The sequence below is a fragment of the Streptomyces sp. CB02058 genome (genome assembly GCF_001905505.1).
Taxonomy (GTDB): domain Bacteria; phylum Actinomycetota; class Actinomycetes; order Streptomycetales; family Streptomycetaceae; genus Streptomyces.
Genome location: NZ_LIPG01000005.1, coordinates 341477 through 398344, shown reverse-complemented (window position 1 = coordinate 398344; position 56868 = coordinate 341477). Strand labels below are relative to the sequence as shown.

At 72.1% G+C, this 56868-nt stretch carries 47 protein-coding genes (2 of these 47 only partly in view); 23 read left to right on the top strand and 24 right to left on the bottom strand.

Going from position 1 to position 56868, the window contains the following annotated elements:
• Nucleotides 1–733 carry the 5' portion of an acyl-CoA dehydrogenase gene (locus AMK10_RS26655; protein ID WP_073750541.1) on the bottom strand. The gene continues 1094 nt to the left of window position 1, outside the view, so the window shows 733 of its 1827 coding nt (coding positions 1–733); the start codon lies at nucleotides 731–733; its stop codon lies off the left edge, out of view.
• 171 nt (nucleotides 734–904) lie between these two features.
• On the opposite strand from AMK10_RS26655, the gene AMK10_RS26650 reads away from it, so the two are divergent.
• The gene (locus AMK10_RS26650) at nucleotides 905–1345 is read left to right on the top strand and encodes an SseB family protein (protein ID WP_073750539.1); all 441 of its coding nucleotides are present in this window, start codon (nucleotides 905–907) and stop codon (nucleotides 1343–1345) included.
• A 181-nt stretch (nucleotides 1346–1526) separates the two neighbouring features.
• Nucleotides 1527–2483, top strand: a complete 957-nt coding sequence (locus AMK10_RS26645; RefSeq protein WP_073750537.1) for a pirin family protein — start codon at nucleotides 1527–1529, stop codon at nucleotides 2481–2483.
• A gap of 299 nt (nucleotides 2484–2782) precedes the next feature.
• On the opposite strand, the gene AMK10_RS26640 is transcribed toward AMK10_RS26645, so the two are convergent.
• Nucleotides 2783–4891, bottom strand: a complete 2109-nt coding sequence (locus AMK10_RS26640; RefSeq protein ID WP_073750535.1) for an ATP-binding protein — start codon at nucleotides 4889–4891, stop codon at nucleotides 2783–2785.
• 186 nt (nucleotides 4892–5077) lie between these two features.
• The gene (locus tag AMK10_RS26635) at nucleotides 5078–6205 is read right to left on the bottom strand and encodes a glycosyltransferase (protein ID WP_073750533.1); all 1128 of its coding nucleotides are present in this window, start codon (nucleotides 6203–6205) and stop codon (nucleotides 5078–5080) included.
• 531 nt (nucleotides 6206–6736) lie between these two features.
• On the opposite strand from AMK10_RS26635, the gene AMK10_RS26630 reads away from it, so the two are divergent.
• Nucleotides 6737–7618: an alpha/beta hydrolase gene (locus AMK10_RS26630; protein WP_073750531.1), complete on the top strand. Its 882-nt coding sequence runs from the start codon at nucleotides 6737–6739 to the stop codon at nucleotides 7616–7618.
• A gap of 83 nt (nucleotides 7619–7701) precedes the next feature.
• Here the strand turns inward: AMK10_RS26630 and AMK10_RS26625 are convergent, their stop codons facing one another.
• Nucleotides 7702–8325, bottom strand: coding sequence for a TetR/AcrR family transcriptional regulator (locus AMK10_RS26625; RefSeq protein WP_073750529.1), 624 nt, complete (start codon nucleotides 8323–8325; stop codon nucleotides 7702–7704).
• Between the two features lie 103 nt (nucleotides 8326–8428).
• Between AMK10_RS26625 and AMK10_RS26620 the strand changes: the two genes are divergently transcribed.
• The 3 genes from AMK10_RS26620 (at nucleotide 8429) to AMK10_RS26610 (ending at nucleotide 11136) form a co-directional block, all read left to right on the top strand.
• Nucleotides 8429–9208 (top strand): SDR family NAD(P)-dependent oxidoreductase, encoded by a 780-nt coding sequence (locus tag AMK10_RS26620; protein ID WP_073750527.1) that lies wholly within the window; start codon nucleotides 8429–8431, stop codon nucleotides 9206–9208.
• A 38-nt stretch (nucleotides 9209–9246) separates the two neighbouring features.
• Complete coding sequence (locus AMK10_RS26615; protein ID WP_073750525.1) at nucleotides 9247–9657, top strand: nitroreductase family deazaflavin-dependent oxidoreductase; 411 nt, start codon at nucleotides 9247–9249, stop codon at nucleotides 9655–9657.
• Nucleotides 9658–10062: 405 nt separating this feature from the next.
• Nucleotides 10063–11136 (top strand): AI-2E family transporter, encoded by a 1074-nt coding sequence (locus AMK10_RS26610; RefSeq protein WP_073750523.1) that lies wholly within the window; start codon nucleotides 10063–10065, stop codon nucleotides 11134–11136.
• Here AMK10_RS26610 and AMK10_RS26605 read toward each other — a convergent pair.
• A complete protein-coding gene (locus AMK10_RS26605; RefSeq protein ID WP_073750521.1) occupies nucleotides 11131–13254 on the bottom strand; it encodes a SpoIIE family protein phosphatase in 2124 nt (707 codons plus the stop codon). The genes AMK10_RS26610 and AMK10_RS26605 overlap by 6 nt on opposite strands.
• Nucleotides 13255–13438: 184 nt before the next feature.
• Here AMK10_RS26605 and aspS point away from each other — a divergent pair, with 184 nt between their 5' ends.
• From aspS to AMK10_RS26590, 3 genes are all read left to right on the top strand, one after another.
• Complete coding sequence (aspS, locus tag AMK10_RS26600) at nucleotides 13439–15256, top strand: aspartate--tRNA ligase (RefSeq protein ID WP_073750519.1); 1818 nt, start codon at nucleotides 13439–13441, stop codon at nucleotides 15254–15256.
• A gap of 151 nt (nucleotides 15257–15407) precedes the next feature.
• Nucleotides 15408–16349 carry an intradiol ring-cleavage dioxygenase gene (locus tag AMK10_RS26595; RefSeq protein WP_073750517.1) on the top strand — a complete coding sequence of 314 codons (942 nt, stop codon included), beginning with the start codon at nucleotides 15408–15410 and terminating at the stop codon, nucleotides 16347–16349.
• A 229-nt stretch (nucleotides 16350–16578) separates the two neighbouring features.
• Nucleotides 16579–17328, top strand: coding sequence for a hypothetical protein (locus tag AMK10_RS26590; protein WP_073750515.1), 750 nt, complete (start codon nucleotides 16579–16581; stop codon nucleotides 17326–17328).
• A 79-nt stretch (nucleotides 17329–17407) separates the two neighbouring features.
• Here AMK10_RS26590 and metG read toward each other — a convergent pair whose 3' ends face one another.
• Entirely contained in the window at nucleotides 17408–19021 is a 1614-nt protein-coding gene (gene metG / locus AMK10_RS26585) for a methionine--tRNA ligase (protein WP_073750513.1), read from the bottom strand.
• Between the two features lie 147 nt (nucleotides 19022–19168).
• Here metG and AMK10_RS26580 point away from each other — a divergent pair, with 147 nt between their 5' ends.
• The gene (locus tag AMK10_RS26580) at nucleotides 19169–19822 is read left to right on the top strand and encodes a response regulator transcription factor (RefSeq protein WP_073750511.1); all 654 of its coding nucleotides are present in this window, start codon (nucleotides 19169–19171) and stop codon (nucleotides 19820–19822) included.
• Nucleotides 19823–19884: 62 nt separating this feature from the next.
• A complete protein-coding gene (locus AMK10_RS26575; RefSeq protein WP_241839700.1) occupies nucleotides 19885–21078 on the top strand; it encodes a sensor histidine kinase in 1194 nt (397 codons plus the stop codon).
• Here AMK10_RS26575 and AMK10_RS26570 read toward each other — a convergent pair.
• Nucleotides 21012–22802 (bottom strand): VWA domain-containing protein, encoded by a 1791-nt coding sequence (locus AMK10_RS26570; protein ID WP_107428506.1) that lies wholly within the window; start codon nucleotides 22800–22802, stop codon nucleotides 21012–21014. The genes AMK10_RS26575 and AMK10_RS26570 overlap by 67 nt on opposite strands.
• A 292-nt stretch (nucleotides 22803–23094) precedes the next feature.
• Between AMK10_RS26570 and AMK10_RS26565 the strand changes: the two genes are divergently transcribed.
• The 3 genes from AMK10_RS26565 to AMK10_RS26555 all read left to right on the top strand — a co-directional run bounded on the left by AMK10_RS26565 (nucleotide 23095) and on the right by AMK10_RS26555 (nucleotide 27465).
• Nucleotides 23095–25155 (top strand): PhoX family protein, encoded by a 2061-nt coding sequence (locus AMK10_RS26565; RefSeq protein ID WP_073750505.1) that lies wholly within the window; start codon nucleotides 23095–23097, stop codon nucleotides 25153–25155.
• A 171-nt stretch (nucleotides 25156–25326) separates the two neighbouring features.
• Nucleotides 25327–27000: a hypothetical protein gene (locus AMK10_RS26560; protein ID WP_143194990.1), complete on the top strand. Its 1674-nt coding sequence runs from the start codon at nucleotides 25327–25329 to the stop codon at nucleotides 26998–27000.
• Between the two features lie 60 nt (nucleotides 27001–27060).
• A complete protein-coding gene (locus tag AMK10_RS26555) occupies nucleotides 27061–27465 on the top strand; it encodes an RNA-binding S4 domain-containing protein (RefSeq protein ID WP_073750501.1) in 405 nt (134 codons plus the stop codon).
• Here the strand turns inward: AMK10_RS26555 and AMK10_RS26550 are convergent.
• From AMK10_RS26550 to AMK10_RS37115, 4 genes are all read right to left on the bottom strand, one after another.
• Nucleotides 27462–27707, bottom strand: a complete 246-nt coding sequence (locus AMK10_RS26550) for a DUF2630 family protein (RefSeq protein WP_073750499.1) — start codon at nucleotides 27705–27707, stop codon at nucleotides 27462–27464. The two genes, AMK10_RS26555 and AMK10_RS26550, sit on opposite strands and share 4 nt — an antisense overlap.
• A gap of 35 nt (nucleotides 27708–27742) precedes the next feature.
• Entirely contained in the window at nucleotides 27743–28681 is a 939-nt protein-coding gene (locus tag AMK10_RS26545; protein WP_073750497.1) for an NADP-dependent oxidoreductase, read from the bottom strand.
• Between the two features lie 91 nt (nucleotides 28682–28772).
• A complete protein-coding gene (locus AMK10_RS37120; protein ID WP_073750495.1) occupies nucleotides 28773–29768 on the bottom strand; it encodes an endonuclease/exonuclease/phosphatase family protein in 996 nt (331 codons plus the stop codon).
• A 9-nt stretch (nucleotides 29769–29777) separates the two neighbouring features.
• The gene (locus AMK10_RS37115; protein WP_073750493.1) at nucleotides 29778–30635 is read right to left on the bottom strand and encodes a hypothetical protein; all 858 of its coding nucleotides are present in this window, start codon (nucleotides 30633–30635) and stop codon (nucleotides 29778–29780) included.
• A 128-nt stretch (nucleotides 30636–30763) separates the two neighbouring features.
• Between AMK10_RS37115 and AMK10_RS26530 the strand changes: the two genes are divergently transcribed.
• From AMK10_RS26530 to AMK10_RS26515, 4 genes are all read left to right on the top strand, one after another.
• Nucleotides 30764–31174 carry a hypothetical protein gene (locus AMK10_RS26530; RefSeq protein ID WP_073750491.1) on the top strand — a complete coding sequence of 137 codons (411 nt, stop codon included), beginning with the start codon at nucleotides 30764–30766 and terminating at the stop codon, nucleotides 31172–31174.
• Between the two features lie 153 nt (nucleotides 31175–31327).
• Nucleotides 31328–32299, top strand: coding sequence for an ATP-binding cassette domain-containing protein (locus tag AMK10_RS26525; protein ID WP_073750489.1), 972 nt, complete (start codon nucleotides 31328–31330; stop codon nucleotides 32297–32299).
• Nucleotides 32296–33153 carry an ABC transporter permease gene (locus tag AMK10_RS26520; protein ID WP_073750487.1) on the top strand — a complete coding sequence of 286 codons (858 nt, stop codon included), beginning with the start codon at nucleotides 32296–32298 and terminating at the stop codon, nucleotides 33151–33153. The genes AMK10_RS26525 and AMK10_RS26520 overlap by 4 nt, the downstream gene beginning before the upstream one ends.
• Nucleotides 33154–33245: 92 nt before the next feature.
• Nucleotides 33246–33620, top strand: coding sequence for a hypothetical protein (locus AMK10_RS26515; protein WP_073750485.1), 375 nt, complete (start codon nucleotides 33246–33248; stop codon nucleotides 33618–33620).
• Nucleotides 33621–33734: 114 nt separating this feature from the next.
• On the opposite strand, the gene AMK10_RS26510 is transcribed toward AMK10_RS26515, so the two are convergent.
• From AMK10_RS26510 to AMK10_RS26500, 3 genes are all read right to left on the bottom strand, one after another.
• Nucleotides 33735–34157 carry a universal stress protein gene (locus AMK10_RS26510; RefSeq protein WP_073750483.1) on the bottom strand — a complete coding sequence of 141 codons (423 nt, stop codon included), beginning with the start codon at nucleotides 34155–34157 and terminating at the stop codon, nucleotides 33735–33737.
• A 134-nt stretch (nucleotides 34158–34291) separates the two neighbouring features.
• A complete protein-coding gene (locus AMK10_RS26505) occupies nucleotides 34292–34951 on the bottom strand; it encodes an FMN reductase (protein ID WP_073750482.1) in 660 nt (219 codons plus the stop codon).
• Nucleotides 34952–34956: 5 nt separating this feature from the next.
• A complete protein-coding gene (locus AMK10_RS26500; protein ID WP_073750481.1) occupies nucleotides 34957–36057 on the bottom strand; it encodes an LLM class flavin-dependent oxidoreductase in 1101 nt (366 codons plus the stop codon).
• Nucleotides 36058–36483: 426 nt separating this feature from the next.
• On the opposite strand from AMK10_RS26500, the gene trpS reads away from it, so the two are divergent.
• A complete protein-coding gene (gene trpS / locus AMK10_RS26495; protein ID WP_241839698.1) occupies nucleotides 36484–37536 on the top strand; it encodes a tryptophan--tRNA ligase in 1053 nt (350 codons plus the stop codon).
• A 59-nt stretch (nucleotides 37537–37595) separates the two neighbouring features.
• Here trpS and AMK10_RS26490 read toward each other — a convergent pair whose 3' ends face one another.
• The 4 genes from AMK10_RS26490 to AMK10_RS26475 all read right to left on the bottom strand — a co-directional run bounded on the left by AMK10_RS26490 (nucleotide 37596) and on the right by AMK10_RS26475 (nucleotide 47456).
• Nucleotides 37596–39608, bottom strand: a complete 2013-nt coding sequence (locus AMK10_RS26490; protein ID WP_073750479.1) for an NAD(P)-binding protein — start codon at nucleotides 39606–39608, stop codon at nucleotides 37596–37598.
• 36 nt (nucleotides 39609–39644) lie between these two features.
• Nucleotides 39645–44510, bottom strand: a complete 4866-nt coding sequence (locus AMK10_RS26485) for a DNA repair ATPase (protein ID WP_073750478.1) — start codon at nucleotides 44508–44510, stop codon at nucleotides 39645–39647.
• A gap of 81 nt (nucleotides 44511–44591) precedes the next feature.
• The gene (locus AMK10_RS26480) at nucleotides 44592–46715 is read right to left on the bottom strand and encodes a hypothetical protein (protein WP_073750477.1); all 2124 of its coding nucleotides are present in this window, start codon (nucleotides 46713–46715) and stop codon (nucleotides 44592–44594) included.
• 102 nt (nucleotides 46716–46817) lie between these two features.
• The gene (locus AMK10_RS26475; protein WP_073750476.1) at nucleotides 46818–47456 is read right to left on the bottom strand and encodes a hypothetical protein; all 639 of its coding nucleotides are present in this window, start codon (nucleotides 47454–47456) and stop codon (nucleotides 46818–46820) included.
• Between the two features lie 293 nt (nucleotides 47457–47749).
• Here AMK10_RS26475 and AMK10_RS26470 point away from each other — a divergent pair, with 293 nt between their 5' ends.
• On the top strand, nucleotides 47750–48823 hold the full coding sequence (locus AMK10_RS26470) for a PucR family transcriptional regulator (protein ID WP_073750475.1): 1074 nt from the start codon (nucleotides 47750–47752) through the stop codon (nucleotides 48821–48823).
• A gap of 54 nt (nucleotides 48824–48877) precedes the next feature.
• On the opposite strand, the gene AMK10_RS26465 is transcribed toward AMK10_RS26470, so the two are convergent.
• Nucleotides 48878–49333, bottom strand: coding sequence for a tellurite resistance TerB family protein (locus AMK10_RS26465; RefSeq protein WP_073750474.1), 456 nt, complete (start codon nucleotides 49331–49333; stop codon nucleotides 48878–48880).
• 139 nt (nucleotides 49334–49472) lie between these two features.
• Here AMK10_RS26465 and AMK10_RS26460 point away from each other — a divergent pair, with 139 nt between their 5' ends.
• Both AMK10_RS26460 and AMK10_RS26455 read left to right on the top strand, forming a co-directional pair.
• Nucleotides 49473–50024: a BlaI/MecI/CopY family transcriptional regulator gene (locus AMK10_RS26460; RefSeq protein WP_073750473.1), complete on the top strand. Its 552-nt coding sequence runs from the start codon at nucleotides 49473–49475 to the stop codon at nucleotides 50022–50024.
• A gap of 11 nt (nucleotides 50025–50035) precedes the next feature.
• Entirely contained in the window at nucleotides 50036–50983 is a 948-nt protein-coding gene (locus AMK10_RS26455) for a M56 family metallopeptidase (RefSeq protein WP_073750472.1), read from the top strand.
• Nucleotides 50984–51055: 72 nt separating this feature from the next.
• On the opposite strand, the gene AMK10_RS26450 is transcribed toward AMK10_RS26455, so the two are convergent.
• The 3 genes from AMK10_RS26450 to AMK10_RS26440 form a co-directional block, all read right to left on the bottom strand.
• Nucleotides 51056–52303, bottom strand: coding sequence for a cation:proton antiporter (locus AMK10_RS26450; protein ID WP_073750470.1), 1248 nt, complete (start codon nucleotides 52301–52303; stop codon nucleotides 51056–51058).
• A 2-nt stretch (nucleotides 52304–52305) separates the two neighbouring features.
• Nucleotides 52306–52776: a cation:proton antiporter regulatory subunit gene (locus AMK10_RS26445; RefSeq protein ID WP_073750468.1), complete on the bottom strand. Its 471-nt coding sequence runs from the start codon at nucleotides 52774–52776 to the stop codon at nucleotides 52306–52308.
• A gap of 291 nt (nucleotides 52777–53067) precedes the next feature.
• Nucleotides 53068–53811, bottom strand: a complete 744-nt coding sequence (locus tag AMK10_RS26440; protein WP_073750466.1) for a type 1 glutamine amidotransferase — start codon at nucleotides 53809–53811, stop codon at nucleotides 53068–53070.
• A 213-nt stretch (nucleotides 53812–54024) separates the two neighbouring features.
• Between AMK10_RS26440 and AMK10_RS26435 the strand changes: the two genes are divergently transcribed.
• Nucleotides 54025–55149 carry a hypothetical protein gene (locus tag AMK10_RS26435; protein ID WP_073750464.1) on the top strand — a complete coding sequence of 375 codons (1125 nt, stop codon included), beginning with the start codon at nucleotides 54025–54027 and terminating at the stop codon, nucleotides 55147–55149.
• 47 nt (nucleotides 55150–55196) lie between these two features.
• Here AMK10_RS26435 and AMK10_RS26430 read toward each other — a convergent pair whose 3' ends face one another.
• Both AMK10_RS26430 and AMK10_RS26425 read right to left on the bottom strand, forming a co-directional pair.
• A complete protein-coding gene (locus tag AMK10_RS26430; protein ID WP_073750462.1) occupies nucleotides 55197–56630 on the bottom strand; it encodes a flotillin family protein in 1434 nt (477 codons plus the stop codon).
• A gap of 84 nt (nucleotides 56631–56714) precedes the next feature.
• Nucleotides 56715–56868 carry the final stretch of a hypothetical protein gene (locus AMK10_RS26425; RefSeq protein ID WP_073750460.1) on the bottom strand. It continues 368 nt past the right edge of the window, so only the last 154 of its 522 coding nucleotides appear in the window; the start codon falls outside the window, past its right edge; it ends in the stop codon at nucleotides 56715–56717.

Below are 56868 nucleotides of genomic sequence, written 5' to 3'. Positions count from 1 at the left end.
CACCGAGCTCGCCGGTGGTCCAGTCGAAGTGGAACTTCGGGACCAGGAAGAGGGAGAGGCCCTTGGTGCCGGGGCCCGCGCCCTCGGGGCGCGCCAGCACGTAGTGGAGGATGTTCTCGGACATGTCGTGCTCGCCCGAGGTGATGAAGCGCTTCACACCCTCGATGTGCCAGGAGCCGTCCTCCTGCTCGACGGCCTTCGTGCGGCCGGCGCCCACGTCCGAGCCCGCGTCGGGCTCGGTCAGCACCATCGTCGAGCCCCACTGCTTCTCGACGGCGATCTCGGCGACCTTCTTCTGCGCCTCGTTGCCCTCGTCGAAGAGGATGCCGGCGAACGCGGGGCCGGAGGAGTACATCCAGACGGCCGGGTTGGCGCCGAGCAGAAGCTCCGCGTAACCCCAGATCAGGGAGCGCGGGGAGGTCGTGCCGCCGATCTCCTCGGGCAGGCCCAGGCGCCAGTACTCGGAGTCCATGAACGCCTGGTAGGACTTCTTGAAGGAGTCCGGGACCGGCGCGGTGTTCGTCTCGGGGTCGAAGACCGGCGGGTTGCGGTCGGCGTCGGCGTACGAGTCGGCGAGCTCGTTCTCCGCGAGGCGGGTGACCTCGTCGAGGATGCTCTTCGCGGTGTCGACGTCCATCTCCGCGAACGGACCCGTGCCGTACAGCTTGTCGCGCCCGAGGACCTCGAAGAGGTTGAACTCGATGTCGCGGAGATTCGACTTGTAGTGCCCCATGGGAAGGCTCCGTAATCAATAGCAGTGGCGCGCAGCGCCCCGGGGAGGAGTGAGGATCGGGCGACGGACGGCCTGGCGTGGGTATATCACCTGACCCCTACGATGATGCTACCCGTCAGTAATAAGACGCAACCCCTCAAGGCGCAGATGTGGCCGATTACTCTTTGCGGCATGTATGGCTACGACCAGAACCCAGGCGCACAGCAGCAGATGGGCGGCGGCTACGGCGAGCAGCCGTTGTACCCCGAGCCCTCGCCGCCGTCCCTGGCCGACGCGGTCCGTGCCTTCACGACCGGGTCGCTGTCCGCGGAGGACTTCCAGCAGATCTTCGCCACGGCGAAGGTCTACTGCCCGCGCGGCGACAACCCCGGATTCCTGGCCCTCCACAACACCCAGCAGCCGGTGATCCCCATGTTCACCACGCTCAAGGAGCTGCGGAGCTATGCGGGCAAGGAGTCCAAGTACTTCGTGATCACCGGGGCCGAGGTGATCGACCTGCTGCCGACCGGCTACGGCTTCGTCCTGGACATGGAGGGCGATCACCGGATGGTCTTCGACGCCAAGGCCGTGGAGCAGATGGTCGACTTCGCGATGCGCCGCATGTACGGCTAGGCGCCATTGCCGCGCAGGCGGCTGAGCGGCGCCCGCCGCTCACCGGGGACTCTTCGAGGGCCCGCACCGACCCGGTGCGGGCCCTCGGTGCTGTCCGGAGGCGGGCGGGAATGAACGCCGCCTTGCAAGATGTTCACCGTTCAACTAAATTGGACGCAGAAGACTCCCGGAGGTGGCTCCCATGCCCGCAGTGACCGTCGAAAACCCGCTGACCCTGCCCAAGGTCGTGGCACCGGCCGAGGCCCAGGCGCGTCCCGTGCTGACCGTCACCACCGCGCCCAGCGGTTTCGAGGGCGAGGGGTTCCCGGTGCGGCGCGCCTTCGCCGGGATCAACTACCGGCACCTCGACCCGTTCATCATGATGGACCAGATGGGTGAGGTGGAGTACGCGGCCGGCGAGCCGAAGGGGACCCCCTGGCACCCGCACCGCGGCTTCGAGACCGTCACCTACATCATCGACGGCAGCTTCATCCACCAGGACAGCCACGGCGGTGGCGGCGCCATCGAGAACGGCGACACCCAGTGGATGACGGCGGGCTCCGGCCTCCTCCACATCGAGACGCCGCCCGAGGCCCTCGTCATGTCCGGCGGCCTCTTCCACGGCCTCCAGCTCTGGGTGAACCTCCCGGCGGCCGACAAGATGATGGCCCCGCGCTACCAGGACATCCGCGGCGGCCAGGTCCAGCTCCTCGCCTCCCCGGACGGCGGCGCGCTGCTCCGTGTCATCGCCGGTGACCTCGACGGCCACGAGGGCCCGGGCATCACGCACACCCCGATCACCATGGTCCACGCGACCGTCCGGCCGGGTGCCGAGGTGACGCTGCCCTGGCGCGAGGACTTCAACGGCCTCGCGTACGTCCTCGCCGGGCGCGGCAGCGTCGGCCAGGAGCGCCGCCCCGTCCACACCGGCCAGACCGCGGTCTTCGGCAAGGGGTCCTCGCTGACCGTCCGCGCCGACGAGACGCAGGACGGGAACACCCCGGACCTGGAGGTCGTGCTGCTCGGCGGACGTCCGATCCGTGAGCCGATGGCGCACTACGGGCCGTTCGTCATGAACACCCAGGACGAGCTCAAGCAGGCCTTCGAGGACTTCCAGAAGGGTCTGCTGGGCACCGTCCCGGCCGTCCACGGGATGTAGCGGGTCCGTGCCGGTCCCCGGCCCACGGGGGAGACCGCTGAAGGGCCGCGAGGCTGACCGGACGGGTGCAGCGCCGGCCGGACGGCGGACAGCTGGACGAGCGGGACACCTGGCCGGGTCGGTCAGTGGCGGGACACTCCTCCGTCGCTGACCGGCCCGGCCTCTTCGCGTCCGGAGCCGGGTCGGTCAGTGGCGGGACACTCCTCCGGCGCTGACCGGCCCGGCCTCTTCGCGTCCGGAGCCGAGCAGTACCGGAGCACCGATCCGACAGCGCGTGACCTGGCCGGCGGCAGCGGCTCTCACGACGGGTTCGCCGCGCCCTGGCCTCCGGCCCGCGGACCGGCGCCGGGTGAGGGACGTGCCGGGCTCGGTGGTGTCCCGTCGACCTCCTGCCGCCACATGATCTCGACGATCCGCTCCACCGCGGTCGCGAGGTGTCGCCGGTAGGTGCTGAAAGGGAGCCCGAGCCGCCGCGCCGCGGACTCCTGGGTCGACGCGCCCTCCACGAAGGCCGCCACGGCGGCCCGGTACCCCTTCTCTCCGCCCCGTTCCGACGGCAGGGTGTGGATCGCGGCGAGGACGAGGTCGTACAGCGTGCCGTCGTGGCCGAGCGCCGTCCGGCTGCGCTGCAGCGGGTTGAGCGCCAGTTCGTCGGGCCAGCGGAGGGACCGCAGTGCGGCGCGGACCGCGTGGTCGAAGGCGGTGCGGTCCAGGACGAGCGCGTCGGTGTCTCCGGGCGGGGCCACTCGGCCCGGGGTGCCGCCGAGCATGGCGTCGGTCTTCTCGGCCAGCCAGCGGGCTGCCGGCTGGGGGCGCCAGTCGTGGGCGAACAGCCGGTAGCGTGTGCCGCCGATGTCCACGGCGGGCTCCACCGGGCGCATGTCGCAGTGGAGCAGGTGCCGGTCCCAGAAGCCGTCGTCACGCATGACGATGAAGGACCAGGCCAGCCGGTCGTCGCGGACGATCTCGCCCAGCATGCGCCACAGCACCAGGTCCATGACCGGCGAGGGCCGCTGGTAGCCGTCCCGGCCGACCTGGAAGCGCCCGACCGCGATGTGCTCCCCGGCCCGCAGCGGTCCGTGCTCGCCCACGTGAGCCCAGGCGGCGGCCACCACCGGGTCCTCGTGCTGTCCGTCGTACGGCGGAATCCGCAGCCACGCCGAACAGGACGCTGGTTCTCCGGCGGGCGGCATCGTCTGGAGGTGGAAGCCCTCCGGCTGCCGCGCCAGCCAGTGGGCGGCGATCCGGGCGGATTCGGGGCCCTCCCGCAGGGTGACGAGGTCCAGGACGGCCGCCTCCCGCGTGGCGTCGTACGGCAGATCCCGCACCAGGCCGTACGGGTGCCAGCCGTGCGTGTCCGCCATGAACCCGTCCGAGCGGTACAGGTACTGGAGTTCACCGACCGCCTGGAGGAAGCGGTGCGGCGCGGCGGTACGCACCCGTTCCAGCAGGTGGCTCCGAAGGGCGTTGTGCAGTTCCTCGAAGCCGTCGGGGTCCCTCCACCGCAGATCCGCCTCCAGCGTCCGCCGCACCACGTCGTGCGGAAAGACCCCGGAGTCGGTGGTCTCGACGTAGGGCCGGCCCCGCAGCCAGGCGAAGAGGTCCCTGCCCTGGTCCCCGAGGATCGCCCGCAGCAGTGACTCGGTGGTGACATGGGCGTGGGCGCACACCTCCAGTGCCGCGCGGTGCGCGTCGCTGGGCGGCTCGCCGACGAGGTGGCGCAGCAGGGTGGAGACGACATCCTGCCCGGGTGACCAGTCGACGGCGTCGGACGTGGCGGGCCGGGTGGTGTCGCCGGACCGGGCCACGGCCGCGGCCAGCGCCAGGGCCAGGGGGTGGCCGCCGGTGAAGTCGAGGATCTCGCGGTGGAGGCGGGCGGGCACGCCCCGGGCGGTGAGCAGGCGTTCGCCGTCCTCCGCCGCGAGTGGTCCGAGGGGGATCACGTCGACCAGTCCGTCCCAGGCAGGGTCGGCGAGCCGGACCGGATCGGGGGCGTGCCGTCCGGCGACCACGGTGACGGTGTCGGCGGGCAGCCGGGGCAGGCACTCCTCGAACAGCCAGTCCTCCAGATGCCCGCAGTGCTCGAAGGTGTCGATGAGGAGCACCGCCGCCTCCCCGTCGGTGGCGGGCCGTACCGCCCGCCCGAAACTGTCGGGGTCGGCGGGGGTGGTGCGGCCGTCGACGTGGACGACGCCCCCGCCTGCCCGGCCCGCCGCGGCGGCGTATCCGCGCAGCAGCGCCGACTTGCCCACTCCGCCGGGGCCGTGCACGAAGAGCACGCGGACGTCGGCCTGGTCATCGTGCAGCGCCCGGGTGAAGCGTCGCAGCTCGGCTTGCCTGCCGACGAAGAGCCGGTCGCGCGCCTGCCTCAGCCGGTCGCCGAGCCGGGGGGTGCCGTTTGCGCTCATCGGTTCTCCGCGCCTCGCTTCTCTCCACCCTCACGTCGCTCACCAGCATAAAAGCCGCCGTGAGCGTCACTCGTCCCGTCCTGCCCCACCCTGCCGGGGGCGGGCTCCACGGGTGTGCAGCGCCCGCTGCCCGGTCGGCTGGGCCTGTTGCGGGGCTGTGGCGTCCGAGGGTGGGCGATGGTCGGGTCAGATGGCGCAGTGGCGCCGTGCGACCGTCGTCAGCAGCCGGTCCAGGACCTGACCGGCGGTCGGCAGCGCCTCCAGAGTGGCGGCGGCGGCACGGGCCGCCGTGGAGAAACGGTCCTCGTCCAGCACCCGGCGCACCGCCGTGGCGGCCTCGGCGGCCGTGGAGACGGTGAGTCCGGCGCCGTACGCCTGGACACGTTCCGCGTTGAGCGGCTTGTCCAGCCCCATCGGGAGGACGACCAGGGGCACCCCTGCGCGGAGCGCCGCGGAGACGGTGCCGGCGCCGCCGGAGCACACGACCGCGTCGGCACCCTCCAGCAGCCGGCTCATGGGGACGAATCCGGTCAGTTGCGCACGCTGGTCGTCGACCAGGGGACGGCGGGACGACAGGGGGTTGAGCGCGGCCACGACGTCGACGTCGTCGGGGACGGCTGTGACGAGTTCCTCGACGAGGCCCGGTTCGTCCACCACCGTGCCCAGCGAGATCAGGATCCGGCGCCGTCCGGGGGCCGAGGGCCGTAGCGGCGGGACGGCGGAAGCGTCCTCGGCGGTGTGGATCTCGGGGCGTACGGCGACCCGCGTGTCCGGGGCGCTCCAGCCGGAGAGCTGCAGGAAGTCCGGCCAGGGGTCGATCCGGGCCACCGGTTCCGACCAGGTCGCGCCGATCGCGGCCGCCCGGGTGCGGGCCGCTTCGCGCATGGCGCCGGCGAGTTCGGGAGCGATCTGGATCCCGACCTCGTGGGATGCCCAGGGCACGCCCAGGGCGCCGGCGAGGACGGGTCCGACCTGGTCCGCGGCTTCGGCGACGATCAGGTCGGGGGCGAAGTCGGTGGCCAGGGGCAGGGCTTCGGGCAGGGCGAGATCGACACGCACGCCGCCGAAGAACTCCCCGACGGTCTCGGGGGTCATGACGGCGGTCGCGTCGAGCCCGGTACGGGCGGCCGTCTCCGCCAGCGCCTTCTCCAGGGTGGGGCCGGCCGGCAGGAACGGCGCGGCGTCGGCCGCCCCGCTGAGTGAGCCGTGCGTCAGCACGGCGGTCGTGTGGCCGGCCCGGCGGGCGGCCCGCTCCATCGGGAGCAGGGGCAGCAGGTGGCCCATCGCCGGGGTACAGGAGAACAGGATGCGCATGGTTCCTCGGAGGATGGTGGGGGCTCCGCCGATCTCCGGCGGGCTCATCCATCATCTGCGGGGAGCGTGATCACCCAGCCGCCGAGCAATGCCCGGAGCGTGCTCGAAGGTGCTCGGTCCTGTCCGGTGGAGGCCGTCGCCCGCGACAGCCGGCACCGCGCTCACTCCTCACCGCCGGGCCGGGTGGCATGGCCTGGAGGGGGCCGGTCCGGTGCCTTCTCCGACGCAGCCGGCTTCGGCGGCGGCGGGTCTCCTCCCCTGGACACGACGCAGAACCGGCTGGCGCCCCACGGACGCGGCGACCCGGGCGAGTACGCGCCGGAGAACCTCCTGGCGAGGGGCGAAGGCCGCGCAGGGGCCCCACGGCCACGGGAGGTCCTTTTCGCGGGCGGCGCTGTCCTCCGAGGCGTGGCGCGTGTCCACTCATCGATCGCTGATCCGGGGCCCACAACCTGGGTGATGTCCCCGGACGACCCGGACCGCCGAGGCGGAGACCGGAACATCCCATTGCCATGAACCCCAGGAGTCACCATGACAACCCCGAGCATCCCCGGATTCACCGAGCACCGCGTGACCGTCGACGACGGCGTCACCCTGCACGCCGCCGTCGGCGGCGCGGGTGACCCGGTCGTCCTGCTGCACGGCTTCCCGCAGACCAGCCTGATGTGGCGGCACGTCGCCGCAGAACTCTCCGCCGACCACACGGTGATCTGCCCCGACCTGCGCGGTTACGGTGCCAGCGACAAGCCCGCCGAGACCGGCCCCGATGTGTACTCCAAGCGGACCATGGCCCGGGACGTCGTACGCCTTGCCGCCGCACTCGGCCACGACCGCTTCACCCTGGCCGGCCACGACCGCGGCGCGCTCGTCGCCTTCCGTGCCGCGATGGACCACCCGGACGCCGTTGCCCGGGCCCTCTTCCTGGACGTCCTGCCGACCCTCGACATGTGGGACGCGCTGAGCGGCGTGAACGGCGCGGTCGGCTTCCACCTCTATCTGATGGCGCAGGCCCCGGGTCTGCCCGAGGAGATGATCCAGGGGGCCGCCGACACGTTCTTCGGCTACTTCCTCGACGCCTGGACCAAGGACCCGGACGCCCTCCCCGCCGAGGTCCGCGCCCACTACCTCGCCGCATCCGCCGCGGCCGTGCCCTCGATCGTCGCCGACTACCGCGCTTCGGCCGGCGTGGACGTCGATCACGACGCCGCCGACAAGGACGCGGGCCTCAAGCTGGCCATGCCGGTGACCGTCCTCCAGCAGGACTGGGGCGCTGCCCTCGGCTACCACGCCCAGGGTCTGTGGAGTGCCTGGACCGACGACCTCCGCCACCGCACCGTCTCCTGCGGCCACTTCATGGCCGAGGAGGACCCCGGTCTGATCGCATCCGAGATCCGGGCCCTCGCCGACCGCTGAGCCCCGCGCGGGGACGGCGCGCCTCTCCCCCCGCGTCGTCCCCGTCCTCGCCCGGGGCCGGGACGGACGGAGAGGTGCGCACCTCAGGCAGCGGCGTACCTGGCCGCCATCGTCAGGGCGGCCTCGTCGACGACCCGCTCGACGTCAGCGCTGTCCGGGGACCAGTGCGGCAGGAGCATCCGGGGCCAGAACACGTAGTTGGAGACCATGCCGAGGAACTGGGTCGCGGCCAGCTCCGGATCGTCCAGTACGACGGTGCCGGCATCCCGCTCCGACTCCAGGTAGCGGCGCACCGATTCGAAGTAGGGCATCTTGCCGCGGTGGAACTGCGACTCGGCCAGCTCCGGGAAGCGCGGCAGCTCGGCGATGACGATCCGGAAGAGGTCGGCCATGTCGGGCCGGGTGAGCAGGGCGACGTAGCGCCGGCCGATCAGGGCGAGGCCGGCACGGAGGTCGCCGGGCGGCGGGGCGTCCTCGCCCTCGTCGCCCGCCTGCCACGACGCGGTGACGATCGCGTCGAACAGTGCCGCCTTGGTCGGGAACTGCTTGAACAGAGTCGCCTTCGACACGCCGGCCGCCTCGGCGATCTTCGCCAGCGACGTCCGGTCGTACCCGGAGTCCAGGAAGAGGCGGGTGGCGGCGCGCAGGATCGCCGCCCGCTTCTGCTCGGCGACGCGCTGGTGGTAGGCCGATGGCTCGATGGTCATGGACACCATCCTAGGCGAGGTGAGTCACTTGACTCACCTCTCTGGGTTCTCGTAGGGTCAATGGCGAGGCGAGTCACTCGACTCACCAGTTTGGAAGGAAACCATGGGACGCTTCGACCACCACACCGTGCTCGTCACCGGCGGCACCGGCGGCCAGGGAGCCAGTCATGTCCGCGCCTACCACGCCGAAGGCGCCGACGTCGTGATCGCCGACATCGACGAGGACCGGGGCCGGGCGCTCGCCGTCGAGCTCGGCGCCCGCGCCCTGTACGTCCGCCTCGACGTCACCGACGAGAGCTCCTGGGGCGCCGCCGTCCAGGCTGCCGAGGAGCACTTCGGCCCGCTCGCCGTCCTCGTGAACAACGCCGGCGTGCAGAACCCCGCCGCCCCGATCGAGACCACCGACCGCCGGGTCTGGGACCGCATCCTGGACATCAACCTCACCGGCGCCTTCCTCGGCATCAAGGCGGCGGCTCCCTCGCTGCGCCGGAACGGCGGCGGCGTCATCGTCAACATCGCCTCCACCTCCGGCGTCGGAGGCACCGCGATGTACGCCCCCTACGTGGCGAGCAAGTGGGCCGTCCGCGGCCTCACCAAGACGGCCGCCCTGGAATTGGGCCGCGACCACATCCGCGTCAACGCCATCCACCCCGGTGTCGTCGCCACCCCGTTCATCACCGAGCCCGCGGCCGGCAGCGACGCCCCGATCTCCGACTTCTACTCCGCCGAGCCGTTCGCGATCCCCCGCCTGGGCGAACCCGCCGACATCACCCGGGCCCTGCTCTTCCTCACCTCCGACGAGGCGTCCTTCGCCACCGGCTCGGAGTTCGTCATCGACGGCGGCCTGCTGCTCGGCCCCGCCCTCAAGCACGAGGCCGCCTGACCGCGCCCGCCGTCCGACCACCTGGGAAAGGAGCCCTCATGGACGCGGCGGTACGCGCGGCCATCGAGATCACCCCTGCCGCGGGCACCCGCGCGCGGATCATCGACATCACCACGACCGGCCGCCGGACGGGACGCCCCCGGCGGATCGAGATCTTCTTCTACCGGGCCGCCGGCCGGACCTACCTCTGCAGCGGCACCTCGGGCCGCCCGACGAGCTGGTACGCCAATCTCCTGGCCCACCCGGACTTCACCTTCCACCTGAAGCACGGTGTCCGGGCCGACCTCCCGGCCCGCGCGACCCCCGTCACCGACGAGGTGGAACGGCACCGCGTCCTGACCGAGATCGTCGCCGACCTCAACCAGCCCCACAATCCCGGCACCATCACCCAGCCCACCCACCTGCGGGACTGGCTGGACAGCAGGCTGGCACGCGTCACCTTCCCCTGACGGCCTTCCTGCCGACATCGGCGGCACCGGCTGCGTACCGGGGCCGCCCAGGGCGGCATCCCCTCCTGGACACCAAAAGGCCACTCGGGACAGTCCCGAGTGGCTTTTTTGCTCCTGCCCCGGCCGAAGTCCGAGATCGCTGTCGGACTCGGACCGGCGGTCTTCGCTTCACAGGTTCCGACGGGACCGGCTGGAGCCCTTCGACGCCCTCGCCGGTATGCGGATCCGAGCTGGATGAAGGTGCGGACGATGGCCGCCCGGGGGCGGGTCTCGTCAACCGGATTTTCCGTGCGCCGTTTTGAGCGACCGTCCGATGTGACGGGCCGTCCGGTGCGGCGCCGCCGTCCTTCACCCGTACGCCCGTGCGGGAGGGACACCGCTCCCGCCCCGTGATCGGGTGGGAGGGTGCCTACCCGGAAGCCCCTCCTGCCCGACGTCGCGCGGCGGACGGCCGCCTGGTGCGGCGTCATGCTTCTCGTCGCCGGTGTCGCGGCGGTCGCCGTCTGGCTGGTCGTCACGCTGAAGACGGCGGTCACCCCGGTCCTGCTGGCACTGCTGGGGACGGCCCTGCTCGGCCCCGTCCACCGCTGGCTGACCGCGCACAAGGTGAACAGGTCGCTGTCCGCCGGGCTCACCTGCGTCGCTCTCGTCGCGGTGGGCGGGGGCGCCGGCTACATCGTCGTCACCGCGCTCATCGACACCGGCGACCAGATCGTGCAGTCGCTCAAGGACGCCGCGCAGTGGGTCATCGACCACTTCGACATCGAAGGGGTCGCCGATGTGGACGATCTGGCGGACAACGCCAAGGGCCTCGTCGAGAGGTTCGGGGCGAGCGCGGCGGGCGGACTGCTCACCGGGATCAGCCTCATCGGTTCGCTGCTGACCACCGCCGTCCTCGCGCTGCTGCTGACCTTCTTCTTCCTGCGCGACTCCGACCGCGCCGTCGCCCTGGCCCACCGGCTCGCCCCGCGTGGCACGGGCGACCTCGTGGAGGCCATGGGGCGCAGGGCCTTCGAGGCCGTCGAGGGCTTCATGCGCGGCACCACCTTCATCGCCCTGATCGACGCGATCTGCATCACCGTGGGGCTGCTGATCCTGCGGGTGCCGGGAGCGGTGGGGCTGGGGGCGCTGGTCTTCGTCGGTGCCTACATCCCCTATCTCGGCGCCTTCATCTCCGGCGCGGTCGCCGTGCTGGTCGCCCTCGCCGACCGGGGCATCGTGATCGCGCTCTGGGCCCTGGGCGTGGTCCTCGCCGTCCAGGTGCTGGAGGGGCATGTGCTGCAGCCGGCGATCCAGAGCCGTACGGTCCAGATGCACCCCGCCATGATCATGATCGCGCTGACCGCGGGAGCGAGTGTCGCGGGGCTGCTGGGGATGCTGCTCGCGGTGCCGCTGTGCGCCGCCGCGTTCGGGGTGATCGGCGAGCTGCGCAAGGGGTACGAGGCGAACGGCGACGGGAGCGTTCCCGAGGGATCATGACCCCTCGGCGGCTCCGGTGGCCTCGGGCTTCTCCGCCTCGTAGAGCTCGAACCAGATCGACTTGCCCTCTCCCCGCGGGTCCACCCCCCACGCGTCGGCGAGCATCTCCATCAGCACCAGCCCACGGCCGCTGGACGCCATCTCCCCCGGCCGCCGCTTGTGCGGCAGCTCGTCACTGGCGTCGGCGACCTCGACGCGCAGCCGCCGCTCGTCGCGTTCCCCGGTCACCTCCGCCACGAGAAGCGCGTCCCCGTCCGTGTGGACCAGCACGTTCGTGGCCATCTCGGAGACCATCAGCTCGGCCGAGTCGATCTGCTCGGGGTCCGCCCAGTCGTGGAGCAGCTCCCGCAGCTGCTGCCGGGCCGTCGCGACGCGTTCGGGTTCCGCCTGGGCGATGGTCATGGCCGACCGGCGGCTGGGGGTCCTGCGGGTCCGCACGCCCTCGCGCCGCAGCACGAGGACGGCGATGTCGTCCTCCCGGCGGTCCACGAGCGGACCGGTCGTGTGGTGCGAGCCGGGGCCGTGCACGGCCTGCACCAGGTCGTCCGCGAGCTTCTCCAGATCCTCGGACGGCTGCTCCAGGACGGGCCGCAGCCGTGTCCAGCCGGTGGCCATGTCGTGCCCGCCGGTCTCGATGAGCCCGTCGGTGCACAGCATGATCGTTTCTCCCGCCCCCAGGACGACACGGGTCGTCGGGTAGTCGGCGTCCTTCTCGACGCCCAGGGGGAGCCCGCCCGCGGTCTGCCGGATCACCGCGGTGCCGTCGACGCTGATCACCACCGGGTCGGGGTGGCCGGCCCGGGCCACGTCGAGGGTGCCGGTCTCGGGGTCCGCCTCCGCGTACAGGCAGGTGGCGAAGCGCATCGCGTCGGACGCGTCCTCGCCCTCGACGCGGTCGTAGGTGTCGGTCAGCCCGGACAGGAACCGTGAGGCGCGGGAGAGCACGGCGTCCGGGCGGTGCCCCTCGGCGGCGTACGCGCGCAGGGCGATCCGCAGCTGGCCCATCAGCCCCGCCGCGCGCACGTCGTGGCCCTGTACGTCGCCGATGACCAGGGCGATCCTGCCGTTGGGCAGCGGGATCACGTCGTACCAGTCGCCGCCGACCTGGAGCCCGCCGCCTGTCGGGATGTAGCGCGCCGCCACCGTGAGGCCGGGTACACCCGGGCCGAGCGACGGCATCATGGCCTTCTGGAGGCCCAGCGACAGCTCGCGCTCGGTCTCGGCGGCCCCCGCGCGGGCCAGTGCCTGCGCCAGCATCCGGGCCACCGTCGTCAGGACCGAGCGCTCGTCCGGCGAGAAGGCCACACTGTGCCGGAACCCGGCCATCCAGGCGCCCATGGTGTGCCCTGCGGCGATCAGCGGCAGAAAGGCCCAGGACCGGCGTCCGAAGTCCCTGGCGAGCGGCCAGGTGGTCGGGAAGCGCTTCCGGTACTGCGCCGGGGACGAGAGGTAGATGGCCTCGCCGGTCCGCACGACCTCGGCGGCCGGATAGTCGGTCTCCAGCGGCATGAAGGTGAACGGCTTCTCGTCGCCGACGTTGTGCCCGTGGTGCCCGATGACCGTCAGCCGGTCGCCCGAGACTCCGAAGAGGGCGAGCCCGTCGGGGGAGAAGCCGGGCATGGAGAGCGACCCCGCGACCCGCAGCACCTCCTCGGTGGACCCGGCCTCGGCCAGTGCCCGGCCCGCGTCCAGCAGGAACGCCTCGCGCGAGCGGCGCCAGTCGCCGGTCAGCGGGGTGTGGGCCGCGGTGGCCTCCGGGGGCTCCGCGACCTCCTGGAGCGTGCCCATCAGTACGTACACATGGCGGCCCGGCGAGTCGACAGCGACCGGCTTGGAGCGGCTGCGGACGGTCCGTACGACGTTCCCGTCCTCGTCCAGGATGCGCATCCTCGCCTCGGCCACCGTGCCCTCGGCGATCGCGAAGTTCACCACGCCGTCGACCTCGTTCCAGTCGGCCGGGTGGAAGCGGGGGCGCACCTCCGCACCGGGACGGGTCGCGGGCTCGGCGGGCAGTCCGAGCAGCCGGGCCGCCTCGGCGTCGAGCGTGATCCGGCCTGTCGAGCTGTCCCAGCTGAACATTCCGGTCCCGATCGCGACCAGGATCTCCTCGGTGCGCATTGCCCCACTTTAGGAAGAAGTTCTCCTGTGACGCCACCGAGGGGCGACCGCACGGCAGCCGCCGCGGGGGTCCGTACACGCGTCCCGGACGGGTCCCCGGGGTCAATGGCAATGAAGTCGTGCCCCTACGGGCGGTAGCCTGGGGTGTCAATCCACCCCGACCGCGAAGACTGGATGAACGACGATGCATCGGTACAGGTCCCACACCTGCGGCGAGCTCCGCGCCTCTGACGTCGGCACCGACGTCCGGCTGAGCGGCTGGCTGCACAATCGCCGAGACCTGGGCGGCATCCTCTTCATCGATCTGCGTGACCACTACGGGCTGGTGCAGCTCGTCGCCCGTCCGGGCACCCCCGGCAACGACGCCCTGGCGAAGCTGACGAAGGAGACCGTCGTCCGGATCGACGGCAAGGTCTCCGCGCGCGGCGCCGACAACGTCAACCCGGAGCTCCCGACCGGTGAGATCGAGATCGAGGTCACCGAGGTCGAGGTGCTGGGCGAGGCCGCCCCGCTGCCCTTCACGATCAACGCCGAGGACGGGGTCAACGAGGAGCGGCGTCTGGAGTACCGCTTCCTCGACCTGCGCCGCGAGCGCATGCACCGCAACATCATGCTGCGCTCGTCCGTGATCGCCGCCATCCGCTCCAAGATGGTGGCCCTCGGCTTCAACGAGATGGCGACCCCGATCCTCACGGCGACCTCCCCCGAGGGCGCCCGTGACTTCGTGGTCCCGTCCCGGCTGAACCCGGGCAAGTTCTACGCCCTCCCCCAGGCGCCGCAGCAGTTCAAGCAGCTGCTGATGATCTCGGGCTTCGACCGCTACTTCCAGATCGCGCCGTGCTTCCGTGACGAGGACGCCCGTGCCGACCGCTCGCCGGGTGAGTTCTACCAGCTCGACGTCGAGATGTCGTTCGTGGAGCAGGAGGACGTCTTCCAGCCGATCGAGAAGCTGATGACCGAGCTCTTCACCGAGTTCGGCAACGGCCGCGAGGTCACCTCGCCGTTCCCGCGCATCCCGTTCCGCGAGTCGATGCTGAAGTACGGCAACGACAAGCCGGACCTGCGGGCCAAGCTGGAGCTCGTCGACATCTCCGACATCTTCGCGGACTCGGAGTTCAAGGCGTTCGCCGGCAAGCACGTCCGTGCCCTGCCGGTGCCGGACACCGCCGGTCAGTCCCGGAAGTTCTTCGACGGCCTCGGCGCGTACGCCGTCGAGCACGGCGCCAAGGGTCTCGCCTGGGTCCGCGTCGGCGAGGACGGCACGCTGGCGGGCCCGATCGCCAAGTTCCTCACCGAGGCCGACGTCAAGAGCCTCACCGAGCGTCTCTCCCTCGTCCCCGGCCACGCGGTCTTCTTCGGCGCGGGCGAGTTCGACGAGGTCTCCAAGATCATGTCCGTCGTCCGCGTCGAGGCCGCCAAGCGCGCCGGTCACTTCGAGGACGGCGTCTTCCGCTTCTGCTGGATCGTCGACTTCCCGATGTACGAGAAGGACGAGGAGACCGGCAAGATCGACTTCTCGCACAACCCCTTCTCGATGCCCCAGGGCGGCCTGGAGGACCTGGAGACGAAGGACCCGCTGGACATCCTGGCCTGGCAGTACGACATCGTCTGCAACGGCATCGAGCTGTCCTCCGGCGCCATCCGCAACCACGAGCCCGAGCTGATGCTCAAGGCCTTCGAGATCGCCGGTTACGACCGCGAGACCGTCGAGCACGAGTTCGCGGGCATGCTGCGCGCCTTCCGCCTCGGCGCGCCGCCGCACGGTGGCATCGCCCCGGGCGTCGACCGCATCGTGATGCTGCTCGCCGACGAGCCCAACATCCGCGAGACGATCGCCTTCCCGCTCAACGGCAACGCCCAGGACCTGATGATGGGTGCCCCGACCGTGCTGGACGAGACCCGCCTGCGTGAGCTGAACATCCAGCTTCGCAAGCCCGTCGCGGCGGCGAAGGACAAGGCCGAGGCCAAGGACTCGGTCGCGCGGGACACCGGCGCGAAGTAAGCGGTTCCGCTTCGGTTCCACGTGAAACAGTCCCCCGGCCGCCCGGCCGGGGGACTGTTCTCGTTCCTGCCGCCCTGGTCGCGGCAGGCGCACAGGAACGCACAGCCGGCACCCATGTTCCTGCCAGCCGGGCTGCCTAGTCTCCCGGTTCATGACAAACAATCAGGGACCCGCACACAAGAAGGACGTGACCCGGCGCAGGGTGATCATGGCCGGTGGAGCGGTCGTCGCCGCCGCCGGAGTCGGGGCGGGCGTCGTCGCCACCGCCTCGGCGGACGAGGAGAAGAGCACGGCGTCCGGTGGGACCGCCGGACAGGGCGAGACCTGCTACCGGCTGACCTCGGAGACCACCGAGGGCCCGTACTACATCGACGCCGACAAGATCCGGAAGGACATCACCGAGGACAAGGAGGGCATCCCGCTGACCCTCCGCCTCAAGGTGATCGACTCCGACACCTGCAAGCCGCTGAAGAAGGCGGCCGTGGACATCTGGCACTGCGACGCGCTGGGGATCTACTCCGGCTACGAGAGCATGAGCCAGGGCGGCCCCGGCGGCGGCACCCCGCCCAGCGGCGCCCCGACGGACGCGCCCACCGGCGTACCCACGGACGCGCCGAGCGGGACCCCCACCGGGACGCCTCCGTCCGGCGGCACCGGAGGCGGCGGGGGACACAGCGAGCCCACCGACGACGAGCGCTACCTCCGGGGCACCCAGCTCACCGACAAGCACGGGTACGTGGAGTTCACGACGGTCTTCCCGGGCTGGTACCAGGGCCGTGCCGTGCACATCCACACCAAGGTGCACGTCGGCGGGAAGATGACCGACGCCGGCTACGAGGGCGGGCACACCTGCCACACCGGGCAGTTCTTCTTCGCCGAGTCGGCGGTGCTCGACTCCGCGAAGGAGGAGCCGTACTCGACGAGCACCACCACCCGCACCACGCTCACCGAGGACACCATCTACGACCAGAGCGGGGTGACGGGCGGGCTGCTGAAACTCTCCTACCGCAAGGGGAGGATGGCGCGCGGAGTGACCGGCTCGATCACGATGGGCGTCGACCCCGACGAGACCCACGACGGCACGGACCTCTAGGGACAGCCCTCGGACACGGCCGTATGCGCCCCCCCGGTGAAGGGCCCGGAACCACCACGGTTCCGGGCCCTTTGCCTGCGTACGGGTGGACCGCGAGGAAGTTCCGGTAGCCGGGGTACACGGACCGGGTACATCCGGATGGCCCCGGGTTCAGGTTGGGCGCCGCCGGGCCCGGCAAAGACTGGCACCTGAAGCGCCCGTCAGCCCCGCCACCGAGGAGTTGCGCACCGTGTCCGTCCTGCGTCGCCCGTACGTCCTTCTCGTCATCCTGTTCGTCCTGGTCATCGGCTGCTCCGCGGGTGCCGTGCGGACCGCCTCCACGCCCCGCGGTGCGGGCGGGCCCGAGTCGACGGCCACCCGTACGGTCGAGCCCGTCGTCCCTCCCGCGGAGATTCCGGCACTCGGACCCGAGACCAGGGCGCAGATCCCGGCCACCGCACGGCAGGCCGTCGTGGTGACGGGCGCGGGCCCCGACTCCAACCGCTCCACGGTCGTCCTCTACAGCCGCGACGACCCCGCGAGGGGCTGGAGACCCGGGGCGGGCCCCTGGCCCGCGCACAACGGCATGGAGGGCTGGACGGACCACCATCTCGCCGGTGACCTCCGCTCGCCCGTCGGGGTCTTCGGCCTCACCGACGCGGGCGGCCGGCTGCCCGACCCAGGCGCGCTGCTCCCCTACGACGAGGAGTCCCGCTTCGCGGTGAGCGGTGAGGGCTTCCTGGGGGAGCCCCTCGAAGGCTCCTTCGACTACGTGGTCGCGATCAACTACAACCGCGCCCCGGGCACGAGCCCGCTGGACCGCACCCGGCCGCTCGGCGGGGAGAGGGGCGGAGGGATCTGGATCCATGTGGACCACGGCGGCCCCACCCAGGCCTGTGTCTCGGTGACCGAGGACAGGATGCGGGAGCTGTTGCTCACCCTGGACCCGGAGAAGGAACCGGTGGTCGTGATGGGGGACGCCGCGTCGCTCGCCCGGTGAGACGCGCAGAGGACCACATGAAGGAGCCCGGGCCCCGAAGTGATCGGGGTCCGGGCTCCTCCGTGCGTGCGTACGCCGCTTACGCGGGCTTCTCCTCCAGACGCGGGAACAGCACCGCGCCCTTCGTCACCGTCGCGCCGACGGGCAGCCTGCCCCAGTCGCCCGCGTCCTGCACCCGCTGGTCGGCCAGGGCGCCCAGCGACGCCTCGGCGCCGAGGGACTCCCACAGCTTCTGCGAGGTGTCGGGCATCACGGAGTTCAGCAGGACCGCGACACCGCGCAGCGACTCGGCCGCCGTGTACAGGATGGTCGCGAGCCTGGCCTGGCCCTCCGACGACGTGTCCTTGGCGACCTTCCAGGGCTCCTGCTCCGTGATGTAGCCGTTGACCTGCTTCACGAAGTCGAAGATCGCCAGGATGCCTGCCTGGAAGTCGAGCTCCTCGCCGATCTTCGCGTCGGCCGTGGCCACGGCCTTCGCCAGGCCCTCCTGGACCGCCCGCTCCGCGTCACCGGCGGCCGTGGCCTCCGGGAGCGCACCGCCGAAGTACTTGCCGACCATGGCCGCGACGCGCGAGGCGAGGTTGCCGTAGTCGTTGGCCAGCTCGGAGGTGTAGCGGGCGCTGAAGTCCTCCCAGGAGAACGAGCCGTCGCTGCCGAACGCGATGGCCCGCAGGAAGTACCAGCGGTAGGCGTCCACGCCGAAGTGCGAGGTCAGATCCTGCGGCTTGATGCCCGTCAGGTTCGACTTGGACATCTTCTCGCCGCCGACCATCAGCCAGCCGTTCGCCGCGACCTTGCCGGGGAGCGGCAGGCCCTGCGCCATCAGCATCGCCGGCCAGATCACCGCGTGGAAACGCAGGATGTCCTTGCCGACCAGGTGCACGTTCGCCGGGAAGGTGCTGTCGAACTTCTCCTGGTTGGCACCGTAGCCGACCGCAGTCGCGTAGTTGAGCAGCGCGTCGACCCACACGTAGATGACGTGCTTCTCGTCCCACGGCACGGGGACGCCCCAGTCGAAGGTCGAGCGCGAGATCGACAGGTCCTGGAGGCCCTGGGTGACGAAGTTGACGACCTCGTTACGGGCCGACTCGGGCTGGATGAAGCCGGGGTTGGCCGCGTAGAACTCCAGCAGCTTCGGGCCGTACTCGCTCAGCTTGAAGAAGTAGTTCTCCTCCTTGAGGAGCTCCACCGGCTTCTTGTGGATCGGGCAGAGCTTCGTGCCGTCCTCGGCCTCGATGAGGTCGCCGGGCAGCTTGTACTCCTCGCAGCCCACGCAGTACGGGCCCTCGTACCCGCCCTTGTAGATCTGCTCCTTGTCGTACAGGTCCTGCACGAACTCCTGCACACGGTCCGTGTGCCGCTTCTCCGTCGTCCGGATGAAGTCGTCGTTCGCGATGTTCAGATGCTCCCAGAGGGGCTTCCACGCCTCCTCGACGAGCTTGTCGCACCAGGCCTGGGGCGTGACGTTGTTCGCCTCGGCCGTGCGCATGATCTTCTGACCGTGCTCGTCCGTGCCGGTGAGGTACCACACCTTCTCGCCCCGCTGGCGGTGCCAGCGGGTGAGCACGTCGCCTGCGACGGTCGTGTAGGCGTGGCCCAGGTGAGGAGCGTCGTTGACGTAGTAGATGGGGGTCGATACGTAGAAACTCTTCACGCCGTCGCCCCCTTGCTTCTCGGATCCAGTGGCCGCCATGGTCGAAATCCTAACGGTCCGTGGGAGATCCCCTCACATCGATAAACGCGGCCTCGTGCTCGGAGAGCTTTGCGAAACATGCTTTCCCGTACCAAAGACGCATCCTGGGAGGAGTGGGCACGCGTGCACGAGGCAGGAGAGAACACGATGCGGGTACTGGTCGCCGAGGACGAGGAGCTTCTGGCGGAGCTGGTGGCGACCGGGCTGCGGCGGGCCGGGTTCGCCGTCGACACCGTCTACAGCGGGGACGCGGCGCTCGCCTATCTGGGGCTCCACGACTACGACGTCGTCGTCCTGGACCGTGATCTCCCCCGGGTGCACGGCGACGACGTGGCCCGCAGGCTGGTGTCCGCCGGGTCCCGCACCAGGATCCTGATGCTCACCGCCTCCGGGACCATGGAGGACCGGGTGGAGGGGCTCGACCTCGGTGCCGACGACTACGTGAGCAAGCCCTTCGAGTTCCCCGAGCTGGTGTCCCGCGTGCGTGCGCTGCGCAGGCGCAGCGCCAGACCCGTGCCGCCGCAGCTGGAGAGGCACGGCATCCGGCTCGACAGTGTGCGGCGGGCAGCCACCCGGGACGGGAGGGACCTGGACCTGTCGCCGAAGGAGTTCACCGTGCTCCAGCTGCTGCTGGAGGCCGACGGGGCCACGGTCAGCGCGGAGGAACTGCTGGAGCGTGCCTGGGACGCCAACGCCGACCCCTTCACGGGCGCCGTCCGTGTCTGCATGAGCAAGCTGCGGGCCAAGCTGGGCGAGCCCGCGCTGATCCGCACGGTGCAGGGCGTCGGGTACGCCCTGTGAACCGTCTGCTGCGTCTGGTGCGCGCGACCGGAGTGCCCCCGGTGCGGCACTCGACGATCCGGATGCGGATCGCCCTCGTGTACGGCGGGGTGTTCCTGGTCCTCGGTACGGCGCTGCTCACCACGGTGAACCTGGCCTCGCGCGCGGGCACCGACTCCCAGGCGCGGGCCATCGCCACCTCGGCCGCCGTCGCCCAGCCGGGTTTCGCGGTCAACGGTCCGCTCCACGCGCGGGGCCGCCTCGGCCCGCCCACGGTCTACGACGTGACCGACGACGTGAGCGACGCCGCGAGCCGGGAGCTCCTGTACTGGTCGGCTGCGGCGCTGCTCGTCATGACGGGGTGCGCGGTCGGCGTGGGCTGGTGGACCGCGGGGCGGGTGCTGCGGCCCGTCCACGCGATGACGGCGAAGGCGCGGCGGCTCTCCGAGCACACCCTGCACGAGCGGATAGCGTCCAGCGGCCCCGACGACGAGCTGAAGGAGCTGGGCGAGACGCTGGACGCGCTGCTGGCCCGGCTGGAGAAGGCGTTCGACAGCCAGCGGCGGTTCATCGCCAACGCCTCGCACGAGCTGAGGACCCCGCTGGCCACCCAGCGGGTCGCGATCCAGGTGGGGCTGGACGATCCCTCGCCGGAGGACCTCGTGAGGACCCGGCAGACGCTGCTGGACAGCAACCGGCGCAGCGAGCGGCTCATCGAGGGCCTGCTGGTGCTGGCGCGCAGCGAACGGGGGCTGGCGAGGAGCGAGCGCGAGGAGGTCGATCTCGCGCAGGTGGTGGCGGAGGAGTCGGCGAGGCCCACGGCGGTGACGGAGCGGGCGGCGACCCGTCCCGAAATCACGGTGGACGCCGAGCCCTGCGGCGTACGGGGGAACCGGCAGCTGCTCGCGCAGCTGGTGGCGAACCTGCTGTCCAACGCGGTGCGCTACAACGTGCCCGGCGGCTCGGTGCGGGTGTCGCTCTCCGCCGACGGCGCCCTGGTGGTCCGCAACACGGGGCCGGTCGTGGACGAGGCGGACATCGCGGGGTTCTTCCAGCCGTTCCGGCGCGGCGAGGGCCGGGACCGGATGGGGCAGGGCTCGGGGCTCGGGCTGTCGATCGTGCGCTCCATCGCCCTGGCCCACGGCGGGACGGCCACGGCGGTGCCCGCCCCGGGGGGCGGGCTCGCCGTGACCGTACGGCTGCCGGTGGATCAGCCCTCGGTGAGGACCCCTCGGGCGGCGGCCCAGGCGGGCAGTCCGGCGAGGATCTCGCGGTAGAACGCGGCGTCGGGCACCTCGCGGGGGGCGGGGCCCGCGTGGAAGAAGCCGGCGTTCTCGACGTCGAGCCTGCGCAGGAAGTCGAAGCCCTTCGCGTCCTCGTCGCCGAACGCGACGAACTGGAAGAACAGCGGCAGCCGTGCCGCGTCCGCCAGCGCCTGCTTGGCCGCGACCTTGGCGTCCGGTGCGCCGTCCGTCTGGAAGATCACCAGCGCGGGGCCGGACGCCCCGGACTTCTCGTAGTGGGTGACGATCTCCTCGACGGCCCGGTGGTAGTTCGTGCGGCCCAGACGTCCGAGGCCCGCGTGCAGCTCGTCGATCCTGCCCTCGTGGGCGGTGAGGTCGACCGCCCCGGTGCCGTCGATGTCGGTCGAGAAGAACACGACGGGCACGGTGGCGTCGGCGTCCAGGTGGGCGGCGAGCGCGAGGGCGCGGTCGCCCAGGTGCTGGGCGCTGCCGTCCTTGTAGAACGGCCGCATGGACCCGGACCGGTCGAGCACCAGATAGACGGTGGCCCGCAGCCCGGTCAGCCCGTGCGCCTTGAGCGCGGCCTGCGCGGCCTTGTACGGCGCGACGAGCTCGGGCGCGGCGGCCTTCACCCGGGCGAGCGTGACGGCGGGCTTGCCGGCGGGGGCGGCGGGGACCGCGACCACCTCGGCGGGGATCTCGGGCACGGCGACGACCGGCTCCGCGGCGGCTGCGACCTCGGGGGCGGGCTCGGCGGCGACCGGATCAGGGACGGCTGCGACCTCGACTGCGACCTCGGCGACCGGCTCCGCGGCGGCCTCGGGCTCGGGCTCGGCGGCCAGCTCGGGGACGATCCTGATCACCGGCTCCTCGACGGGCTCGGCGACCGGAACCTCGGCGGCGACGGGCTCGGGAGCCGCCTCGGCCTCCGGCTCCTCGGCGGGTGCGACGACGGCCTCTGCCTTCGGCTCCTCGGCGGGTGCGACGACGGCCTCTGCCTTCGGCTCCTCGGCGGGCTCGTCCGCCGCAGGTGCCTCCCCGGCAGGTGCCTCGGCTACAGGTGCCTCCGCCGCAGGTGCATCCGCTGCCGGAGCCTCGGCCGCCGGCTCGTCCGTCGCAGGCGCCTCCAGGACCGGGGCTTCCGCAGCCGGAGCCTCAACAGCCGGAGCCTCAACAGCCGTCTCCTCGACGGCAGTTGCCTCCGCGGCCGGCGCCTCGGCAACCGGCGCCTCCACGACGGCCGCGACCGGTGCGGCCTCGACCGCCGCCTGGGGAGCGGCGTCCGGTGCGGTCTCCGCCTCCGGCTTCGCCTCGGGCGTGGTCTCCGCGGCCTCCGGCTCGGGCGCCGCCGCGGCGGCCTCCGGCTCTGGGTCGACGTCGATCGTGATCGGTGCCACGGCGACGGGCTCCTCGGCGGAGACCGCCGGCTTCGCCTCCCGACGCGCCTCCGGGTCCGACCCCTGGGCCGGGACCTTGGGCGCCGTCGTCGGCGCGGTCGTGGCGGACGCCTTGTCGAAGGCGGCCGCCACCAGGTCCGACGCCTGTCCGCTGTCGTGCCCGGCGTCGGCCGGCCGGTCCGAGGCGGGGGAGGCCGGTGCCGGTACCGAGGCCTTCGCGGGCTCGGCCGCCGAAGTCGCGGTCCCCGGCTCCGGCTCCGTGGGCTGGGTGCGCTCGGCCTGGGGCGGGACGGTGGCCGTGGTCGGCTCGTCCTGCTCCGTCCGGCCGAACACCTTGCGCAGCAAGCTCCGAATGCCCATGGGCGAGGCCTTTCGCATGAGTTGGGTGCGATAAATGTCCGTACTGCGGGAATTGATCCCTGGCCAGGGCGGATACGTAAGGTTAGCGGCCGGATCCGGCCGTTCGGTGGCGCGGCCCGCCCCTGTGTCAACCGAGCTCCAACCGAGTCGCAATCGAGCCCGGACGGCGGTGCGTACGGGTCGCGCGGACAGCGGTGTCCTGGACTTCACCCTCTGTTCATCGGCAGTCCCACGTGTGTCGTGAATGCCCTCCTAGCGTCACGTGCGACACACAGACGGAGGGACGAAAAACGTGCGCAACCTGCTGCCGCTCATCGGCTCGCACCCGGGCGGGCGTTCTGCGCTGACCTGCCGCTACCGCTGCGGTGACGCCTGCTTCCAGGACATTCCGAACACCAGCGACAACGAGTACGCCGGCGACATCATCGCCGGTGCCCTGTCACGCCGGTCGATGATGCGAGCCGCCGCCGTGGTGACCGTCGCCGCCGCGGCCGGGACCACGGCTCTCGCCGGGCCCGCCGCGCAGAGTGCCGAGGCCGCGCCGCTCGCAGGCCGCCACGGCAGCAGGCCGAAGCCGGGTGCGTCCGGCGCCCGGGGCCTGCGCTTCGAGGCCGTCGCGCCCAACAAGGCCGACGCGGTCACGATCCCCGAGGGCTACGGCCAGAACGTCGTGATCCGCTGGGGTGAACCGATTCTGCGTGGCGCCCCCGCCTTCGACCCGGAGAAGCAGTCCGCGAAGGCGCAGGCGGGCCAGTTCGGTTACAACAACGACTTCCTCTCCCTGCTCCCGCTCCCCGGTGAGCGAGGCCGCCAGGTCCTCGTCGCCAACCACGAGTACACGGACGAGATCCTGATGTTCCGGGGTTACGATCCGGCCAACCCGACCCGTGAGCAGGTCGAGATCGCCTGGGCGGCGCACGGACTCTCCGTGGTCGTCGTCCAGGAGGAGAACCGCACCGGAAAGCTCGGCCCGGTCAGCCGCCACCCGCTGAACCGCCGCCTCACCGCGACCAGCGAGTTCCGGCTCACGGGACCGGCCGCGGGCAGCCCCCTGCTGCGCACGTCCGCCGACCGCACCGGCCGCAAGGTGTTCGGCACGCTCAACAACTGCGCCGGCGGCACCACTCCGTGGGGCACCACGCTGCACGGCGAGGAGAACTTCAACCAGTACTTCGCCAACGGATCCAGCGACACCGACAAGCGCTACGGCATCGGCACGGCCGCCACGGAGCGCAAGTGGGAGCGGTTCGACAAGCGCTTCGACCTGGCGCAGGAGCCCAACGAGGCGCACCGCTTCGGCTGGGTCGTCGAACTCGACCCGTACGACCCCGACTCGACGCCCCGGAAGCGGACCGCGCTCGGCCGGTTCAAGCACGAGGCGGCGCAGCCCCGGCTGACCGCGGACGGGCGCCCCGTGGTCTACATGGGCGACGACGAACGGTTCGACTACTTCTACAAGTTCGTCTCCAGCAAGCGGATGAAGAAGGGCAACTCGCGCGCGGCCCGTGAGCACAACCTCACGCTGCTGGACGAGGGCACCCTGTACGTCGCCAAGCTGACGGGCGACTCCCCCGCCGCGGAGTTCGACGGCACGGGCAGGCTTCCCGCCGACGGCGAGTTCGACGGCAGCGGCGTCTGGATCCCGCTCGCCACGGGCGACACCTCGCACGTCCCCGGCATGACGGCCGAGGAGGTGTACGTCTTCACGCGCCTGGCCGGTGACAAGGTCGGCGCCACGAAGATGGACCGCCCCGAGGACGTCGAGCCCTCGCCGCGCACCGGGCGGGTCTACATCGCCCTCACCAATAACACCGACCGCGGCAAGGCGGGCAAGGCGGGCGCGGACGAGGCCAACCCGCGCTACGCCAACAAGCACGGCCAGATCCTGGAGCTCGCGGAGAACTGGGACGACCCGGCGGGGGACGGGTTCGCCTGGCGGCTGTTCCTCGTCGCCGGGGACCCGGAGGATCCGGCGACGTACTTCTCGGGATTCCCCAAGGAGAAGGTCAGCCCCATCTCCTGCCCCGACAACGTGGCCTTCGACGACCACGGCAACCTGTGGATCTCCACGGACGGCAACCAGCTCGGCTCGCACGACGGGCTGTTCGGGGTCGCCACGCAGGGCGAACGCCGCGGTGAGCTCAAGCAGTTCCTGACGGTCCCGACCGGTGCCGAGACCTGCGGCCCGGTGATCCAGGACCGCCGGGTCCTGGTCGCCGTGCAGCACCCGGGCGAGGTCGACGGGGCGTCCGTCGAGAAGCCGGCGAGCACCTGGCCGGACGGTCCCGGCAGGATCGTGCGCCCGTCGGTGGTGGCCGTGTGGCGCAAGGACGGCAGCGACATCGGCGTCTGAAGCGGAGCGCCTCGTCCGGCATGTGCCCACCCGGTGCCTGCCTGATGTGAGTCGTTCAAATGTGCCCACGGTGAACGGTGTTGCGTTGCTAGCGTGACCGGCCGGTGCGCCTGATGACCGATCAGGCGCACCGTGCCGATGTCCAGGCGCACTCACCGAAGGGCCCCCCACATGGGACAACCATCCCGCAGAACACGCCTCGCGACCTGTGCCGTGGCAGCAGGAGTGCTGCTGTCCGCACTCGTCCCCGCGGCGGGTGCCACCGCCGCTCCGGCCGCCCCACGTCAGGTGGCGGCCGACGACCCCGTCCCCGGCCACGAAGGCATGCCGGACGACGGCTTCGAGGACGCTCCCGAGGGGGAGCAGGACGACCTGACGGGCCCCGACGGGTCCGCCTCCAGCCTGGCCCCCACCGCGGTGCTCCCCGCCCCGGTCCCCGGCCGTGCCGGCGACTTCAAGCTGGAGGCGGGGTCCTCCCTCACCGGCCTGGTGGCCGATCTGGACGCCGCGCTGCCCAAGCAGGGCCTCACCGAGCTCATGGAGCAGGCCAACCGTCCGGCGGGCTGGGAGGGCGACTGCGGCAGCAAGAGCATCTACGGCCCGGACCTCGCCGTGAACCACCGCATCTGCTGGAAGGACGACGACGCCACGTCCACGGAGTGGATCCCGCAGGCGATCACCGGCGTCTCGGACGCGCAGGAGGACGAGGACTGGGGCTCGTCGAACGCCGAGCCGATCGCCGTGGCCGCTTACGACGACGCCAACCCGGGCCGCAGCGACCTCACCTCGGGCCGGGACAACTGTGTCCAGGAGTCCGTGTCCGACGCCTGCAACGAGAAGGGCATACGGGTCAGCTTCTTCAACCAGGCCACCCAGATGTACCGACACGTCCTGCTGGTCTGGCCCTACGTCAACTCCAAGGACCACATCTCCTTCGACGCGCTCCACGCGCGCGAGGGCAAGTGCACCTCCACCGTGACGGCGTCCTGCGCGGCGCAGCAGGGCATACACGCCGGCGGCATGGTCTGGTACGGCAACTACCTGTACGTGGCCGACACCGCCAACGGCATGCGCGTCTTCGACCTGCGCAAGATCATGGACCTCAACCCGGACAACGACGCCGACGTCAACGACCCCACCCCGGACGGCCTGGTCAGCGATGTCCTGGACAAGAAGCGGGTCGGCCGTCAGAGCAACGTCTGGTACTCCTACGGCTACCGGTACGTGATGCCCCAGGTCGCCACGCTGAAGTTCACGACGGCGAAGAACGGCGGGACCACCAAGGGGAACGAGTGCTACTCCACCGGCCGCCCGAAGGCCTCGTACATCTCGCTCGACCGGACGGACACGGATCACCTGATCCTCGGTGAGTACTGCAACCACAAGAACGGCGGCGACAGCACGGGCCGCGTCGGCACCTACCCGATGACGGCTCTGACCGCCGCCGTCGAGGGCGCGGCGGGGACGGCCGCCAGTGCCGACCTCGCCTACGGGCTGCCGGCCGGTGTCTCCTTCAACGGCGAGGACCTGTGGCACAAGATGCAGGGCGTGACGCGCTACGAGGGCAAGTGGTACTTCCACCGCAGCAACGCGTCCTCCACCGGGCGGCTCCTCCAGGCCACCCCGCAGACGGTGGGCGGTACGCCGCAGCTCGTCGGGAACACGAAGGTGCTGCAGTCCTCGATCGGTCCGGAGGACTTCTACGTCGCGCACGGCCGCGGCGACGGCTTCGCCCCGCAGCTCTACTCCCTCGGCGAGCACGCCCCGACCACCTCGTGTCCCGGGTGCAAGCGTGAGATGTACAGCTACAACATGTCCGAGGTCATCGGCGACTTCGGTTCCTGACCCGGACCCGGTGCCTCACCGGACACCGCCTCCCCCGGGGAGGCCGTTAGAGTCGGAGACATGGTTTCCGGTGAGGCACCGCAGGCGGAGGGAAGCGTCCGGGTCGATGCCTGGATCTGGGCGGTCCGGCTGACGAAGACGCGGTCGCAGGCGGCTGCCGCCTGCCGCGCGGGGCATGTGCGCGTCAACGGCGAGCGGGCCAAGCCCGCCCAGTCGCTGCGCGCGGGGGACGAGGTACGGCTGCGGCACGCGGGCCGGGACCGGATCGTGGTCGTCTCCAAGATCGTGAGGAAGCGCGTGGGCCCGCCGGTCGCGGTGGAGTGCTTCGTCGACAACAGCCCGCCCCCGCCGCCCCGCGAGACGGCGATCCAGGTCCCGGTCAGGGACCGGGGCGCGGGCCGCCCGACCAAGCGGGACCGCCGCGAGATGGAACGCCTCCAGGGGCGCGGCCCCGGTCCCGTCTAGCTCTGGTACCCCTCCACCTCGTCGGCGGGCCGCACCTCCGCCGCCGAGGGGTCCTCGCCGTACTCGCCGAGTGCCCGCCGCTGCCGCAGCAGGTCCCAGCACTGGTCGAGCCGCACCTCCACCTCGCGCAGCCGTGACCGCTCGTCGGCGGAGAGCCCCAGCGCGGCGGTGGAGCGGGCGCGCAGGGCGCGCTCCTCGGAGACCAGCTCGTCGATCCGCTCGAAGATGTCCTGATCGGCCATGGGGCTTCTCCTGTTCCGGTGTCCCGAGTGCCTGGTCAGAGGGCGAAGACGGTCTTTCCGCGCGCCCCGCCCGCGCGGTTCTGGGCGAGCGCCTGAGGGGCCTTCTCCAGGGGGAGTTCCATGTCGACGGGAACCTCCAGCTCCCCGCTCGCCACCGCCGAGGTCAGCTCGTCGAGCAGCCCCGGCGCCGGAGCGATCCGGAAGTCGGCCCAGGCGACGCCTGCGGGCGCGGCGACGCCCCTCGTGGTGACCGCGACCCCGCCGTCCGCCAGCAGCGCGGCGAACGAGGCGAACGAAGCGGCGTCCGTGGAGACGAGGTCCACGAGCGCGTCCACCCCGCCCGGATACAGCTCCCGCACCGCCGCCTCCAGCGCTTCCGGGTCCGTCGTGTCGACGGTCGCCGTGGCTCCCAGCGCTCCCATCCGCCGCCCCTCGTCGCCCCGCACGGCGGCGACGACGCCGATGCCCCGGGCCGCCGCGAGCTGGGTCAGGAAGCTGCCGACGCCGCCCGTCGCCCCGACGACCAGCAGGCTCCGTCCGCTGCGTACGGCCGTGCTCGACAGGATCTGTGCCGCGGTCGTGCCCGCCGACGGGAGCGCCGCCGCGGTCCGGAGCGGCATGTCTCGCGGGACCAGCGCGATCGGCGAGTCCTGGGGGACGCACACGTAGTCGCCGTACGCCCCGCAGCGTCCGACGGGCGGTGCCGTCACCCGGCCGAGGACCGGGTCGCCGACCCTGAAGCGGTTGTCGCCGCTGCCGATCATGTCCACCCGGCCCGCGAAGTCGGTGCCCAGGACCAGCGGGAACACATGGGGCAGGACACCGTCGAGGGCGCCGTCCGCGATCTGCCAGTCACGCGGGTTGAGCGCCGCGTACTCGACCTTCACCCGCACCTCGCCCGCCGCGGGGTCGGGCTTCGGCATCTCGACGAGACAGGGCTCCGCACGGAACGCGCTGACAGCGATGGCTCGCATACGGCAGACCTCTCAGTCGTCCCCCTGCTCTCACGGATCCCACTCTCGCCCGGCCCACGCACCCGCGCATGTCGGGCCGGGCACCCCTGCCTCAGCCGTCGTGGAGGGCCAGCGAGACGAGCAGGGCACGGTGGTCGCTGCCGCGCAGGTCCAGGAAGCGGGCGGACCGTACGGAGAAGTCGTCGCTGACCAGGACGTGGTCGATCTGGGTCCGCAGCGGGGTGCGCCGGTCCGCGGGCCAGGAGTGCGTACGGGACCGGCCCGCGATCCTCGCGCTGTCGTGCAGGGCGCCCGCGTCGAGCACCGCGCGGAAGGCGGCATGGTCCTGCGAGGCGTTGAAGTCACCCGCGAGCAGGACCGGCCCGCCCTTCGCCCCGGCGGCGAAGTCCTCGATCCGGCCGAGCTCGGTGCGCCAGCCCCCGACCCGGCCGGGCACCGGCGGCAGCGGGTGCGCGAGCTGGAGCCGGACGTCCTTCCCCGCGACGGTGGCCACCGAACCCGGCATCGCCATGACTCCCTCGACCGCCGGGGCGGGCCGCAGCGGAAAGCGGCTGAGCAGGGCGGAGCCGAGCGAACCGTCCAGCCGGACGACCTCGCGGTACGGGTAGCCGGCCGCCGGAACCCGCCGGGCGAGCGCGTCGACGCAGAGCAGGTCGCATTCCTGTACGAAGACGACGTCGGGCCGCTCCCGGGTGACGGCACCGATCAGCGCGTCGGTGGCGTCGCCGAACTCGACGTTGGAGGTGAGGACGCTCAGCTCGGCCAGCACGGGCCCGCGCGCCCCCGTCGTGGCGTCGCCGTAGGGCCGGGCGTACCAGGCGGTGGCGGCCAGCACCACGACCGCCCAGACCATGCCCGTACGCCACCGGGCCGCCCAGGCGAGCGTGAGCGCGGCGCCGCCCGGGACCAGCAGCCACGGCAGGAAGGCGAGGGCCTGCGGCACGGGCGTCGGCCCGTCGGCGTCCGCCGCGCGGAAGCCGAGGACGAGCGTGGCCCCGGACAGGGCGAGCGCCGCGCATCCTCCGGCGACGGCCCGCCCCCACCCCGGTCCCGCTCCGGCGGCCGCCCTCGCGGCGATGCTGCTCACACCTGGGCCCTACCCCCGGCGGGACGCCACGACCCGTCCCACCACGCCACCGGCCACCAGCACCGCCCCCACCGCGAGCACGGTCCACACCGTCGTCAGCAGGGAGGAGGTCAGCGCGTCGTACACCGCCGCGGCGCCCGCCCGGTCGGTGTCCGGGACCCGGTCGAGCACCCGGTCGCGGCCCACGGCGACGGCGATCCGCAGCAGGACCGCGCCGAGCACCAGCCCGGTGCCCGCAACGGCCGCCGCCGTCAGGAAGGCCCGCAGGCCGCCGCGTACGAGGGAGAGGCCCAGCACCAGGACGAGCAGCACGGCCGTCCCGACGGCCGGCCAGACGCTGCACAGCCGCAGCCATCCGAACGAGGACCGCAGGTCGTCCGCGCGGTCGGCGGAGAGCACGGTGATCGAGGTCTCCTGGACGGGGATGAGGTCGGCGAACGGCACGCCCCGGCCGGTCAGGTCCTCCTTGACGTCCTTGATCACCGGCGCGAGGTCGATGGTGACGGCCTGCCCCTCCTCCCCGTGCAGCGAGGCGGTCACGTCCTCGTGCGCCGCGCGGTTGGCGCTGTCCCAGGCCCGCTGGAAGGTCTCGGTGGCCGTGAAGGAGAGAGCCGCCTCGTGCAGGAACTCCTCGACGGTCTCCTGGAGCGGCCCCACGTCGATGTTCTTCATCGCCTCGTCCGTCACGAGGGTCGCCACGGTCTCCTGGACGTCCTCGTCGGAGGCGAGCGGGGAGACGGCGGCGAGATACCGGTCGGTGTCGTCGAGCTCCAGATCGACCCACGCGGAGAGCGCGCCCACCGGGACCAGCAGGGTGAGCAGGACGATCAGTACCGCCGGGAGAGCCGCTGAGAGGAAGGTCCGCACAGGCTCAAGACAAGCCCCTGCGCCGGTCGGCCGCCCCCGGGCCGTACGCCGTTCGAGTTGCCGGGGGACCCGGCCGGGTGTGCTCTGGAGGAACACAGGGACGGGGGCGACGGAAGGAGCTGTGCGCCATGGCCACACACGCAACGATGCCGACGCGCCGCCGTGCGCATGCCCGCACCCCCGCCCGGCGTGGGCCGAGCCCGCTCTCCTGGGCGGTGCCCGTGACGCTGGGTGTGATCGTCGGGTTCTGGGCCTTCTTCATCAACCGGGACGGCGGGGAGACCACCGCGGGGCAGATCTGGCTGGGCGTCGTCTCCGGAGTGGTCTTCGCCGCGCTCTGCTACGCGCTCGTACGGGTCAGGTGGGCCCTGCCGCGTGAGCTGCGCGCCGCCGCGTTCGGCCTTCTGACCGGGGGCACGGTCGGCTTCCTCTCCAGCCTGAACGGCAACAGCGTGCTGACGTCGAGCGTGATCGGGCTGGTGGTCGGCGCGGGGGCGTTCTGCACGATGTTCTACACCTACTACACCCGCGAGAACTGACCGGTCCCGGCGCTCCTCCGCGACGACGGGTACGGCCGCCGGACCAGCTCCGGCGGCCGTACCCGTCTGATTCGCCCGATACGCCCCCGCACCCCGTCCGGCCGTGTCATCGTGTCCCGTGTCCGCCCTCGGCACCGTCGGCAAGGAGGGAACATGAGCACGGAACTGGCCATCGAGACCACGGGGCTGGTGAAGGTCTTCGGTGAGAACCGCGCGGTGGACGGCATCGATCTCGCCGTACCCGCGGGCACCGTCTACGGAGTCCTGGGGCCCAACGGGGCCGGGAAGACCACCGCCGTGAGGATGCTCGCGACCCTCCTGCGCCCGGACGCCGGCCAGGCCCGGGTCTTCGGCCACGACGTGGTGCGGGACGCCGACGCGGTCCGCAGCAGGGTCAGCCTCACCGGGCAGTACGCCTCGGTCGACGAGGACCTGACCGGTACGGAGAACCTCGTGCTGCTGGCCCGGCTCCTCGGCCACGGCAAGCCCGCGGCCAGGGCCAGGGCGGCACAGCTGCTGGAGGCGTTCGGGCTGAGCGAGGCGGCGGGCAGGCAGGTGAAGAACTACTCGGGCGGCATGCGGCGCAGGATCGACATCGCCGCCTCCATCCTGAACACGCCGGACCTGCTCTTCCTCGACGAGCCGACCACCGGGCTCGACCCGCGCAGCCGCAACCAGGTGTGGGACATCGTGCGGGCCGTGGTCGCCCAGGGCACGACGGTCATGCTGACCACGCAGTATCTCGACGAGGCCGACCAGCTGGCCTCCCGCATCGCGGTGATCGACCACGGCAGGGTGATCGCCGAGGGCACGAAGGGTGAGCTGAAGGCGTCCGTGGGCGCCGGTTCCGTTCATCTGCGGCTGCGCGATCCCGCGCAGCGGCCCGAGGCCGAACGCGTGCTGGCCCTGGTGCTGGACGCGACGGTCCAGCTGGACCACGACCCGGTGGCGCTGACGGCCACCGTCGGCGGCCACGGCACGGAGAAGGGTGCCGCCGAGCAGGCCGCCCGTGCGCTGGCCGAACTGGCCCGGGCCGGTATCCACGTGGACAACTTCGCCCTCGGCCAGCCCAGCCTCGACGAGGTCTTCCTCGCGCTGACGGACAGGAAGGGAGCAGCGGCATGAGCACCGCGCCCACGAGGACCGGGAGCGACGACGCCGAAGTCGCCGCGCCGGACGCCGAGACGCTCGCCTCCCTGCTGGTCGGCCAGGAGCGCCCGCGCAGACCCAGCGCGCTGTCGGCCTCCCTCACCTTCGGGTGGCGGGCCATGCTGAAGATCAAGCACGTGCCCGAGCAGCTCTTCGACGTGACGGTCTTCCCGATCATGATGGTGCTGATGTTCACGTACCTCTTCGGCGGGGCGCTGGCGGGCTCGACCGAGGGGTACATCCAGTTCCTGCTGCCCGGCATCCTCGTGATGAGCGTCGTGATGATCACGATGTACACGGGTGTCGCGGTCAACACCGACATCGCGAAGGGCGTGTTCGACCGCTTCCGCACGCTGCCGGTCTGGCGTCCCGCCCCGATGGTCGGCTATCTGCTCGGCGACGTCGTGCGCTACCTCCTGGCCTCGGTCGTGATGCTCACGGTCGGCATCGTCATCGGCTACCGGCCGGACGGCGGCGTGCCGGGGGTGCTGGCGGGCATCGCGCTGCTGCTGGTGTTCTCGTTCGCCTTCTCCTGGATCTGGACGATGTTCGGGCTGATGCTGCGCTCCGAGAAGTCGGTGATGGGCGTCAGCATGATGGTGATCTTCCCGCTGACGTTCCTGAGCAATGTCTTCGTCGACCCCAGGACGATGCCGGGATGGCTCCAGGCGTTCGTGAACAACAGCCCGGTCACCCATCTCGCTGCCGCGGTCCGGGACTTGATGGGCGGGAACTGGCCGGCGGCGGACATCGCCTGGTCGCTGGGGTGGTCCGCGCTGTTCGTGGTGGTCTTCGGCTCGGTGACGATGCGGCTCTACAACCGGAAGTGACCGTGCGCGCCCTCCGGGCCCGCGCCGGCGTCGCGCCCCCGGAGTGCACGGCCCAGACTGGAAGGGGGACGGCGAAAGGCCCTGGAGGAGCCATGACGGCGACGACATGGAACGACACGCCCGTCGCGATCCGGACCGGCGAGGCGGAGCTGCGCAGGAAGGAGATCGGCGGTGATCTGACGGTCGCCTTCGCCAGGCTCGCCAAGGGCACGGACATGAGCCCGGCGCTCAAGGGCCTCCCCGACGACATGTGCTCCTGCCCGCACTGGGGCTATCTGCTCAAGGGCCGGCTGAAGATGCGGACCGGCGCCGGCCCGGACGCGTACGACGTCTACGAGGCGGGCCAGGCCTTCTACTGGGCGCCCGGACACGCGCCCGAGGCGCTGGAGGACTGCGAGTACGTCGACTTCTCGCCCACGGACGAGTTCGACCGGGTGATCACCCACATCACCTCCCAGGCCGGGTGATCACCCCCGTCACCTGTCGGGCCGGGTGATCACCCACATCACCTCCCGGGGCCGACACCACGCGCCGCCCCACGCGCCGCCCCGCACGCCGGTGCGGTGCGGGGCGCCGTCAGGTCAGTCGCGTACGACCGTGACCGGGCAGGTCGCGTGCTGGGTGACGTGGAGGCTGACCGAGCCGAGCAGCGTCGCCCTGAAACCGCTGTAGCCGCGGGCGCCGACGACCAGCAGGTTCGCGCCCTTGGAGCGGTCCAGCAGGGACTGGGCGGGGTTGCCGATCACCACGACCTTCTCCACGGCCGCGGCGCCCTCGGCGCCGAGGGCCTCCTCCAAGGCCTCGGTGAGGGCCACGGTCGCCACCGCCTGAGGGTCGAAGTCCTCGGGCATGCCCGGCATCATGGACGCCCAGCTGGTCGAGGGGTACTCCCAGCTGTTGACCGCCTCGACGGTGTCACCGGTCAGCTCGGCCTGGCGTACGGCCCAGCGCAGTGCCTTCACCGACGAGTCCGATCCGTCCACGCCCACGACGATCCTGCCCATGTCTGCCTCCAGCTCGTTAGGACTTTTCCGGCATTCCCCGCTAACTCTAGTCAAGACGGTCATCCGGGGTCCGGCGGGTCCCGTGCGTCAGGTGGTGGCGATGGCCTGTCCGACGGTTGTCGCGGTGCCCGTCGTCAGCCGATGCGCAGTTCCGCCAGCTGCTGCGCGAACGGCACGACCGCGTCCTCGCCGTCGTCGAGCGTGAGGGCCCGGGAGGCCCCGGAGACGGTCCGGCCCGTGACGGCCGAGGCGAGCTCGCCGCCCGCCCGCCGGATGCGGGACGGCAGGCCCTCGGTGTACTCGTCGCCCTGCGAGCCCCAGTCCTCCGACGCCGCGTACACGGAGGTCGGGAGGACGACGGCTCGCAGATAGGCGAAGAGCGGGCGCATCGCGTGCTCCAGGACCAGCGAGTGCCGGGGCGTTCCGCCCGTCGCCGCGATGACGACGGGCTTGCCGGTCAGCGCGGTGTTCTCGACCAGGTCGAAGAAGGACTTGAACAGTCCGCTGTACGAGGCGGTGAACACGGGCGTCACGGCGATCAGCCCGTCCGCCCCGGTCACCGCGTCGATCGCCTTCTTCAGAGCGGCCGGCGGGAAGCCGGTGACCAGGTGGTTGGCGATGTCGACGGCCAGGTCGCGCAGCTCGACGACCTCGACCTCGACCCGGCGGTCCTGGTCGGCCGCCAGCCGTTCGCGGGCCGCCTCGGCGAGCCGGTCGGCCAGCAGCCGGGTGGAGGAGGGGCTGCTGAGCCCGGCCGCGACGGCGACGATCCTCAGGGGGGCGGTGACGGGCACGGTGCTCAGAGCTCCTTCGGGTCTGCGGTGGCGGCGGCGCGGGCTGCGGCGACCGCGGGGTGGACGGGGGCGTCCGGCACTCCGGCCGGGCGCAGCCGGGCGAACTCCTTGCGCAGGACGGGGACGACTTCCTCACCGAGGATGTCGAGCTGCTCCAGGACCGTCTTCAGCGGCAGGCCCGCGTGGTCCATGAGGAACAGCTGGCGCTGGTAGTCGCCGACGTCCTCGCGGAAGGAGAGGGTCCGCTCGATGACCTCCTGCGGGGAGCCCACGGTCAGCGGGGTCTGCTGGGTGAAGTCCTCCAGCGAGGGCCCGTGTCCGTAGACCGGCGCGTTGTCGAAGTACGGGCGGAACTCCCGCACCGCGTCCTGCGAGTTCTTCCGCATGAAGACCTGGCCGCCGAGTCCGACGATGGCCTGTTCGGCGGTGCCGTGGCCGTAGTGGGCGTAGCGGCGCCGGTAGAGGTCGACCATCTTCTTGGTGTGCTCCATGGGCCAGAAGATGTTGTTGTGGAAGAAGCCGTCGCCGTAGTACGCGGCCTGCTCGGCGATCTCCGGGGAGCGGATGGAGCCGTGCCAGACGAACGGGGGCACGCCGTCCAGCGGGCGCGGGGTGGCGGTGAAGGACTGCAGCGGGGTGCGGAACTTCCCCTCCCAGTCGACGACGTCCTCGCGCCACAGCTTGTGCAGCAGCGCGTAGTTCTCGATCGCGAGCGGGATGCCCTGGCGGATGTCCTTGCCGAACCACGGGTAGACCGGTCCGGTGTTGCCGCGGCCCATCATCAGGTCGACGCGGCCGTCGGCGAGGTGCTGGAGCGTGGCGTAGTCCTCGGCGATCTTCACCGGGTCGTTGGTGGTGATCAGCGTGGTGGAGGTCGAGAGGATCAGCTTCTCGGTGCGGGCGGCGATGTAGCCCAGCGTGGTCGTCGGCGAGGACGGGACGAACGGCGGGTTGTGGTGCTCGCCGGTCGCGAAGACGTCCAGGCCCACTTCCTCGGCCTTGAGCGCGATGGCGAGGGTCGCCTTGATGCGCTCGTTCTCGCTGGGGGTCGTGCCGGTCGTGGGGTCGGTGGTGACATCCCCGACGGTGAAGATCCCGAACTGCATGGCGCCCGCCTCCTAATGCGTACTGCCGAGGTTTGTTGAACGTTGAACTATGTGGACACACCCTACAACGGAGAGCCCCCTCCACCTATTCCGCCTGCTTCGAAGGGCCCGTGCGACCGCGGCCGCCCACCCTGTTCTACGTGGACGGGGACGCGGTCCGACAGCGATCGCGTGACCGATCGTTGCCTCTGCGTGCACGGTTCGGACCGCGCCGGACGCGGGGCGCCGGGGACCGGCGCGCGTTACACTCGCCCCCATGACCTCCGTCCCGTGCCGAAACTGGTGGCGCTCCTCCTAGGAGCGGCCACCTTCATCTGCGCGGAACCAGGGCCGTTCGATCTTCGGACGGCCCCTTTTGCTGCCCCGGTGCCCCACGACGGGCCGTCCTCCACGCGTACACCACCGCCGAGGAGAGCCCCCGTGACCATGACCACCGACCTGCCCGTCGGCCCCGCCCAGCGCCGCAGCGCCGAACTGGAGCGGCAGCTCGCCGAGGACCCCGGCCGCTTCCGCGTCCTCACGGGCGACCGGCCCACCGGGGCCCTGCACCTCGGGCACTACTTCGGCACCCTCCACAACCGGGTGCGCCTCCAGGACCTCGGCGTGGACGTCTTCGTGCTCATCGCCGACTACCAGGTCCTCACCGACCGGGATGTCGCCGAGCGCCTCACCGAGCATGTGGAGGGGCTGCTCCTGGACTATCTCGCCATCGGTGTCGACCCCGCCCGCGCGACCGTCTTCAACCACAGCGCGGTCCCCGCTCTCAACCAGCTGCTGCTGCCGTTCCTCTCCCTGGTCTCCGTGGCCGAACTCGGCCGCAACCCCACCGTCAAGGACGAGATCGCCCACTCCCGGCAGGCCGCCGTCAGCGGACTCATGTACACCTACCCGGTGCACCAGGCCGCCGACATCCTGTTCTGCAAGGGCAACCTCGTGCCCGTCGGCCAGGACCAGCTGCCCCACCTGGAGCTCACCCGCACCATCGCCCGCCGCTTCAACGAGCGGTACGGTGCCGTCTTCCCCGAACCCGACGCGCTGCTCTCCGCCGCGCCCCTGCTGCTGGGCACCGACGCCACCAAGATGAGCAAGAGCCGGGGCAATGCCATCGCCCTCGGGGCGAGCGCGGACGAGACCGCCCGGCTGATCAGGAGCGCGACCACCGACGCCGACCGGCACATCACCTACGAACCCGGGAGCCGGCCCGGGGTGTCCAGCCTGGTGCTGCTGGCCGCGCTCTGTCTCGGCCGTGACCCCCACGAGGTCGCCGGGGAGATCGGGGACGGCGGCGCCGCGGGCCTCAAACGGACCGTGACGGAGGCCGTCAACGCCCGGATGGCCCCGATCCGGGCCCGGCGGGCGGAGTACGCCCAGGACATGGGGTACGTACGCGACGTGCTGCGCGCCGGGAACGAGCGGGCGAACGCCGTGGCCGAGGCGACCCTCCGCGAGGTCCGGGACGCGATGGGGATGTTCCACTAGCCGGATACGGCCCAGGGTGCCCATGGCCGGTCCGCAGGGCCCGGCGGACCGGCCATGGTTCAGCGGCGGCTCATCGACCGCTGTCCGCGCAGCAGTTCGGCCAGCCCGCGCCGGGTCGCCGCGATCACGACCCGGTCGTCCGGACGCAGCACATAGCCCGGGTGCAGGTCCCAGACCAGCCCGGACGGCCGGTCCGACGTCCCCTGCCCCGACGGGTCGAGGGGGTCGTACGGCGGTACGGCGGCCAGGTCCGGGCGGCGGTCGGCGGGCGGGGTGGCGTCCAGGGCCAGAACGCGCCAGGCACCTGCCCGGAAAGCCTGGTCGACGGTCCGGCCCTCCAGCTGGGGGTGCCCGGCCACCTCCAGCGCGGCGAACAGCATCACCTTGCGCTCGACCGGGACCGCGCCGAGGATCTGCCGGCCCATCATGGCGACCGCGAACGACGGGGCGGCCAGATGCGACACCGACCGGGACCGGGTCAGGGCCTGGGGGTGCGCCGTGCGCAGGGTGCGGTAGACGGCGGTGGCGAACTCGTCGTCGTACAGCCGCAGGGCCACCCGCAGGTCGGGCTTGACCGAGCGGGCGTACAGCGCGGCTTCGAGGTTCGTCGTGTCCACGCTGGTGAGCGCGAGCAGCGCGCGGGCGCGGCGGATCTTGGCCGCCTCCAGGACGCCCTCCTGGGTCACGTCGCCGACGACCGTCGGCACGTGCAGGCTGCGCGCCAGCGGGATGCCGCGCGCCTCCGGGTCCTCCTCGACGACCACCACGGGGATGTCCAGTTCACGCAGCCGCACCAGCACCCTCGTGCCGATCTTGCCGAGGCCCAGCAGGACCACATGGCCGGACAGACCGCGCGGCGGGCGGCGCAGCGAGGAAGCGGTGCGCAGCGAGCCGAAGGCCTCCAGGACGGCGGCGACCAGCAGCGGCAGGAGCAGGAGCCCGGCCATGCCGGAGAGCAGCTGGATGACCTGGCGGGACGCCGAGTCGGTGTCCTCCACGGCGGGGTCGCCCATCGCGAGCAGATCCAGCAGGGTCAGATAGGCCGCGTGCGGCGGGCTGTCGCCCGTGGTGATCACCGAGGCGACGGCGAGGGCGACCACGGCCGCCGCGACCCCCAGCGCCGACCAGCGCAGCCGGCGCGAGAAGACCTGGCCGAGCGGCGCGCCCCTGCCGCCCATCCGGGCGGGTGCCCGGTCGGGCCCGGCCTGGCTGATGGCCTCCAGAACGACCGTGCCCCGGCCGGTGGCCGCGTTGACCGTGGCCAGGTCGGGCAGCAGCTGGGGCCCTTCGTCGCCGCTGCTGTCGGAGCCCTCGGTGCCGGCCGGGTCCTGGCTGGTGGAGGAGAGCAGAGCCAGCGTGCACAGGCCGGGGTCGGCGAGCTCGCCCGGCCGGGGCGGGGTGCGCTCGACGGCGCGCAGGAGGAGGCCCTCGGCCTGGATGACCTTGCTGCTGCCGGTCAGCGCGGTGGCCGCCAGCGCCGGGGCGGCGGTGTCGGCGTCGGACAGGACGGTGGTGGAGGCGTCCAGCGCGGCCGGGTCGAGACCGGGCATGGAGACGGCCGCGGCCTGGTCGAGGAGCGTCTCCAGATGCTGGCCGAGCTTGCGGTTGTAGAGCCGGATGACCAGGCGCAGACGCGGGTTGAGCCGACGGGCCGTCAGCGCGGCCCGGATGTTCAGCTCGTCGTCGTCGTAGACGAGCGCGAGCGCGGCGGCCCGGTCGACGCCCGCCTCCTCCAGCACCTCGTCGGAGGGTTCGTGCGCCTCCATGATGCGGACGGCCTCGACCCCGGCGTTCGTGTCGCCGTCCCCGCTGCCGGCGCCCCCGCCGTTGCGGTTCATCGCCGCCGACATCCGGCCGAACAGGGCTCCCGCACGGGCTCGTTGGGTCAGCGGCAGCTCCGGCCTGCTGGTGTCACGGCCCGGCGGGAGCAGGAGCGTGACCCGCTCCCCGTACACGTAGCGCAGCTCCACGGCGAGCCGGCGGGCGAGCGTGTCGTCGCCGCAGACCACCATGTGGCCGCTGATCGTGGGGCGTTGAGGTTGCTGAGGAAGTGATGACACGGAACCCAGCATGCCGTGATCCCTCCGGTTCGGTCGGGCGTTCGGTGATCATCGGGTGAGGGGCACGGGGCCCGTGTCCGGCCGGCGGGAACCCGCGGCCCGCTCGATGGCGGCCTCGACCGACGCGATCCGGTCCGCGAGCAGTCCCAGCGCGCCCACCGCGCGGGAAGCGGGGTCGCCGTCGGGGCCGCCGAGTGCCTGCGTGCGCACATAGGCGGAGTTGACCGCCGACAGGCGCTCCGCCTGTGCCGGGGTGAGCGTGCCCCGCAGGGCGGCCAGCTTCAGCAGGTTCGACTCGGCGCCCGTGGTGAGCGTCCGGGCCTCGCCCGTGTAGTGGTCGTCGATGACGGCGGCGAGCTCGGCGTCGTTCATGACGGGCACGATCCGCTCGGCGATCCTGTTCATGTTGCGGTAGCTGCCCTGGAGCCGGAAGGGCGGCTCGGTGCGCGTCGAGTCCGTCCTGGCCGCCGAGGCGATGTACGCCGCGTTCACCGCGAGGACGGTGTCCCGGGCGGTGAGCAGATGGCGCAGGACGGAGACGATCCGGTCCAGCTCGGCCGGCGCGTACGGGTGCTCCAGCCCGTCGGCCGCCGCCGGGGCGCCGTGGCCGGACGCCATGCGCAGGAGCCGTGCGAGATCGGTGCGGGAGCGGCCCGCGAGCGGGGCGAGGACCGGGTTGGCGGTCAGGGCGTTCTCCACGAAGCTCAGCGCGAAGACGTCCTCCCGGCCGCTCAGCACCTCGCCGAGATCCCATACGTCGGCCCGGTTGGCGAGCATGTCCGGAATCCTGAACCGTTCTCCCGACTCGGTGTACGGGTTGCCCGCCATGACCACCGCGAACCGCTTGCCCCGCAGGTCGTAGCTGTGCGGCTGTCCGTCCCGCACCCCCTCGACGCGGCGGGTGGCGTCGCAGAGCGGAATGAACTTCTGGAGGAGCTCGGGCGAGGTGTGCTGGATGTCGTCCAGGTACAGCAGGGTGTTGTTGCCCGACTCCAGCGCGAAGTTGATCTTCTCGACCTCGCGGCGGGCCGTCACCCCGCGGGCCTGCGCCGGGTCCAGTGACGTCACGCCATGGCCCAGGCCGGGGCCGCTGACGTTCACGAGGACCATGCCGAGCCGGTCGGCGACGTACTCCACGAGCGTCGTCTTGCCGTAACCGGGCGGGGAGACCAGGAGCAGCAGCCCCTGCGAGTCGGTGCGCCGGTCCGCGTCGGCGGTGCCGAGCTGCTTGGCCAGGCTGTCGCCGATCAGGGGCAGGTACACCTCGTCCAGCAGCTGGTTGCGGACGAACGCGGACATGACCCGGGGCCGGTGGTCGTCCAGCCGCAGCCGGGCGCGCTCGGAGTCGACGAGGGCGGTGCGCAGCCGCTGGTAGTCGCGGAACCCCGGCACCGCCCGGGCCCTGAACTCCACCGTACGGGCCAGCAGTTCGTCCAGCCGGATGCGCAGCCTCCCCTTCTCGACACGGGGGTGGTCGCCGAGCAGCCCGTCCACGGTCACGCCGAGCGGGGCGTCGCAGTCGTACCGGTCCAGCCCGGGGCAGAGCTCCACGGCCGTGGCCTCCGCCAGGTCCCCGGCGTCCGCCCCGTTGCCGGACGCCGCGGCGTACGAGCCGAGCCAGCCCTCCACCAGCTGGCGTCCGGCCGCCAGGTCGTCGTGGAGCGCGGCGAGGTCGTCGTCGTACGCCGAAGTCCCGGTCGCCCGGCGGAACTTCTCCAGGAACGTCCGGGTGCCGGCGCTCGTGACGAATCCGGCGGGGCCGCTCGTCAGCTCCTCGAAGAGATACACGGCGGCCGTGTCACCCGCACCCATCACCGCCGCCCACTCCTGCTGGAGGACGCCGATCGCCGGGGCGAGGCCGAAGGTGTCGCGCGCCCGTGCCAGCGACACGGCCCGGCGCGTCCAGGACGTGCGCAGGGCCTCGTGCGCCTCGTGCGCCCAGAAGAGCTGCGCGGCCGCGCGGACGGCGGGCGGGAAGCGCAGCAGGCCCGCGCCGCCGTGCAGTTCCAGCAGGGCGGCCAGGATCGCGGTGGCGTCCTCGTCGTGGACCCCGCGCTGGTACCCCTCGTCGTACGCCGTCGCCGCCGCGTCCCGGACGAGCGCGGCCAGGTCCCGTGTGCCGGCCAGGGCCTCGGCGCCGTGCTCGTCCAGCAAGCGTGCGGCCAGGTGTTCCGCGCGGTAGACGTCCCGTGACTCCGAGGGCAGCCGGCGGTCCCAGTACGGGCGGGTCGCGGCGAACTCCGGGTCGGTGACCGGGGCCCGGTAGTCCGTACCCGTCAGTGCGAAGGCGAGCCGGTCCCCGTGCGGCACCAGGGTCAGGTCGGACGGCCGGGTGTTCACCGCGAAGCGGTGGCGGCCCAGCCTGAGCACCGCGCCGCCCTCGGCATAGAGCTCACCGCGGTCCCGCAGCGCGCGCACGGCCTCCTGGCGGGCCGCCCCGAGGCGTCCTTCGAGCTCCTCGGCGCGCACCGGGTCCCCCAGTGCGCGCAGCTCGTCCGCGGTGCGCCGCACCTTCACGACCATCGGGTCGGTCGCGAAGCAGGTGTGGACGGCGTCCAGGTCCGCCAGCGCGGCCGAGCGCCGGGCGACCGTCTCCAGCACCCGGGCCGCGGAGTCGGCGAGCCGTTCGGCCCGCCGGGCGCGGGCGTCCTGGAGGGTCTGCCGGCGGACCGTGAACGCTTCGTGGACCTCGGTCCTGCGCTCGGCCAGGCGGCCGAGGAAGTCGTCGGACTCCGCGAACCGGGACTCCAGGTTCTCCAGCTGGAGCAGCAGCCGTGCCAGCTGCTCGTCGCACGACTCGGGGGAGTCCGCCGCGGCCAGCGCTCCCGTGACGGCCTGCCCGAGCAGTGCGAACTCGGCGGCGAACTCGGCCCTGCCCTCCCGCGACAGCAGCTCCCGCCGGCGGGCCTCCAGCGTGGCGCGGGCCCGGTTGGCGTCGCCGAGCACCCCGGCGATCCGTTCCAGGATCGACGTACGGACGGTGGCGTCCCCGATGTCGAGGCCGGTCACCATGTCCGTGACGGTCGCCAGGCCCTCGGTGATCCGGGTCAGCCGGGAGCCCGGCTCCGAGGCGTCCGCGACCGCGGTCAGTGTCCTGGCGGTCTCGGTGAGGGCGGCGAGCTCCTCGTGGTAGCCGGTGAACGCGTCCTCGCGGGCGAGGAAGGAGACGGCACGCCGGGCGGCCGATGCCAGGTCGTCCCCGGCCTCGGCGGACAGCTCCGCGATGCGCGCGGTGTCCGCGTACCGCATCTCGGCGAGCGTCACCATGTGCCCGTGGACGCGCTGGAGTTCGGTGAGCCGGTCGACCCAGTCGGAGGCCGAGCGCGGGGCCTCGCCCCGGATGCGCCGGACGAGGTCGGTGAGCCGGGCGGCCGTTGTGTCCAGGGCCTCGGCGGCCTGCCGGGTCAGCTCCCGCACCGTCTCGAACTCGGCGAGGACCTGGCTCGCGGTGGCCCCGATCTCCGCCAGGGGCTCGGCGAGCCCGCCCAGGTCGGGGTCGCCGAGCCAGTGGTAGCGGTCACCGGCGCGGGCGCAGTCGGCGACGAGCCGGGCGTACACGGCGGCGGTCGGCGTCATGTCGTGCACGCCGTGGGCCAGGGCGAGGCAGTCGGAGATCCCGCGCACCAGATCGGCGTTCCCGGTCCTGGCGAGCGGACCCGTCCCGGTGGGGCGTGAGGCGGCGTGGGTGTCGGAGACGTACGGGGTCTGCCAGCGCTGGAGGGGGTGCACCCGGGCGGCCCCGTCCTCGCCGCCCTTCAGCAGGATCAGGGTGCCGTCGTCCAGCAGCGCGTGGCCCCGGCCGAGCAGCGGGGTGGCGACCTCCTGGCGGATCAGGTTGTACGGCAGGAGCAGGGTGCGGCTCTCGTCACGGGAGCGGAAGACGTACAGCACGTCCTCGCCGTTCGGTGAGCGGACGGCGCCCTCGAAGACCGGGTCGGTGAGCCCCTCGGCCGTGTCGAAGGTCTTGGTGGCACCGGTCGTGAGGTAGTAGCCGCCGGGGAAGACGATCCCCTGGTCCTCGGGGAGCCGGTGGCAGGACGGCCCGATCCCGTCCAGCCGTACGACCTGTCCGAGCAGGGTGTTGAAGACCAGGTGTCGCCACGCCTCCTCCTTGTACGGGCGCACCCGCAGCAGGACCAGAGGCCCGGCCACGGCGTATTCGACGTCGGCGTCCGCCAGCGACTGGAGCGGCTCGTCGACGGGCTCCGAGTGGATCCCGTCCGGGGTTTCGGTGTCGTCCTCGGTCTTGACGGTGAGCGTGCCGCCCAGGGTGTCGACGAAGAGCGCGCCGTCGGCGACCGAGATGTGCGGGTGCCGGCCGGGCCGGTGGGCGTCCCGCCCCGCCGGGGTCCAGTCGAAGTCGTGCGAGGGAGGGAAGACGTGGTCGCGGTCGCCGCGCGCGTCCAGGAACTCCCCGGGCGTCCCGTCCGGTCCGAGGGCCCAGCGCAGGACACGGACGTCCTCGGTGTTCTCCCCGGTACGGAACACGGCGATGAGCCGGCCGTTGACCCTCCGCAGACGCAGCAGCCGGGCGTCGCGGAAGTAGCGGTGCAGGCCCGCGAACTCCCGTACGAAGTCCTCGTCGGCCAGCGGCCCGTCGTCCGCCACCTCCTCCAGGCCGGCCTCCCGCAGGACGAGGACGTCACCGACCGCGGCCTCCGCTCCGGCCCCGGGGCCGCGCTCGAAGCCGAACAGCAGCCGGTCGCCGACCGCCACGAGGTCCCGGGCCAGTGAGGCGTGCCCGGTGCGCACCTGCTCGGTGGCCAGCAGCCGCAGAGCGTCGGAGCCGAACTCCTCGGTCCGTCGCGCGTTGAGTGCCTCGGCGCGCCGGACGAGCTCGTCGGCCCGCGCCGCGAGCCGCCGACGGAGCACGTCGTAGGCACCGCCATCGGTGAATGTGGTGTCACGGTCCATGCGTACGGCTCCTTACGAGATCTCACTCACGACAACGCCCCGCCCCCGGGCCGGGCAGCACCCGGGGGCGGACCGGAACGGTCAGGCCACCGTCGCCCCGTTGCGCGACGGCTCCGCGGGAGCCCCCGCGCCCGCGTCTCCCCCCGGCGACGGCACCGTCAGCCCCGCCAGTCCGAGCTCCTCGGCGGCGGCCAGCAACTGCCGCACCTGCCCGGTGGCGGCCCCCGAGGTGCCTCGCATCAGCCGCATCAGCAGCGCGGACACCGTCATGTTCTGCACGTCTCCCGAGGAGACGGACCCCAGCACCCGGGTCAGATCGTCGGTGAAGGAGGAACTGCCCTCCAGCCACGGTCCGGCCAGCTTCCGCGCGGTCCTGGAGTTGTCGACGAACGTGTCCACGCTCCGCCCCAGCGACACCGACGAGACCAGCCGGTCGAAGAAGACCGAGTCCCCGCCGACGATGTCGATGTCCGCGTTCTCCAGCCCCGTCGCCAGGACCGTGGCCTGTGCCTCGGCCACCTGCCGCTGCACGTCGAACTCCGCGAGCCGGATCTCCTTCTCCGTGGCCAGCCGCAGCCGGTACTCCTCGTGCCCGCGCGACGCCTCGTCGAGCGCGGCCATCGCGGCGGCCTTCTGCGTGAGCCCCTCGGCCTCGGCCTTCAGCTTCTCGCCGATCACCGCCGCGTCCGCGGACGCCTGGGCCTGCGTGCCCTCGGCGGTCGCCAGCGCCTTGAGGCGCGCGCCCTCCGCCTCGGCCCTCAGCCGGGCCTGAGTCGCCTGGGCCTCCGCGAGGCCGGCCTTCTCGGTGACCTCGGCCTCGGCATCCCTGACCTGGATCTCGGCCAGCCCCGCCGCGGCGGACTCGGCCTGGATGCCCTCGGCGAGCCGCAGCTTGGCCCGGGCGTCGAGGTCGGCCGTCTTCAGCCGGGCGTCCGCCAGCGTCAGCTGCTCGGCCGCGAGATGGACGGCCGCGGCCTCGGCGGCCTCCGCCGCCTTGATGTCCTTGACCAGCTTCTCCTGCGCCTCCGCCTCGGCCGCGATGATCACGGACCTGCGGGTGCGCTCCGACTCCTCGACGGACCGCAGGGTCAGGATCGACTCCTCCTGCTCGGCGACCGTACGGTCCACCGCGATCCGCTCCCTGATCACGTCCGCGACCTCGCGGCGCTCCGCCTCGACCTCCTTCGTCGCGGCGATCCGGTTCAGCTCGGTCTCGCGCTCGCGCCCGATGACCTCCAGCAGCCGGTCCTTCTCGATGCGCTCGTTCTCCACCGCGATGACCCGCTCACGGTTCTTCTGGGCGACGGCGACCTCGCGCGCCTGGTTCTCCCGCTGGATGCCGAGCTGCTCCTCGGTCCGGATGAACGCGCTCTGCGAACCGAGCCGCTCCTCCTCCTGCACCCGGGCGGTGGCCGACTCCTCTCGGGCCCGCAGCGTCTCGACCTCGCGGCGCTGCTTGATCTCGGCCTCGGCCTGCCTGCGCTCCAGCTCCAGGATGGTCTCGCGGGCGTCGACGTCCTGCCGGGTGATCTCCTTCTGCTCGGTGCGCTGGAACTCGTTGGTCCGCACGTGCTCGATCGCCGTCAGCTCGGTGATCTTCCGGATGCCCTGCGCGTCCAGGATGTTGGCGCCGTCGAGCTGCGCCATCGGCGTCTGCTCCAGGAAGTCGATCGCGGCGTCGTCGAGGTGATAGCCGTTCAGGTCGGTCCCGATGACCCGGATGATCCGGTCCCGGAACTCCTCGCGCTTGGTGTACAGGTCGACGAAGTCGAGCTGCTTGCCGACGGTCTTGAGTGCCTCGGAGAACTTCGCGGCGAAGAACTCCTGGATGGCGGCCTTGTCGCTGGCCCGCTCCGTGCCGATGGCCTGCGCGACCTTGATGACGTCCTCGACGGTCTTGTTGACGCGGACGAAGAAGGTGATGTGGATGTCGGCGCGGATGTTGTCCTGGCAGATCAGGCCCTCGCGCCCGGTCCGGCGGATCTCGATGGTCTTCACCGAGATGTCCATGGTCTCGGCCTTGTGCAGCACCGGCAGGACCACCGCGCCGGTGAAGGTGACGTCGACCTTCTTGGTCTTGGAGATGATCAGCGCCTTCCCCTGCTCGACCTTGCGGAAGAGCCGGGTGATGACGAAGAGCAGAGCGACGGTGATGAGCAGGACAACGGCGACGAGCACGCCGATGCCCCAGGAGATGGCATCCATGACAGTCCTTGGCGGCTGGTGGGACGTACGAAGAGGAGCGCGCGCCCGTGTGACGGCACGCGGAACCACGGGCCCCTGAGGGCCCGGAGGGGAGGAAGCGGGTCAGACGGCCTTGCGTGGCAGGGGGCGCGGGGCGAGCGCCGCGTCGTACGGGGAGACCCAGAAGAACTCGCCGTCGGCGTCGTACGCGTAGAGGAGCCCGGTGCTGCCGGAGGTGAACACCTCGTCCGGCACGGACGGCCTCCGCGCCTGCCTCACCTGCACGATCGCGGTCGACCCGTCGGCCGCCGCGACCTCGGCCTGGCCGAAGTCGGAGCTGACGGAGCCCGTGCGGATCGTGCAGACCTGACCCACGAAGTCGGCACGGGATGGAGGAGGTTCCGCGGGGAAGAACCGGCGGAATCGGTGCAGGAGCATGCGGACCACCCCCCAGGCGATCAGAAGCGCACCCGCCAGGACGGCGAGGTGGAGTGCGGCCCGCGCGGTGCCGGTGGCTCCGCTGCGGAGCACCAGGACGGAGCCGGTGAGACCGGCGAACCAGGAGAGGACGACGAACAGGGACACCGACACGGAGACCGGGACCCCGCCGAAGCCGACCGCCTCGGTGTCGAGGTCGGTGTCGAAGGAGTCGGGTCCGGCCGCTCCGGCCAGCACCAGCAGCCAGAAGCAGACGACGACGACGAGTGCGCCGCCGAAGACGACGGTGGGGAAAGCGACCGCCGCGGAAAGGAATTCGCTCATCCGGTCCACCCCCCTGTGATGCCGCCGTACGGTCCGGGGGCCGGGCTGTGCCGGGCGGGACGAGGGGCGGGCACCGGCGACGCGCGACCGCGAACGGCCCCGCGGCCACCGGTTCCTTCCCCCGTGATCCCCCGTGATTTCCCCCGTGTGTTGCTGAAGTGATCCTGTCAGCGGACCCCGTCCGGGCACACTGCCGGAATCCGGCAGACTTCGACGATCGGCCCTGCCGGGCACCGGCACCGGACCTCGTGCGTTGGCGGGATGACGTGCTGATGAGGGTGGAGGAGAAAGACGTGGCGGAGCCGGAGATCCCCGAGAGGTTCCTGGAGGGCTATGCCCCCATCCTGTCCGCGGCGGCGGAGACCGGCCGCCGGCTGACCAGGGACGAACTGGAGACGCGGCGCACGCTCGGCCGGGAGGCCGCGGAGGCCGGGCATCAGCTGCGGGCCCTGGTGAATCTCCACCTCGCGGCCACCCGCACCGCGTGGCCGCTCTCCGCTTCCGCGTCCGGCACGGCCGGCGCCGACGCGGTGCTGGCCGCGGTGGAGCAGGCGGTGGACGCCTTCGCGGAGGGCTTCGAGCGCGCGCAGCGCCTGACCGTGCGGCGGGAGGAGGCGGCGCGGCGGGAGTTCATCGACGACCTGCTCTACGGGCGCAGCGACCTGGGCCGGCTGGCGGAGCGCGCCACCCGCTTCGGGCTGCGGCTCTCCCGGGCCCACGCCGTCGCGGTGGCCGCGGGTCCCGAGGCGTACACCGAGTCCGACGCGGTGCCCCGCAGTGTGGAGGCCGCTCTGCTCACCCGCTTCAGCGGCCGGAAGATCCTGCTCACCACGAAGGACGGCCGCCTCGTCTGCATCGCCCCCGGCAGCCAGCCCGACGTCCTGCGGTACTTCGCGAAGCAGGCGCACGCCGCGACGGACGGGGGGCAGGTCGCGGTCGGCCGCCCGCACCGTGGCCCCGGCGGCGTCGTCCACTCGTACGACGAGGCGCTCGACGCCCTCGACCTGGCGGCGCGGATGGCCCTGGACGACCCGGTGCTGTACGCCGACGATCTGCTGGTCTATCCGGTGCTGACCAGGGACAGGCAGGCGATGGCGGACCTCGTGCGCAGCCAGCTCGGCCCGCTCAAGCAGGCACGGGGCGGCGCGGAACCGCTGCTGCGGACGCTCGCCGAGTACTTCGACGCGGGCTGCGTGGCCGCGGAGACCGCCCGTCGGCTGTCGCTGAGCGTGCGCGCGCTGACGTACAGGCTGGACCGGATACACCAGCTGACCGGCTCCGACCCCTCCGACCCGATGCACCGCTACGCGCTCCAGACCGCGGTGATCGGGGCGCGGCTGCTGGACTGGCCGGCGAAGGAGCTCTGAGGGGCGTGCTGTCCGGCCCGGGCATTCCGGGCCGGACGCTCGGGAAGAGACGGCCTAGAGGTCGAACTCGTGCGGCGGCAGGTCGAGCGCGAAGCACGCCTCCCGCACGACGGCCTGCTCCGACTTGTCGAAGTCGCCGTCGGCGCCACCGATCACGATGCCGATCTGGATGACGGCACGCGCCTCGGCCGGCTTCTTCTTCGCCTTGGCGATCTCCTGGAGCACGCTGACCTTGCCGAAGGCGAAGTCCGCGGTCAGCTTGTCCACGTAGGCGTTGAAGCGGCGCTGGAGGTCGTCCGCCGGGAAGTTCTGCAGGACGTCGTTGGTGGAGATCAGGGTGGCGACGCGCTGCCGCTCGGACGGGTCGATGGAACCGTCGGCCGCGGAGACCAGGGCGCACATGGCCATGCTCGCGTCCCGGAACGCCCCGCTCTTCAGGTCGTTCTTCTTCGCCTCCAGCTGCGTCTGCATCGTCGACGCGGATTCCTTGATCCGATCCCAAAGGGCCATGTCGTCTCTCCATACGTTGCGGTGCGTGGGTGATGCGGGAACCATTCGAACTCTACAGCTGTGTAGAAGAAGCGTGGGCGGATACCCGCGGTACGACGGACGGCCTGCCCGCGCAGGGGTACTCAGTAGGATGCGGCGGATGAACAGGCCACGAGCAACGGACGACGACGGCGCACCGGACGGCCCACGGCTGGCCAGGCGCGGCCAGGGACAGCTGGAGTCCCAGGTCCTCACCGTGCTGCGGTCGGCGGGCGGCCCCGCGACGGCCGGCTGGGTTCAGGAACACCTGGACGGCGACCTCGCCTACACCACCGTCATCACGATCCTCTCCCGTCTCTACGCGAAGAACGCCGTGACCCGCACCCGCCAGGGCCGCTCCTACGTCTGGACCTCCGCGTCCGACGAGGCGGGCCTCGCGGCGCTGCGGATGCGCCGCGTCCTGGACGGCGAGCGCGACAGGGAGGCGGTCCTGGCCCGCTTCGTCTCCGCGCTCACCCCGGGGGACGAGGCCAGGCTGCGCGAGCTGCTCTCCCGGGCGACGGACGGTCCCGAGGAGCCGGCGGGGCCGGGAGGACCGGCGGGGCCCGGAGATCCGGCAGGACCCGGGGAGCCCGAGCGGCACCCCTCCGCCGGGCCGTCCACCGCCGGGCCGGACGAGCGGCCCGGTTCCTCCGCGGCTCCGGAAGGCTGAGAGCCACCACGATGGGCGTCTTCGTCTACCTCCCCCTGGTCCTGCCGCTGACCGCACTGCCCATGGCGCGCCTCGCCGAACAGCATCTGCACCCCAGGAGCGCCACCCGGCTGCTGGCCGCGGTCGGGACGACGCTGGCCCTGTGCAGCACGCTCTGCCTGGCCCTGCTCATGGTGGTGGGCACGGCCCAGCTCCCCGGCAACCCGCTGCCCGACGGCTGGTCGGACCCCGAGGTGCGCGCGGCGGTGCCGTACGAGGAGAAGTCGGGCCTGGTCGCGATCGGCGTCCTGGGAGCGGTGCTGGCGGCCTGCGGGAGCACGCTGCTCCGGCACATCAGGACCAGGGTCCGCGCGGCCCGCGCCCTGCTGTCCGCCGAGGACCACGGCGACCTCGCGCTGGTGCCGTCCGCCGACCCGTTCGCGTACGCACTGCCGGGGACGCGCGGCCGGGACGGCCGGGTCGTCGTCTCCACGGCGATGATGGAGTGCCTCGACGCCCGTGAGCGCCGTGCGCTCGTCGCCCACGAGCGCGCGCATCTGAAGGGCGGGCACCACCGCTATCTGCTGGTGACGCAACTGGCGGCGCGCGCCAACCCGTTCCTCCTGCCCCTGCGTACGGCGGTGGCGTACAGCACCGAACGCTGGGCGGACGAGGAGGCGGCGTACGCGGTAGGAAGCCGGCGGGCGGTCGCCACGGCCGTGGGCAGGGCGGCCCTGTTCTCGCACGGCCCGTCCGGGCCCGCTGTGCTCCCCGCGTTCGCGACGGCCGGACCCGTGCCGCGCAGGGTCGCGGCGCTGCTCGACCCCGAGCCCTCGGCCGGACTCCGGCCCCTGGCCTCGGCGCACCTGGGCCTGGCGGCGCTGATCGCGACCGTGGGGACGGCCGCCTCGGCGGTGTCGTCGCTCAACGCGACGGTGACGCTGGTCCGCATCCTGCACGCGGCGACACCGCTGCTCTGAGGTCCGCGTCCCCACGCGGCGACACCGCTGCTCCGGCCCGCGCCGGGCGCGTGCGCCCGGCGCGGTGCCCGCTCAGTCGGAGTCGCGCCCGGCGTGCTCCGGGGTGAGGTCGTCGTGCGAGGGCATCGGAGTGTCTGCCGCCGGGGCCGGCTTCTTCCGCCGGCCGGCCAGCGCGGCCTGGAGCTTCGAGGCGACCGGCTCCGTCCACCGGGCGGTGAGCGGCCCGGCGATCACGAGGATCAGCACGTACGCGGTCGCGATCGGCCCGATGCGCGGTTCGGTCGCCACGGCCAGACCGGCGATGACGATCGAGAACTCGCCGCGCGCGACGAGCGTCCCGCCCGCGCGCCAGCGGCCCCGCGGCCCGATGCCCGCGCGCCGGGAGGCGTACCAGCCGGTGCCGATCTTCGTGAAGACCGTGACGATCGCCAGCAGCGCCGCCGGAAGCAGCACCGGCGGGATCTCGGCCGGGTCGGTGGACAGCCCGAAGAACACGAAGAAGACGGCCGCGAAGAGATCCCGCAGCGGAGTCAGCAGCTTGCGCGCACCCTCGGCGACCTCACCGGAGAGCGCGATGCCGACGAGGAACGCGCCGACGGCCGCGGACACCTGGAGCTGCTGGGCCACCCCGGCCACCAGGACGGTGAGCCCGAGGACGACGAGCAGCAGCATCTCCGGGTTGTCGGAGGACACGGCACGGCTGATGAGCCGCCCGTGACGCAGCGCCAGATACAGCACGAACCCGACGGTCCCGAGCGCGATCAGCAGCGCGACGCTGCCGCCCGCGAGACCGACCCCGGCCAGCATGGCGGTGAGCAGCGGCAGATAGACGGCCATGGCGAGGTCCTCGATGACGAGGACTCCGAGGATGACGGGCGTCTCCCGATTGCCGAGCCGCCCCATGTCGGTCATCACCTTGGCGATCACGCCGGAGGACGAGATCCAGGTGACCCCGGCGAGCGCGACGGCCCCCACGGGCCCCCAGCCGAGCATCAGACCGGCGATGGCACCGGGCGTCGCGTTCAGCACGAAGTCGACGGCCCCGGACGGGTACTGCGTCTTGAGACTGGTGACGAGCTCCGAGGCGCTGTACTCCAGCCCGAGCAGGAGCAGCAGCAGGATGACGCCGATCTCCGCCCCGATGGCGGTGAACTCCTCGCTGGCACCGAGCGGCAGCAGCCCGCCCTCACCGAACGCGAGTCCGGCCAGCAGATACAGCGGAATCGGCGAGAGGCCTATGCGCCCGGCGAATCGCCCGATGATCCCGAGCCCCAGGATGACGGAGCCCAGCTCCACGAGCAGTGCGGTCGTGTCGTGCACGATCAGCCCTCCGCAATGATCTCGGAGAGCGCGTCGACGCCCTCACGCGTACCTACAACGACGAGCGTGTCCCCGATGGCGAGCCGGAAGTCCGGCCCCGGCGACGGATGCGCACTGTGCGTACGCAGCACGGCCACGATGGAAGCCCCGGTCCGGGTCCGCGCCCGGGTGTCCCCGAGCAGCCGGCCCCCGTACGGAGAGCGGGTCCCGAGCGGGATGTGCTCGGTGACCAGGTCGATCCCCTCGGTCCGTACGGCGTCGATCGGCGCGGCGTCGATGAGGTGCGCGAGCCCGGTGGCCTCGGTGGTGGTCAGCGGCACGGAGAGCACGCACGAATCTGGGTCGTCCTTCTCGTAGAACCCCAGGAACCGCCGCCCGTCGTGATGCACGACGACGGAGATGTGCTGCCCCGACTCGGTGGTGTAGTCGTACTGGACGCCGACTCCTGGCAGCGATGTGCGGTGGGTTCCCATGACTTCCTCCGGAGGAGCACGCGGCGGCAGTGCGACGCTTTTGATCATCTCTTTATCCGCCCATTACCCTAACGGGCCCCTGGATTTGCCCGTCGAGCGCCGGGACGGGCCCACCGGCGACGGATGGCGTCAGGGGCAGTACCGGACGGGCGTGATGTCGGAACAGCCACACCGTGGACCCGGACGGGAGCGGGGCCCATGACGAGCGCGCCTGACTACAGCCAGGGCGTCGATGCCGAGCGTGCCCTAGCCTCCGGTACGGGACGCCGGACCCGATGCGGTCGCACTCCGCTACCGCAGGTCCGCCCGCCCAGCCGTCGCGGTCACCACGTCGGCGAAGCGGTGGGCGACTGTGCGCCAGCTGCCGATGGCCGCCGGTTCGTCCCGCAGGGCCCGAGCGTGCAGCGTCTCCGGAGCGGGGGCGCCGTGGCGGTCCAGCCGGTCGCGGTTCCAGCCGAGGATGCGCTCGGCCGTCGTCTCGGGGTGGAACTGCACACCCCATGCCGCGGAACCGACGCGGAAGCCCTGGTAAGGACAGTGTTCGCTGTGGACCAGCCAGTGGGCGCCGCCAGGGAGCGCGGTGATGGCGTCGACGTGGTTCTCGATGGCCACAGGGTGCGCGGGCAGGTCCTGGAACACCGGGTCCGTGGCGGCCTCGGGGCGCAGGCTGAGCCGGGTGCTGCCGAATTCGGGCGTCCCGTGGTTCCCGTGCACCTCGCCCCCGGCGACCTGGGCGAGCATCTGGCCGCCGAGACAGATGCCGAACATCGGTGTCTCCTCGGCGAGGGCTTGGCGCACGAGCTTCCGAGTCGCCGCCAGCCAGGGCGCGTTGACGTCGTCGTCGGGCAGGTAGGCGCCGCCGAGGACGATGAGGGCCGAGTGTTCCAGCCGGTCCGGGAGGGGTTCGCCCTCGTAGGCGTGGACCACGCGGGGCGTCACCCCACGCTCCGCCAGCCACTCCGCCCACCGGCCCAGCCCGCCGCCGGGCTGGTGCTGGACCGCCAGTGCCGTGGCCGTCGTGCCGTTGACGCTCATGGGCTGCTCCTGCCGTCGTCCACGACCGGAATATGCCCCGGTCACTCCCAGGTGTGAACGTCACGCCGTAGGTCAGGTGCGGGGGTTCGCCTGCGGTAGCGTGATCGCGTCATCACGCTGTGTGCACGTGCGCACATGGCGCGGTCCCCGGACGTGTGTAGGAGCACAGCCCGAGGACCTTCACCGCCAGTGACTTCGAAGGAGTCCACCGGGATGCTTTGGCATGCTATCGCGCCCTCTCGCGGCTATACGAAGGCCGCGAACGAGTTGGTCCGCAATCAGCGTCTGAGCAGTGACGCGAAGATCCTCCTCCTCTATGTGCAGGGGCTTCCCGCCGAGCGCCGTGGTGTGGCCCTCAGCGAGCATGCGCGGGCCCTCGGGATCACCGGGCGGGCCTATCAGAAGGCCAAGCAGCTGCTGGTCGCGCACGGGTACCTGTACGAGTGGCGGCAGCAGGGCGGGCGGGGGTTCTGGACCACCGAGCAGCTCCTCGCCAATGTGGCCCTCGGTCCGGACGAGGCCCGGCGGTTCCGCGACGGGAGCCCGGCGCCGGTCGCCGTGTCTCCGGGTGAGCGGAATCCGACGGTCGGACAGCCGGGGGGCCGGGTTGTCGGTGGCTACACACCGGTAGACGAAGAACTGGGGAAGAACTCTTCCCACCCACCCACCGAACCGGCGCCGCAGGAGGCGGAGTTGCCCGCTCCGGAGCCTGAGGACGCCGAGGCCGAGCGGGTGCTGCTGTCGCTGCGGCACGTCCACCGGTCGCTGCACCTGGGGGTGGCGGAGGCCCGGAAGCTGGTGAAGCTCGCCGTGGTGTGGCTGCGGCGGGGTGTCACGGCGGCCGAGATGCGCAGGGTGCTGGCCGGCGACCTGCCGGTGGACGGGGTGCGGTCGGCCGTCGGGTTCCTGCGGCACAGACTCGTACAGAAGCTGCCCGAGGCGCCCACGCCCACGTACGCGCCCACGCCCACGCCCCCGCCCTCTCCCGAACCAGTCCTCTCTGTAAGCCCGTTGGTGACCTGCGCAGGACGCGGGGACGTGGACGAGCATCTCTTCCGGCCGGGGCCCGGTGACGACGGCGAGACGCTGTGCGGGCCCTGTCGTCGGGAGGCGGCGTGGCTGGTGTGGGAGGGCAAGCGGGCCGCCCAGCTCGCCTCGGAGGCGGAGGCGGAGGTGGCGCGTTACGAGGACGACGGTGATCCGTACGCCCGTACGCCCTGGCGGGAGAAGTTCGCCGCCGTCCGGGCCGCAGAGGCAGCAGCGGCGGCAACGGCAGACGCCGGAGGGACGGGAGACGCGGCACCCGCGCGCCCGGACGTGACTGTGCCCGGCCGGTGAGGTGATGGCGGCCGGGCACAGGGAGAGGGGACGGGGGAGCGGCGGGGTCAGTCCTTGATCTCGATCTTCTCGCCGTTGGCCGAGGGGGCGGGGACCGCCGGGGCGGTCGTGCCTGCCTTGGCCTGGAGGTTCTGGAGCAGGGCGGCCAGGTCGACGCCCGTGGTGGAGCTGAGGAGTTCCAGGCCCTGGGTGACGTTGTCCGTGACCGTGCGGGACAACTGCGTGGCGCCGTCCGTGGAGATGACCGTCAGCTTGTCGATGGCGCTCAGCGGCTCGGACGCCTTGGCGACGACCTGCGGGAGCACCTCGACCAGCATCTGGAGGACGGCCGCGTCGCCGTACTGCTTGAAGGCGTCGGCCTTCTTCTGCATGGCCTCGGCCTCGGCGGAGCCCTTCGCGGCGATGGCGGCGGCCTCGGACTCGCCCTCGATGCGTACGGCGTCGGCGAGGGCCGAGCGGTGGAGCTTCTCACCCTGACCGGTCAGTCGGGAGCGCTCCGCGTCCGCCTCGGCCTCCTTGACCTGGGCGATACGGCGGGCCTCGGCCTCCTGCTCCGCGCGGTAGCGGGCGGCGTCGGCGGGCTTGCGGACCTTGGTGTCGAGCTCACGGTCGGTCAGGGCGGCCTGGCGCTGGGCCACCTTCTCCTGCTCGGCGAGGACCTCCTGCTGGCGGGCTGCCTCGGCGAGCGGGCCGGCCGCGTTGGCCTTGGCGGCGGCGGCTTCGGTCTCGGCCTTGATCTCGGCCTGCTTGAGGTAGAACGTCCGCTCGGCGATGGCGATCTCCTCGGCCGCCTTCAGCCGTGCCTGCTCGGAGGCGCGCCGGGCGATGGCCTCGGCGATGTCGGCCTCCTGCTTGGCGCGGGCGGCCTCGGGGCGGCCCAGGTCCTCCAGGTAGGAGCCCTCGGTGGTGATGTCCTGGATCTGGAAGGCGTCCAGGATGAGGCCCTGGCCGGAGAGGCTGGCCTCGGCCTCCTCGGCGACCTGGCCGGCGAAGGCGGCGCGGTCGCGGATGATGTCCTCGACCGACATGCGTCCGACGATGGCGCGCAGCGCGCCGGAGAGCACTTCCTGGGTGAAGCCGACGATGCCGTTCTGCTGCTGGAGGAAGCGCTGGGCCGCGGCGCGGATGGCGTCCTCGCTGCCGCCGACCTTGACGATCGCGACGCCTTCGAGGTTGGACTTCACCCCGCGCAGGGTGACGGCACCGCGTACGGCGACGGGGATGTGACGGCTGGAGAGGTCCAGCGTGAACTTCTGCTGGACGAAGGGCACGACGAAGACGCCGCCGCCGACGACGACCTTCTGGCCGCTGTTGTCGATGCTGGTGCGGCCCGTCACCGGGTCGACGGACTTCTTGCCGCGGCGGCCCGTGATGATGAAGGCCTGGCTGGGGCCCGCGACCTTGTACCGGGTGATCACGGCGAGGGCCAGGAGCACGACAAGGACGACGATGCCGATGACGGCGATCACTACTGGACTCATGAGAGGTGTCCCCCCTGCCCTCCCGACGGGACGGCAGTGTTCTCGGCTGTACGGACTTCGGACAGGCGTGTGGCTCGGTGGTGGTCAGCGCTCGACGGGGCGGACCGTGACCGAGGTGGTCGAGAGCGTGGCCTCGACCCAGACCTCGGCGCCGCGTTCGACCGGGACGGCGCTCTTCGCGGCGAACTTGACCGTCTGGCCCGCGAGCCGGAGCAGGACCTCGCCGTAACCGTCGGCG

What these genes read in the sequence shown, in the direction of transcription:
- AMK10_RS26650 (WP_073750539.1), top strand. Translation starts at nt 905, where the DNA reads ATGTATGGCTACGACCAGAACCCAGGCGCACAGCAGCAGATGGGCGGC.
- AMK10_RS26645 (WP_073750537.1), top strand. Translation starts at nt 1,527, where the DNA reads ATGCCCGCAGTGACCGTCGAAAACCCGCTGACCCTGCCCAAGGTCGTG.
- AMK10_RS26640 (WP_073750535.1), bottom strand. Translation starts at nt 4,891, where the DNA reads ATGAGCGCAAACGGCACCCCCCGGCTCGGCGACCGGCTGAGGCAGGCG.
- AMK10_RS26635 (WP_073750533.1), bottom strand. Translation starts at nt 6,205, where the DNA reads ATGCGCATCCTGTTCTCCTGTACCCCGGCGATGGGCCACCTGCTGCCC.
- AMK10_RS26630 (WP_073750531.1), top strand. Translation starts at nt 6,737, where the DNA reads ATGACAACCCCGAGCATCCCCGGATTCACCGAGCACCGCGTGACCGTC.
- AMK10_RS26625 (WP_073750529.1), bottom strand. Translation starts at nt 8,325, where the DNA reads ATGACCATCGAGCCATCGGCCTACCACCAGCGCGTCGCCGAGCAGAAG.
- AMK10_RS26620 (WP_073750527.1), top strand. Translation starts at nt 8,429, where the DNA reads ATGGGACGCTTCGACCACCACACCGTGCTCGTCACCGGCGGCACCGGC.
- AMK10_RS26615 (WP_073750525.1), top strand. Translation starts at nt 9,247, where the DNA reads ATGGACGCGGCGGTACGCGCGGCCATCGAGATCACCCCTGCCGCGGGC.
- AMK10_RS26605 (WP_073750521.1), bottom strand. Translation starts at nt 13,254, where the DNA reads ATGCGCACCGAGGAGATCCTGGTCGCGATCGGGACCGGAATGTTCAGC.
- aspS (WP_073750519.1), top strand. Translation starts at nt 13,439, where the DNA reads ATGCATCGGTACAGGTCCCACACCTGCGGCGAGCTCCGCGCCTCTGAC.
- AMK10_RS26595 (WP_073750517.1), top strand. Translation starts at nt 15,408, where the DNA reads ATGACAAACAATCAGGGACCCGCACACAAGAAGGACGTGACCCGGCGC.
- metG (WP_073750513.1), bottom strand. Translation starts at nt 19,021, where the DNA reads ATGGCGGCCACTGGATCCGAGAAGCAAGGGGGCGACGGCGTGAAGAGT.
- AMK10_RS26580 (WP_073750511.1), top strand. Translation starts at nt 19,169, where the DNA reads ATGCGGGTACTGGTCGCCGAGGACGAGGAGCTTCTGGCGGAGCTGGTG.
- AMK10_RS26575 (WP_241839700.1), top strand. Translation starts at nt 19,885, where the DNA reads ATGCGGATCGCCCTCGTGTACGGCGGGGTGTTCCTGGTCCTCGGTACG.
- AMK10_RS26570 (WP_107428506.1), bottom strand. Translation starts at nt 22,802, where the DNA reads ATGGGCATTCGGAGCTTGCTGCGCAAGGTGTTCGGCCGGACGGAGCAG.
- AMK10_RS26560 (WP_143194990.1), top strand. Translation starts at nt 25,327, where the DNA reads ATGGGACAACCATCCCGCAGAACACGCCTCGCGACCTGTGCCGTGGCA.
- AMK10_RS26555 (WP_073750501.1), top strand. Translation starts at nt 27,061, where the DNA reads ATGGTTTCCGGTGAGGCACCGCAGGCGGAGGGAAGCGTCCGGGTCGAT.
- AMK10_RS26550 (WP_073750499.1), bottom strand. Translation starts at nt 27,707, where the DNA reads ATGGCCGATCAGGACATCTTCGAGCGGATCGACGAGCTGGTCTCCGAG.
- AMK10_RS26545 (WP_073750497.1), bottom strand. Translation starts at nt 28,681, where the DNA reads ATGCGAGCCATCGCTGTCAGCGCGTTCCGTGCGGAGCCCTGTCTCGTC.
- AMK10_RS26530 (WP_073750491.1), top strand. Translation starts at nt 30,764, where the DNA reads ATGGCCACACACGCAACGATGCCGACGCGCCGCCGTGCGCATGCCCGC.
- AMK10_RS26525 (WP_073750489.1), top strand. Translation starts at nt 31,328, where the DNA reads ATGAGCACGGAACTGGCCATCGAGACCACGGGGCTGGTGAAGGTCTTC.
- AMK10_RS26520 (WP_073750487.1), top strand. Translation starts at nt 32,296, where the DNA reads ATGAGCACCGCGCCCACGAGGACCGGGAGCGACGACGCCGAAGTCGCC.
- AMK10_RS26515 (WP_073750485.1), top strand. Translation starts at nt 33,246, where the DNA reads ATGACGGCGACGACATGGAACGACACGCCCGTCGCGATCCGGACCGGC.
- AMK10_RS26510 (WP_073750483.1), bottom strand. Translation starts at nt 34,157, where the DNA reads ATGGGCAGGATCGTCGTGGGCGTGGACGGATCGGACTCGTCGGTGAAG.
- AMK10_RS26500 (WP_073750481.1), bottom strand. Translation starts at nt 36,057, where the DNA reads ATGCAGTTCGGGATCTTCACCGTCGGGGATGTCACCACCGACCCCACG.
- trpS (WP_241839698.1), top strand. Translation starts at nt 36,484, where the DNA reads ATGACCACCGACCTGCCCGTCGGCCCCGCCCAGCGCCGCAGCGCCGAA.
- AMK10_RS26490 (WP_073750479.1), bottom strand. Translation starts at nt 39,608, where the DNA reads ATGCTGGGTTCCGTGTCATCACTTCCTCAGCAACCTCAACGCCCCACG.
- AMK10_RS26485 (WP_073750478.1), bottom strand. Translation starts at nt 44,510, where the DNA reads ATGGACCGTGACACCACATTCACCGATGGCGGTGCCTACGACGTGCTC.
- AMK10_RS26480 (WP_073750477.1), bottom strand. Translation starts at nt 46,715, where the DNA reads ATGGATGCCATCTCCTGGGGCATCGGCGTGCTCGTCGCCGTTGTCCTG.
- AMK10_RS26475 (WP_073750476.1), bottom strand. Translation starts at nt 47,456, where the DNA reads ATGAGCGAATTCCTTTCCGCGGCGGTCGCTTTCCCCACCGTCGTCTTC.
- AMK10_RS26465 (WP_073750474.1), bottom strand. Translation starts at nt 49,333, where the DNA reads ATGGCCCTTTGGGATCGGATCAAGGAATCCGCGTCGACGATGCAGACG.
- AMK10_RS26460 (WP_073750473.1), top strand. Translation starts at nt 49,473, where the DNA reads ATGAACAGGCCACGAGCAACGGACGACGACGGCGCACCGGACGGCCCA.
- AMK10_RS26455 (WP_073750472.1), top strand. Translation starts at nt 50,036, where the DNA reads ATGGGCGTCTTCGTCTACCTCCCCCTGGTCCTGCCGCTGACCGCACTG.
- AMK10_RS26445 (WP_073750468.1), bottom strand. Translation starts at nt 52,776, where the DNA reads ATGGGAACCCACCGCACATCGCTGCCAGGAGTCGGCGTCCAGTACGAC.
- AMK10_RS26440 (WP_073750466.1), bottom strand. Translation starts at nt 53,811, where the DNA reads ATGAGCGTCAACGGCACGACGGCCACGGCACTGGCGGTCCAGCACCAG.
- AMK10_RS26435 (WP_073750464.1), top strand. Translation starts at nt 54,025, where the DNA reads ATGCTTTGGCATGCTATCGCGCCCTCTCGCGGCTATACGAAGGCCGCG.
- AMK10_RS26430 (WP_073750462.1), bottom strand. Translation starts at nt 56,630, where the DNA reads ATGAGTCCAGTAGTGATCGCCGTCATCGGCATCGTCGTCCTTGTCGTG.